The organism is Streptomyces sp. NPDC048349 (genome assembly GCF_040651925.1).
GTDB lineage: Bacteria > Actinomycetota > Actinomycetes > Streptomycetales > Streptomycetaceae > Streptomyces.
In genome coordinates this window covers 1-57,671 of sequence record NZ_JBEZLA010000049.1, presented here as the reverse complement: position 1 = coordinate 57,671, position 57,671 = coordinate 1, and the positions used below count along the sequence as shown (strand labels likewise).

Below are 57,671 nucleotides of genomic sequence, written 5' to 3'. Positions count from 1 at the left end.
CGTCGAGGGTCAGCCGCGAGGGGATCTCCTTGACGATGGCCTTGACCGTGCGCGTCGTGTGCTTGATCAGCACCCGGGCGCCGACGGCGAGGGGCTGGTCCGCCACGTGGCAGACCGTCGCCTCGACGTCCTGCGTGGTGGCCGGGGCGCTCGCGGACGGCGCGATCAGGTCGCCGCGCGAGATGTCGATGTCGTCCTTGAGCCGTACGGTCACCGACTGCGGGGCCCAGGCGATGTCGACGCTCTCGCCGAGGGCGTCGATGCCCTCGATGACCGAGGTGCGGCCCGACGGCAGGACGGTCACGGCCTCGCCGACCCGCAGCACGCCGGAGGCGATCTGGCCCGCGTAGCCCCGGTAGTCCGGGTGCTCGGCGGTCTGCGGCCGGATCACGTACTGCACCGGGAAGCGCGCCGGGCAGGCGGTGAGGTCGTGGCTGACGGGGACGGTCTCCAGGTGCTCCAGCACCGTGGGGCCGCCGTACCAGTCCATGTTGGCGGAGGGCTCCACCACGTTGTCCCCGGCCAGGGCCGAGATCGGGATCGCGGTGATCTCCGGGACGCCCAGGTCCGAGGCGTACGCGGTGAACTCCTCGGCGATCTTCGCGAAGACGGCCTCCTCGTAGCCCACCAGGTCCATCTTGTTGACGGCCAGCACCACGTGCGGGACCCGCAGCAGGGCGGCGACCGCCGCGTGCCGGCGGGTCTGCTCGATCACGCCGTTGCGGGCGTCGACGAGGACCACGGCCAGGTCGGCGGTGGAGGCACCGGTGACCATGTTCCGGGTGTACTGCACGTGCCCGGGGGTGTCGGCGAGGATGAACCGGCGGCGCGCGGTGGCGAAGTAGCGGTACGCGACGTCGATGGTGATGCCCTGCTCCCGCTCGGCCCGCAGGCCGTCGGTCAGCAGCGCGAGGTCGGGGGCCTCCTGGCCGCGCTGGGCGGAGACGGCCTCCACGGCCTCCATCTGGTCGGTGAGGACCGACTTGGAGTCGTGCAGCAGCCGGCCCACCAGGGTGGACTTGCCGTCGTCGACGGAACCGGCGGTCGCGAAGCGCAGCAGCGTGGTCGCCGACAGGTCGGCGAACTGCTCGGTGGTGCTGGTCATCTTAGAAGTACCCTTCGCGCTTGCGGTCTTCCATCGCGGCCTCGGACATCTTGTCGTCGGCGCGGGTCGCGCCCCGCTCGGTGAGGCGCGAGACGGCGATCTCGGCGATCACGGCGTCCAGCGTGGCGGCGTCGGAGTCGACGGCGCCGGTGCAGGACATGTCGCCCACGGTGCGGTAGCGGATCAGACGCGTCTCGGGCGTCTCGCCCTCCTTGGGGCCGCCCCACTCGCCGGCCGTCAGCCACATCCCGTTGCGCTGGAAGACCTCGCGCTCGTGCGCGAAGTAGATCTCCGGCAGCTCGATGCCCTCGCGGGCGATGTACTGCCACACGTCCAGCTCGGTCCAGTTGGAGAGCGGGAAGACGCGCACGTGCTCACCGGGCGCGTGGCGGCCGTTGTAGAGCTGCCACAGCTCGGGGCGCTGGCGGCGCGGGTCCCACTGGGAGAACTCGTCGCGGAGGCTGAACACCCGCTCCTTGGCGCGGGCCTTCTCCTCGTCGCGGCGGCCGCCGCCGAAGACGGCGTCGAACTTCAGCTGCTGGATCGCCTCGGTCAGCGGGACGGTCTGCAGCGGGTTGCGGGTGCCGTCCGGACGCTCGCGCAGCTTGCCCGCGTCGATGTAGTCCTGGACGGACGCCACGTGCAGGCGCAGGCCGTGCTTCTCGACCGTGCGGTCGCGGTACTCGAGCACCTCGGGGAAGTTGTGCCCCGTGTCGACGTGCAGGAGGGTGAAGGGGACCGGCGCCGGCGCGAAGGCCTTCAGCGCCAGGTGCAGCATGACGATGGAGTCCTTGCCGCCGGAGAACAGGATCACCGGCTTCTCGAACTCGCCCGCCACCTCGCGGAAGATGTGCACCGCCTCGGACTCGAGGGCGTCGAGGTGCGACAGCGCGTAGGGCGCGTCCGTCTCTTCGTGGACGTGTGCGACGGTCGTCGTCATGCCAGACCCCTTTCGGTGAGCAGCGCGTGCAGGGCCGAAGCCGACTCCTGCACGGACTGCGTGTGCGACTCGATGCGCAGGTCCGGGGAGTCCGGAGCCTCGTACGGGTCGTCGACCCCGGTCAGACCGGAGATCTCGCCCGCCGCCTGCTTGGCGTACAGGCCCTTCACGTCACGCTCGGAGCAGACCTCGACCGGGGTGGCCACGTGGACCTCCAGGTAGTTCGTCTCCGCGGCCGCGTGCCGCTTGCGGACGGCCTCACGGCTGTCCGCGAACGGCGCGATCACCGGTACCAGCGCCTTGACGCCGTTGCTCGCGAGGAGCTCGGCGACGAAGCCGATCCGCTGCACGTTGGTGTGCCGGTCCTCGCGGCTGAATCCCAGCCCGGCGGAGAGGAACTCGCGGATCTCGTCCCCGTCGAGCACCTCGACGCGGTGGCCCTCGGCGCGCAGCCGCTCGGCCAGTGCATAGGCGATGGTGGTCTTGCCCGCGCTCGGCAGCCCGGTCAGCCACACGGTGGCGCCCTGGTCGCTCACGCTCATCTGGTTCGTCTCCGTAGGTTCTTCGCTGGTCGTCATCAGCCGTGCAGTCCGCATTCGGTCTTGCCGCGCCCGGCCCACCGGCCGGCCCGCGCGTCCTCGCCCTCCGCCACGCGGCGGGTGCAGGGGGCGCAGCCGACGGAGGCGTAGCCGTCCATCAGCAGCGGGTTGGTGAGCACCCCGTGCTCGGCCACGTACGCGTCGACGTCGTCCTGGGTCCAGCGGGCGATCGGCGAGATCTTGACCTTCTGCCGCTTCTCGTCCCAGCCGACCACCGGGGTGTTGGCCCGGGTCGGGGACTCGTCCCGGCGCAGGCCCGTCGCCCAGGCGTCGTACGCGGTCAGGCCCTCTTCGAGGGGCTTGACCTTGCGCAGGGCGCAGCACAGGTCGGGGTCGCGGTCGTGCAGCTTCGGGCCGTACTCGGCGTCCTGCTCGGCCACCGTCTGGCGCGGGGTGAGGGTGATGACGTTGACGTCCATCACCGCCTCGACCGCGTCGCGGGTGCCGATGGTCTCCTCGAAGTGGTAGCCCGTGTCGAGGAAGACCACGTCCACGCCGGGGAAGGCGCGGGACGCCAGGTGGGCGACGACCGCGTCCTCCATGGAGGAGGTCACGGCGAACTTCTTGCCGAAGGTCTCGGCCGCCCAGGTGAGGATCTCCAGCGCGGAGGCGTCCTCCAGGTCCCGGCCCGCCCGCTCGGCCAGCTCCCTGAGACTGACGTCTTGAGTGGTGGTCATATCTCGTCCCCTCCAGCCGATGTGGTCCGAACACCCCGGGCCAGCAGCCCGAGGTACTTCAGCTGGAAGGCTCGGTTGCAGGCCCTGCATTCCCAGGCGCCGTGGCCCGTCTCGTGCGGAAACAGGTCCTCGTCGCCGCAGTACGGGCAGTAGAACGGTGCGGCGCGCTCGCTCACGACAGGCTCTTCTCGTCCGCGCGGGCGACCCAGGCCGCGAAGCGCTCGCCGTCCTCGCGCTGCTCCTCGTACTGCTTGACGACCCGCTCGACGTAGTCGGGCAGACCGGCCGAGGTGACCTTGAGGCCGCGGACCTTGCGGCCGAAGCCGGCCTCGAGGCCGAGGGCGCCGCCCAGGTGGACCTGGTAGCCCTCCACCTGGTTGCCGTCGTCGTCCAGGACCAGCTGGCCCTTGAGACCGATGTCCGCCACCTGGATACGGGCGCAGGCGTTCGGGCAGCCGTTGATGTTGATCGTGATCGGCTCGGCGAAGTCCGGCAGGCGGCGCTCCAGTTCGTCGATCAGCGAGGCGCCGCGCGCCTTGGTCTCGACGATGGCCAGCTTGCAGAACTCGATGCCGGTGCAGGCCATCGTGCCGCGGCGGAAGGGGGACGGCTTGACCCGCAGGTCGAGCGACTCCAGGGCCTCGACCACCGAGTCGACCCGGTCGGCCTCGATGTCGAGGACGATCATCTTCTGCTCGGCGGTGGTGCGCAGCCGGCCGGAGCCGTGCTGCTCGGCGATGTCCGCGATCTTGGTCAGGGTGGCGCCGTCGACGCGGCCGACGCGGGGCGCGAAGCCGACGTAGAACTTGCCGTCCTGCTGCTGGTGGACGCCGACGTGGTCGCGCCACTGGCCGGAAGGCTGCTCGGGCGCCGGTCCGTCGGTCAGCTTGCGTCCCAGGTACTCGTCCTCCAGGACCTGGCGGAACTTGGCCGGGCCCCAGTCGGCGACGAGGAACTTCAGGCGGGCGCGGGTGCGCAGCCGGCGGTAGCCGTAGTCGCGGAAGATCGAGATGACGCCCTCGTAGACGTCGGGGACCTCGTCGAGCGAGACCCAGGTGCCCAGGCGGACGCCCAGCTTGGGGTTGGTGGACAGGCCGCCGCCGACCCAGACGTCGAAGCCGGGGCCGTGCTCGGGGTGGTTCACGCCGACGAAGGCGATGTCGTTGATCTCGTGCGCCACGTCGAGCAGCGGCGAGCCGGAGATCGCGGACTTGAACTTGCGGGGGAGGTTGGAGAAGTCCTTGTTGCCCACGATGCGGCGGTAGATCTCGTCGATGGCGGGCGTGCCGTCGATGATCTCGTCCTGGGCGATGCCGGCCACGGGCGAACCGAGGATGACGCGGGGCGTGTCACCGCAGGCCTCGGTGGTGGACAGCCCGACGGCCTCCAGGCGGCGCCAGATCTCCGGGACGTCCTCGATCCGGATCCAGTGGTACTGCACGTTCTGCCGGTCGGTGAGGTCGGCCGTCCCGCGGGCGAACTCCTGGGAGATCTCGCCGATGACGCGCAGCTGCTCGGTGGTCAGCCGGCCGCCGTCGATGCGCACGCGCAGCATGAAGTACTTGTCGTCCAGCTCCTCCGGCTCCAGGATCGCGGTCTTGCCGCCGTCGATCCCGGGCTTGCGCTGGGTGTAGAGGCCCCACCAGCGCATGCGGCCGCGCAGGTCGTTGGGGTCGATCGAGTCGAAGCCGGTCTTGGAGTAGATCGTCTCAATGCGTGTCCGCACGTTGAGACCGTCGTCGTCCTTCTTGAACTGCTCGTTGCCATTGAGGGGCGTGTGGTGTCCGACAGCCCACTGACCCTCGCCGCGGTGACGGCCTGTCTTGCGGCGCGCGGCGGCGGCTGCGGGCGTTTCGGGAGTGGCGGCCATGGCGGGTACGTCCTTCTTCGGCGGCTCAGGGCAGGGGCACAGGGGGGAGCGGTGGCGCGCCCCCGTCACGTCGGCGTCGCTGGGCGGGTGTGGCTGATGACCGCCTTTGCCGGGGTGGCCGGCGGGCAGGGCGGTATTCGGCCTTCAGGGGGCTGGGATGATCGCCACTTCCACGGCGACGATGCCGGGATCGTGGTGATGTGCGGCGGTTGCTGGTTCCGTCAGCAGGCCGGACAGATGGCGCTGGACATGCGGCCGAGGTCGACGTGCCGCCGACTCACCAAGGCAATTCCAGCTCCATTCATGGCGGAAGCGTGTCATGTGCCGATTGGAGGAGTCCACTAGTGTCCAGAATTCGGACGAACTCGTCTCGCATGGTGATACGCGGTGACCGGGGTCACCTTCCGCGCGCGGGCGGGCGCGGGGGTCGGAGCGGACGCGCGGGCGGGGCGGAGGCGCGGGCGGGGCGGACGCGCGGGCGGGGCGCAGGCGCGGGCGGGGCGCGGCGCCGCTGCCGGGGGCTCTCCCCCCGGACCCCCGTCCTTCAAACGCCGAGGGCCGGCTGTGGCAGCCCGGCCTGCGCCACGGAGGGGCTACGCGCCCGGCCAGGGGCCGGGGGTCGGGGTGTCCTCCTTGGACTCCGTTTCCGTCTTGAAGAGCGTGAACCCGCGCCGCAGGTAGTTGTCCATCGCCGTCGGGCCGTCCTGGCTGCAGGTGTGGAGCCAGACGCGCCGCGTCGGCTCGCGTTCCGGCCACCGGGAGCCGAGGTCCCACGCCCGGGCGACGCCCACCGACAGCAGGTGCCCCCCGATCCGCCGCCCCCGGAAGTCCGGCAGCAGGCCGAAATAGACGATCTCCACCACGCCGTCGTCCTGCGGGTCGAACTCCACGTACCCCGCCGGCGTGCCCCGGTCGTACGCCACCCACGTCTCGACACCCGGACGCCCCAGCTGCTCCACCCACTGCTCGCGGGTCAGCGACAGCCGGTCCGTCCAGTGGATGTCCCCGCCGACGGAGGCGTACAGGAAGCGGCTGAACTCCGGGGAGGGGACCTCCGCCCGGGAAACCGTGATCTCCGGGCCGGGTACGGCGGCCGGGACCAGATCGTCGGGCGAGGTCATTTCCAGCGACCAGGTGGTGAGGGTGATGGTGCTCATGCAGGTCAGGGAATCATGCCCCGCCCCCCGTGGCCCAAGCGGGCCCTGATCACGGCGGGAGCGGTGGAGTGCGGGAGCAGCCCGGCCGGCTCCTGCGGGCGAATCAGCTCCACCTCCACGTCCTGCGCGAAGCGGTACGGCCGGTGGGTCAGCACGCCCGCCAGGTTGCGGCGTACCCGCGACATCTCCGCGCGGACCGTCACCGTACGGGTCGGGTCACCGAACAGCTCCCCGGCCAGCTCCGCGGCCGACCGCCCCCGGGGGCTCTCCGCCAGCAGGAACAGCAGCTCGGCGTGGCGCGGGCTCAGCTCCTGCGACCAGCTCCCGGCTGCCCCGTACACCGTCGCCGACCAGGACCCGGCCCGGCTGAGGTCGAGCACCACCCGGGTCACCGCCGCGTTCGTGCGCTCCTGCGCGATCCGCAGCAGCCAGCCGCCGGGCAGCGGCTCCACCGCGCAGTCGCCGAGCTGCGGCAGCCAGACCCGCCCCGGACCGAAGGACTTCGGCAGCGGGACGCGGTCCACGGGGGCCAGGCCCGTCGCGGCCGCCGTCCAGCCGTTCGGGTCCACGGCCAGGGCCCGCCCCGGCAGCCGGGCCAGCAGCGGCGCCGCCACCGCCCGCAGCCGCTCCAGCGACTCCAGGTGCCGTACGCGCAGCTCCCGCTCCGCGAGCCGGGCCACCGAGGTCACCCAGGCCAGCGTCGCAGGGTGCATGGTGGCCAGCGGGCCGCTCACGTCGACCACGCCCAGCAGCCGCCCGTCGCGCGGGTCCCGCACCGGCGCCCCCGCACAGGTCCAGTCGTGGTGGCTGGAGACGAAGTGCTCCGCCGAGAACACCTGGACCGGCCGTCGGGTCACCAGCGCGGTCCCCACCCCGTTGGTGCCGACCACGCCCTCGTCCCAGTCGGCCCCCACCGCGAAGCCGAGCCGGTCCGCCTTGCGCAGGATGGAGGAGTGGCCCTCCCGCCACAGCAGCCGGCCCTCCGCATCGGCCACGACCATGATGTGCAGGGCCTCGTCCAGGGCCGGGAGCAGCCCCTCCCGCAGCACCGGGAGGACCTCCCGCAGCGGCGACACCTGCCGCCGCTCCTCGGTCTCGGCGGTCGTGAGCATCCGCGAGCGCGCGTCCCGGTCCGGGTGCACCCCGCCCGCCAGCATCCGGCGCCAGGACTCGGCGATCTCCGGGCGCGGCGCGGCCGGCGGGCGGTCCCCGGCCAGCGCCGCCGCCCGGACGCCCTTGAGCAGACGCGCGGCCTCCCGCGCGTCCATGGCCGAGATGCGGGCCACATCGACCGTGCTGCCTGTGGTGTCGGCCACCGGAACCTCCCCGTGCGAACAGGACGACTCAAAGGTTGCAACGGTATGCAACTCTCGCCAAGTCCCGGTCACCCGACCGAAACTGTGCGGACGTCGCCGAGCGGCGTGACAGCTCCTCCTCGGGGCTTCGCGGATCAGGGGTGGTGCCGAGTCGGCGCGGCGCCACCCCTGATCCCGGTCGACGGGCCCGGATCCCGGCTCGGAGCGGTTTGGGGACTACTCCCCGCCCGTGATCCGCGCCCGTTCCACTACGGCGCCCAGGTCGAGGCTGTGCGGCAGCGTGCCGAAGGCCGCGCCCCAGTCGCCGCCCAGCCGTGAGGCACAGAACGCGTCCGCCACCGCCGGCGGTGCCCACCGCACCAGCAGCGATCCCTGGAGCACCAGGGCCATGCTCTCGACCACCCGGCGGGCCCGTGCCTCGATGCCGTCCAGATCGGCGAGCTCCGTCAGCAGGTCCTTGATGGCCGAATCCAGCCGGTGGTCCGCGCCCCGGGCCCGGCCGACCTCCTGGAGGAACGCGTTCAGGGCCTGCGGTTCCCGCTGGAGGGCGCGCAGCACGTCCAGGGCCTGGACGTTGCCCGAGCCCTCCCAGATGGAGTTCAGCGGGGATTCGCGCAGCAGTCTCGGCATGCCGGACTCCTCGACGTAGCCGTTGCCGCCCAGACACTCCAGGGCCTCCGCCACCATCGGCGTACAGCGCTTGGTCACCCAGTACTTGGCGGCGGGCACGGCGAGCCGCAGGAAGGCCTTCTCCTGGTCGGTCCCGGCGTCGTAGGCCGCCGCGAGCCGCAGGGTCAGGGTGGTGGCCGCCTCCGACTCCAGGGCGAGGTCGGCGAGGACGTTGCGCATCAGCGGCTGGTCTATGAGCGGTGCTCCGAAAGCAGAGCGGTGCTCCGCATGGTGAGCGGCCTGCGTCAGGGCCTGCCGCATCAGCGAGGCCGAGCCGATCACACAGTCCAGCCGGGTCGCCGCGACCATCTCGATGATGGTCCGCACCCCCCGGCCCTCCTCGCCCACCCGCCGCGCCCAGGTCCCGTCGAACTCCACCTCGCTCGACGCGTTCGACCTGTTGCCCAGCTTGTCCTTCAGCCGCTGGATCGCGAAGACGTTGCGCGTCCCGTCCGGCAGCACGCGCGGCACCAGGAAGCAGGTCAGCCCGCCCGGAGCCTGCGCCAGCACCAGGAACCCGTCGGACATCGGCGCCGAACAGAACCACTTGTGCCCGGTCAGCAGGTACTCGCCCGAGGCGTCCAGCGGCACCGCGGCCGTCGTGTTCGCCCGGACGTCGCTGCCGCCCTGCTTCTCCGTCATCCCCATGCCGAAGAGCACGCCGGCCTTCTCCGCGGCCGGCGCCAGCCCCTCCTCGTACACGTGCGAGGTCAGCCGCGGCTCCCACTCGGCCGCCAGCTCGGGATCGGCCCGCAACGCCGGCACCGCGGCGTGCGTCATCGAGACGGGACAGCCGTGCCCGGCCTCGGCCTGGGACCACACGAAGAACCCGGCGGCGCGCCGCAGGTGCCCGCTCGGCCGCCCCCAGGCGTCCGTGAGCCCCGAGGACACCGCCTTGCCGAGCAACCTGTGCCAGGCGGGGTGGAACTCGACCTCGTCGATCCGGTTCCCGTACCGGTCGTGCGTCCGCAGCCGGGGTGGATTCTCGTTCGCCAGCCGGCCCCACTCCTGGGCCTGCTCGGAACCGGCGGCGCGCCCGAGCACGCCGAGCTCCTCGTGCACCTCGCCGAGGAGTTCGGGGTCCGCGGCGGCGAGATGACGCTCCACGCCCTCGGTGAGGGCCCGGTCGCCCCCGTAGACGTCGTGGCCCACGAGCGGCGGGGCCTGATTGGTGACTGTGTGGGTGGTGGCTGCCATGCGGATACCGTAAGGACGTGCAGCCAGCAAAAGAAACACCAGAGCGGATCCTGGTACGCCACGGACGGCTCCACCGGGCCCGCGCCCTCTACCGCAACGTCTCGAAGCGGAAAATGGGCTGGCTGCTCCTGAAGGACACCGTCAACTCGTGCATCGAGTACCGGATCCTCGGCCTCGCCGCCGAGGCGGCCTTCTTCACCCTGCTCTCGCTGCCCCCGCTCTTCCTCGGCCTGCTGGGCCTCCTCGGCTACGTGGACGGCTGGACGGGCACGACGACGGTGGCCAGCATCGAGGAGAACATCCTCGGGGCGGCCGGCACGGTCCTGTCCGACCGGGGCGTCAACGACATCGCCAAGCCGATGCTGGACGACGTGACCGGCCGCGGCCGCCCCGACCTGATCTCGCTCGGTTTCGCCTTCGCCCTGTGGTCGGGGTCCCGCGCGGTGAACGTCTTCATCGACACCATCACCGTGATGTACGGGCTCGACGGGCAGCGCGGGATCGTCAAGACCCGGCTGCTGGCCTTCCTGCTGTACGTCATCGCGCTGGTGATCGGCGCGGTCGTGCTGCCGCTGATGGTGGTCGGCCCGGACGCGGTGGTACGGCTCGTGCCCTGGGGCACCAGCGTCATCGCGGTGCTGTACTGGCCGACCGTCACCCTGCTGTCCATCGTCTTCCTGACCACGCTGTACCACGTGTCCGTCCCGGTGCGCTCGCCGTGGATCGAGGACGTGCCGGGCGCGCTGGTGGCTCTCGCGATGTGGGTGCTGGGCTCGTTCCTGCTGCGGATCTACCTCACCAACACCGTGGAGGGGCCGACGATCTACGGCTCGCTGGCCGCGCCGGTCGCCGTGCTGCTGTGGATCGGCATCTCGGCCTTCGCGGTCCTCGTGGGCGCCGCCGTCAACGCGGCGATCGACCGCGTCTGGCCCTCGGTGGCCACCGCGGCGGCCCGCGAGGCGAACGAACGGGCCCGCGAGGCGGAGGCCGCCCAGCTGATCGCGCGGGCCGCGGCCTGGCGGGCGATGGCGGAGGGCGAGTCGGAGGACGACGAGGACGACGGGATGCCGTCCGAGTTCCCCGAACGGTGGTCGAAGTTCCTGCCGCCGGAGGACTACACCTCGCGACTGCGCAAGCACTGAGGCGGCGCCCGTCCCCGCGGTCGGCGGGGGAGGGCGCGCCGCCTGGCCGGGCGGTGCCGCAGGCCGCCCCGGCCGTACGGCCTCGGCGGGCGGTAAGTCCGCGGCGTGGGCCGACGTGCGGCAGGTCCCCGGCGGGGGCCGGCGTGCGGTAAGTGCGCGGTGCGGCCCGGCGTGCGGCAGGTCCTCGGCGGGGGCCGGTATGTCCGGCCCCAGCCGGCCGGGCCGCACCCGCCGCGGCCGTCCTGGACGCAACGGACACGTCCGCAGGGATTGACGGATCGTCAGACCCGGGCGCAGGTTATATCGGGAAGCCGATATAACTCGCCGGAGGTCCCGTGCCCCCCTCCCCACCGCCGGGTGACGCGCGGCCGGCCTCGCGCCAGGCGCAGCGCAAGTCCCAGACCCGTTCGCGCCTCATCGACGCCGCCGCCGAACTCTTCGCCCGCAAGGGCTTCCACGCCGTCTCCGCGGAGGCCGTCGCGGACGCCGCCGACCGGACCACCGGCGCCCTCTACAGCCATTTCGGCGGCAAGGAGGGCCTGTTGCTCGCCCTGCTCGAGGTCTGGAAGGAGCGCACCGCCGAGGAACTCGCCGCCGAGATCGCGGACAGCGCGGACCCGGCGGATCCCGCCACCCACTTCTCCGCGATGTGGGGCAGCCTCACCCGCCCGCACCCCGACCGGGGCGACTCCTGGCTGCTCCTGGAGGCCGAGCTGTGGCTGCACGCCGCGCGCGGCCCGCTCCTCGGGGGCCTGCTCGCCCAGCGCTACGCCGAGGTCCGCGCCCAGCTCGGCGAGGGCCTCGCCGACTGGGCCGAAGTCACCGGCACCCCGCTCGCCCGCCCGGCGGAGGAGACCGGCGCCCTGGTCCTGGGCGTCCTGCTCGGCCTGGCGATGCAGCACCGCCTCGACCCCCGGGCCATCCCCGACGCCCTCGTCGTGGACGCACTGGGCGCCCTCCTGACACCCCCCTCCCGAAGGGACGTGGACCGTGATCCCCACCGGTGAGATCGACCTGCTGGAAGACACCTGGGCCCGCGAGGTCCCGCACGCGCAGTTCACCCGGCTGCGCCGGGAGGACCCCGTGCACTGGCACGAGGTGCCGGGCGGCCACGAGGGCTTCTACGCCGTCACCCGCCACGCCGACGTCAAGAAGATCAGCCGCGACCCCGAGCTGTGGTCCACCGAGCTCGGCTCCTTCATGGTCCGCGACCAGAGCCCCGAGTCCCTGGCGGCCCTGAGGCTGGTGCTGCTGGGCATGGACGCCCCGCGCCACTCCCGCTACCGCGCCCTGGTCAGCGCGGGCTTCACCCCCCGCGTGGTGCGCCGGCTCGCCGCCCGGATCGCGCAGCGGGCGGCGCTGCTGGTGGACACCGCGGTCACCCGCGGCCGGGACATGGACTTCGTCGAGGAGGTGGCCGCCTGGCTGCCGATCCAGACGATCTGCGAGATGGTCGGCGTGCCCCCGGGCGACGAGCGGCTGGTCTTCGACTGGAGCAACCGGATGGCCGGCGGCCAGGACCCGGCACTCTCGGCGGGCAAGCACGACAGCGACCTCGCGGCCGCCGAGATCTACGCCTACTGCGACGCGCTGGCCGCCGAGCGGCGGGCGCACCCCCGCGAGGACATCCTCTCGACCCTGGTCCACGCGGAGGTCGACGGGGACCGGCTCACCCCGGACGAGATCAACATGTTCTTCGTGCTGCTGTGCGTCGCGGGCAACGAGACCACCCGCAACCTGCTGTCCGCCACCGTGCTGGCGCTGGCCGGGCACCCGGCCGCCCGGGCCGCATTGGCCGCGGCCCCGCGCGACGAGGCCCTGTGGACCTCGGCCGTGGAGGAGTTCCTGCGCTGGGGCGGCTCGATCCACAACTTCCGGCGCACCGCCACGCGGGACACCGTCCTGCGGGGGCGCCCGATCGCGGCGGGGCAGAAGGTGGTCACCTACTACACCTCCGCCAACCGCGACGAGGAGGTCTTCGCCGACCCCTTCGCCTTCGACGTCCGCCGCACCCCCAACGACCACCTCGCCTTCGGTGGCGGGGGTCCGCACTTCTGCCTGGGCGCGGGCCTGGCCCGGACCCAGATCAAGGCCCTGATCCGCGAACTCCTCACCCGTTACCCGGACTTCGGCATCACCGGGGAGGTGCGACGGCTCCGCTCGGACTTCATCAACGGCATCACCCACCTGCCGGTCCGGTTCGGCTAGGCCAGGCGGCGACCGGGCCGGCGCCTCCGCCGCAGGCCGCGTACCCCGGCCCGGTCATGAGGCGGGCGGGGTACGACTGGCGGCGGCGGTGGGGCGCACACAGACTGGAAGCGGGGGAGGCCTCCAGCGCTGGCCCGACCGGGAGGAGACCCAGATGTTCGGACAGGTGCGAGCGAGGTCGGACCAGAGTCCGATCTTCATGATCAAGGTCAGTGTCCACCGCGAGGACCTGTCGGAGATCGACCACGTCTTCACGGACGAAGAGGGCCGGTACAGCGTGGCCGTCGCCGAGGGTGAAACCGTCACCGTGCGGTTCGACACCCACCACTCGCTGACCAACGCCAGGGATTGGCAGCCGTCGGTGGTCGCGAACGTGATCACCAGCGACACGACCCCCCTGGACCGCTGTCTGCTGCCCACGGGCCACGATTTCGGCGCGGCGTGGAACACGGACGCGCTGAACGGCTACGTGATGGCCGCGGCCGTGAACGAGGTCGAGGAGTACGCCCCGACGGCGGCGTACCGACTCTCGATGCTCAAGCAGCCGACCCCGGTGCTCGCGAGCCTCCAGCGCAGGCTCCTGGACCACTTCGGCGAACCGGGGTAGCGCGGGGAAAAACAAATGGCGCGCCCGTGAAGCGACTTGTTACGGTGGGGCCGTTCCGCAGATCGGTGCAGCCACTGCGGAACCGTCAGTACGTGCACGATCCGGAGGTGAGCCAGTTGATGACTGTCATCGCGCAGGGCACTGCCCGCATTCAGAAGACCATCAATGTCACTTCCGTGGTCTCCGGCTGACCTCACACCACATCGCGCGCCGCCGCCGAGCGAGCGGGCGTGCGCTGCCGGGGCCACCCTGTGAAGGGTTCCCCTTGTCTCTCTCTTCTTTCCCGCAGTCCTCTTCCCCGCTCCCGCACGCCCTCGCCCCCTTCGGCTGGGACGACGCGTGGGCGGCCGAGTTCACCCCGTACGCCGAGCAGGGCCTCCTCCCCGGCCGGGTCGTACGCGTCGACCGCGGTCAGTGCGACCTCGTGACCGCGGACGGCATCGTCCGCGCCGACACCGCATTCGTCACCCCGCACGACCCGCTGAGGGTCATCTGCACCGGCGACTGGGCGGCGGTCGAGCCCGCGGGCAACCCCCGTTACGTGAAGGCCTACCTGCCGCGCCGGACCGCCTTCGTACGGTCCACCTCGTCCCAGCGGTCCGAGGGGCAGATCCTCGCCGCCAACGTCGACCACGCGATCATCGCCGTCTCCCTCGCCGTGGAACTGGACCTGGGGCGCATCGAGCGCTTCCTGGCCCTGGCGTGGGAATCGGGGGCGCAGCCGCTGGTCGTGCTCACCAAGGCGGACCTGGTCCCGGACCCGGTGACGCTCGCCCACCTGGTGCAGGACGTGGAGACCACCGCGCCCGGGGTCCAGGTGCTGACCGTTTCCTCGCTCACCGGAGAGGGCACGGACGTCCTGACTGCCCTCGTCGGCGGCGGTACGAGCGTGCTGCTCGGCATCTCGGGCGCCGGCAAGTCCACGCTGGCCAACACGCTGCTCGGCGCCGACGTCATGGCGGTCCAGGAGGCCCGCGAGGTCGACGGCAAGGGCCGCCACACGACCACGACGCGCAACCTGCTCGCCCTGCCGGGCGGCGGCGTCCTGATCGACACGCCCGGGCTGCGCGGCGTCGGGCTCTGGGACGCCGGGACCGGCGTCGGCCAGGTCTTCTCGGAGATCGAGGAGTACGCGCAGAGCTGCCGCTTCCACGACTGCGCGCACGAGGCGGAGCCGGGGTGCGCGGTGCGGGCCGCCGTGGACTCCGGGGAAATGCCGGAGCGGCGCCTGGACAGCTACCGCAAGCTGCTCCGGGAGAACCAGCGGATCGTGGCCAAGACGGACGCGCGGCTCCGCTCGGAGATCCGCCGCGACTGGCGCCTCAAATCGGCTGAGGGCCGCGCCAACTACGCCGCGAAGCGCGGCGGCCGCGGCTAGGCCGTCTCTTTCGGATCTGGGCCTCCCTCACCGGGCCCGGACCCCGCGCTTCGATCACCGGTGGGCCGAGGACCGGGGCCGGGACCAGGGCCGGGGCCCGGGCCGCCCGCAGCAGGTGGGTGGCACGGGCCGAAATCCAGCCTCGCCGACGTGTGAGGCGCGGGGTCTGGGGCGCAGGCCCGGGGAACGGTGGAAGGGCGGGGCGGGGAGCGGCTCCGTGCAGTGGCGGGTCACAGCCCCCACGCGTGAACCCGGTCCGGGTGGATCCGGATCACCTCCGGGCTGAAGTGGGGGCCGAGGGCGTGCGGGCCCGTCTCCAGTGTGGCGTGCCCGCGGATCTCGATGCCGCGGACCCGCCACGGGTGGGTGCTCACCAGGTCGTCCACGACCAGCGCCAGCCGCGGGTTCGCCTGGAGGTTGCGCCACTTCTTCGTCGTCCCCATCGCCATCCCGCCCACCAGGATCGTCCCGTCCTCCTGCGGGAAGAACCCCACGGGGTTGGCCTGCGGCTGGCCCGCCGCGTCCACGGTGGCCAGCCGGCCCAGCCGCTGGGAGCGGAGGTACGCCAGCTCGGCCTCGCTGAAACCCTCGAAGTCCGTCATGCCGGAAGCCTCGCAGGCACCGCGGCCACCCGCATCGGGCCCGGGTCCTAGGACCGCAGCCCGGGGCCCGCCCCAGGACTGCGTCGGACCCCCGTCAGGCCCCCGCCGCCACCATGCCGAGCCACGCCCCGGCCACCAGCAGGCACGCGAACAGCTCCACCAGCACGCTCGTCCCCACCGCCCGCATCACCGCCCGCACCGACGCCCACGCCTCGCCGTGCGTCCCCAGGCGGAGCCTCTCGCACAGGTAGATGCCGCCGACGAAGCCCGGGACCGCCCCCAGCACCGGCACCAGCACGAAGCCCAGTACCGCCCCGGCGCCCGCGCACACCGCCATCCGGGGTGTCACCCCCGTGCCCCGCAGCCGCCGTGGCGGAAGCAGCCACTTCACCACCTGGACCACCAGCAGCAGGGCCGTCGCCGCGACCAGCAGGGTCCACGCCGCGGCCGACCGTTCGTGCAGCGCCCACCACATCAGCCCCGCCCACACGAGCCAGGTCCCCGGTACGCCCGGGACCAGCACCCCGAGCACCCCGAGGAGCAGCACCAGCCCCACCAGGAGCAGCTGCGGCAGATCCATGGCCTCAGCGTGACCGACCAGGGGCTATCGGGCCACCCAGCCCCGCTCGTACGCGTGCCAGCCCAGCTGGAGCCGAGTCGTGACCCCCGCCAGCTCCATCAGGCCCCTGACCCGCCGCTGCACCGTCCGCAGGCCCAGCTCCAGGTGCTTGGCCACGCTCGCGTCCGTCATCCCCGCCAGCAGCAGGGTCAGGACCTCCAGGTCCGTGGCGTCCGGGCCGCCGTCCGACTCCTCCGGGCCGCCCGACGCGCCCAGCCGCAGCGGCAGCGACTCCCGCCACACCGCCTCGAACAGGCCCGTCAGGGATTCCAGCAGCCCCGACGCGTGCACCACCAGCGCCGCCGGCTCCGCCCCGCGCGCCGTCAACGGGACCATGGCCAGGGTCCGGTCCGCGATCACCAGCTTCGTCGGGACCTCGCCCGTCACCCGGACCTGTTCGCCCCGGGCCAGCGCCCCCGACACCTCGCGGATCCCGCTCGGCAGGCCCAGTACCTCCCGTTCGATCACCACCCGGTAGTCGACCCCGCGTACGGCGGCCCGGTCCTCCGCCTCGTTCTCCGTACCCGTCACCACCTGCGGCCGCCCGCTGACCAGCGCGCACACCTCCCGCTCGGCCCCCAGCTGGAGCTGGTGGAAGCGGTGCGCCACCGCACTCGCCCCCTGCACCACCTCCACGAGGTCGTGCACCGCCGGCTCGGCCGCCTCCGCCCGGTACTCCTGCGCCAGCAGCGCCGCCGCCAGCTCCGCCTGCTCCAGCTCGTGCCGCTGCTGGGTCAGCAGCGCCCCCAGGGCGACTCCCGGCGGCGCCGCGACCCAGCGCCCCGGACGCGCCGAGGACTGGGCCGCCAGGCCGTGGCGCTCCAGGTGCCGCAGCGCCCGTTCGGTCTGCGGCACCGGCAGGGTCAGCCGGTGCGCGAGATCGGGCACCTCCGCCGCCCCCAGCGCCACCAGCGCACGGTACGCCGACTCCTGGCCCTCATCGAGGCCTATCGCACCCAGCAACCCGAACACCCACCTCTCAGCACAGCGCCTGGCGGGAAGCGGCCACGGCGCAAACCCGCCGCCGACATCATCGCCGCACCCCCCGCCTCTCTGCCAAGGTGACGCCACCGCAGCACCAACATCCGCCGGCCAGAAGCCATGGGCGCGGCAACTTTGCCGCGCAATGAGCCAGTTGACCGGAATTCACCTGGGGAGAGCGATGCGCCCGATATCGCGAACGACGTTCGGGGCGGCCACAGCAGCCGTCCTGGCCGTCACCGCCGTCGGTCCGTCGGCGGCACAGCCGAGCGACGGAGCGCCGGGAACACGACCACTCGTGGGCAGCGAGGCAGCCGCACAGCAGCCGGCCGCACCCGTCACGGTCACCCTCGTCACCGGCGACCGGATCCTGGTCTCCACCGACGCCGCCGGCCGCACCGCCGCCACCGCCATGCCGCACCCGGACGGCTCCCAGCCGGTGGTGCAGACCCGCCAGTCCGGCAAGGACCTCTACGTCTACCCGCAGAGCGCGGCGAAGGCGCTCGCCGCCGGCAAGGCCGACCACGAGCTGTTCAACGTCACCGGCCTCATCCGGCAGGGCTACGACGACGCGCACGCCAAGAAGCTCCCGCTCATCGCGGTCTACGACGGCTCCGTCAACGTGGCGCGCAGCGCCCCGCCCGCGCCCCGCGGCGCCCAGCGCTCCCTGGTCCTCGACTCCATCGGCGGCGTCGCCCTGTCCGCGGACAAGGAGCAGGCCGCCGCCTTCTGGGCCGACGTCACCGGGACGGACGCACGCGCGCGCTCCGTCTCGGGCGGACTGAAGAAGCTCTGGCTGGACGGCAAGGTCCAGGCGAACCTGGAGCGCTCCACCAGGCAGGTGAACGCCCCCGCCGCCTGGGCCGCCGGATACGACGGCAAGGGGACCAAGGTCGCCGTCCTCGACACCGGCACCGACCTCGGGCACCCCGACCTCGAGGGCCGCGTCGTCGCATCGAAGAACTTCACCGACTCGGACACCAACACCGACCGGCAGGGGCACGGCACCCACACCATCTCCACCGTCGGCGGCTCCGGAGCCGAGAGCGGCGGCGCCAAGAAGGGCGTCGCGCCCGGCGCCGGACTGCTCAGCGGCAAGGTCCTCGACGACGCGGGCCACGGCCTCGACTCGTGGATCATCGCCGGTATGGAGTGGGCCGTCGCGAGCAAGGCCGACGTGGTCTCCATGAGCCTCGGCGACCCCTCCCGGACGGCTTGCGACGACCCGCTCGCCGCGGCCGCCGAACGGCTCTCGCAGCAGGGCCCGCTCTTCGTCGTCGCCGCCGGCAACTCCGGCCCCGGCAACAACACGGTCTCCTCGCCCGGTTGCGCGGCCGGCGTGCTGACGGTGGGCGCCGTCGACCGCGACGACACCACGGCTGTCTTCTCCAGCCGCGGCCCGGCCGGACTCCGGCACGCCCTCAAGCCCGAGATCGCCGCCCCCGGCGTCGGGATCTCGGCCGCGGCGGCGGGCGGGCGCGGCGTGTACGCGTACCAGGGCATGTCCGGCACCTCGATGGCCACCCCGCACGTCGCGGGCGCCGCCGCCATCGTCAAGCAGCGCCACCCCGACTGGAGCGCGCAGCAGATCAAGGCGGCCCTCGTCGGCTCCGCGGACACCGCGGTCCCCGGCGACGTACGGGAGACCGGCGGCGGCCGCCTCGACGTCCGGGCGGCCCTCCACACCACCGTCACCGGCGCCCCCGCCGTCCAGGGCGGCACCTACCACTGGCCCCAGGACCGCAGCGACCGCACGACCGTCGAGGTCCCGTACACCAACACGGGCACCGCCCCGGTGACCTTGGACCTCGCCGTCGAGAAGGTCACCGGCAACGACGGCTCCGCCGTCCGCCGCCAGGTCGCCCGCCTCGAGCGGCGCAGCGTGACCGTCCCGGCCGGCTCCACCGTCACGGTGCCGCTCGCCCTCGACCCGGCCGCCGGGCTGGAGCGCTCCCAGTACGGGGACGTGACCGGCCGGATCGTCGCCACGGCGAACGGCGTGCGCGTCTCCACCCCCTTCGCGCTGTACGTGGAGCCGCAGACGGTGACCCTGCGCGTCAAGCTGCTCGACCGCGCGGGCAAGCCCGCCGCGGGACCGTCCTCCCTGGACGTGATCGGCACCGACGACTCCACGGGCGAGCGCCGCTTCAACGACGGCTCCGCCGACCAGGTCTACCGGGTCCGGCCGGGCGCCTACTTCCTCTCCGCCTTCGTCGGCACGCCCGACGCCGGGGAAGGGGACGACCGCCTGATCGACTCCCTCACCTACCTCGGCCGCCCGCAGGTCGAGGTGAAGAAGGACACGACGGTCGTCCTCGACGCGCGCACGGCCGGGCGCCTGGCCGTCCGGGCCGACAAGCCGGTCGAGGCCCGCAACACCACCCTCGGATTCGCCCGCAGCTGGGACGACGTGTGGCTGCACGCCGGCACCGCCATGGGCGGCCGCACCATCCGCGGCTTCTACTCCTCCGTCGAAGGCCGGGCGAAGGACGGTGCGTTCGAGTTCGGCAGCTACTGGCGGGCGGCCGCCCCGCTGATCGCCGAGCTGAAGGTCGCCGGCGGGCCGGTCCTGCACCCGGTCACCGCCTCCACCGGCAGCGACAACCTCGACGGGAACGGCAGCGCGCCGCTGGTCGACGCGGGCGCCGGCACCCCCGGGGAACTCGCCGCGGTCGCCGCCAAGGACGCGGTCGTCCTGGTCAAGGCCGCGGACGGGGCGCTGCACGAGGTCGCGCAGAACGCGAGGGCCGCCGGAGCCAAGGCGGTGCTCGCCCACCGCGAAGCCCCCGGCCGCTGGGTCGCCTTCACCGGCTACGCGGGCGGCGCGCTGCCCACGCTGGCCATCGAGGCCGCCGAGGGCAAGGCGCTGCTGGACCGGCTGGCGGCGGGCGCGGTCACGCTGTCCTGGAAGGCCACCGCGAAGAGCCCGTACCTCTACACCCTCGCCTTCCCCGAGACGGGGGAGGTCAAGGGCGGCCGCACCTACCGGGTGCGCGACCGAGAGCTCGGCCAGGTGGAGTCCACCTACCACTCCATGGGCGTGGCCGCCGACTTCATCGACCTGGCCGGCGCCTACCGGCCGATCGGCAGCGCGGTGTCCTTCGGCGGGATCGAGACCGTCGCGGCCCCGGGCAAGCGCACCGAGTTCCACACCGTCGGCGACACGGTCTGGGACCGGCTGCTCTCCAGCAGCTTCCCCTGGGGGGAGTTCATGGCCGGCGAGCAGCGCACCTACGCCAAGGGCCAGAAGACGAGCGCGAGCTGGTACGACGGGGTGACCGGCCCGGTCGCGCCGCGCGACCCCTCCGGCACGGAGGCGCTGGCCGCCGAACGGCAGGGCAACCTGATCGGCTTCGCCGCCGCCGTGTGGGGCGACAGCCGTCACGCCGCCCAGCCGGGTTCGTTCGGCGACATCGGCAACCTCCAGCTCACGCGCGACGGCGAGGTGATCGGCGAAAGCTGGTACCCGTTCGGAGTCTTCGAGGTCCCGGCCGACGCGGGCCGGTACGAACTGACCCAGGCCATCGAGAAGATCGGCCCGCCCGCGCGCACCTGGCAGCGGTCCACCTCGGTCCGGACGACCTGGGGCTTCACCTCGAAGCCGGACGCGTCGGCGTACTCGCAGGGGCTGGCGGTCCTCTTCCCGCGGTACGCGGCCCCGCTGGACGGGATGAAGACGGTCGCGGCGGTGAACGGCCAGACCATCGGCCTGAGCGCCACCGGGCACGCGGGCTACGCGCCGGGCGCGCTCACGTCGGCGAAGCTGTCGTACTCCTACGACGGTGAGAACTGGACCGGGGCGCAGGTGAGCGAGCGCGCGGGGCGGTGGACCGCGGTCGTGGACCATGCCGGCGCCTCGGGCAAGCAGGTGTCGCTGAAGGTCGAACTGACCGACGCGAACGGTGCCTCCGTTACCCAGACGGTCGTGCGGGCGTACGACGTCCGCTAGTCCGTACGGGTAGGGGTGGAGGGGTCCACCGGGCGGCGGCCCGGTGGACCCTTTTCGCGCATTCGGCGTTTTCCGCCCGCGCGGGAGGCCGAGAATGAGGGCATGAGTCAGCAGGGCGCGGACGACTGGTGGCAGAAGCTCTACGAGGACCCGGACGCGGGCCCGGCACCCGACCCGGGGGACACCCTGGACCACCGCTTCCACTCGGCGGCGGGCGTCACCGCGGAGCCGAGGCGCGACCGGACCACGCAGCCCGGGCCGGCGCCGACACCTGCGGCGGAGCCGGGGCCGGGCCGGGGACCGGGGTCAGGGCCGAGGCCAGTGCCGGGTCCGGCGGCGGGCACGAGCCCGGGACCGGGCGCAGGACCGGGCTCAGGACCGGGCTCGGCACCGGCTCCCGGGCCGGAGCCGGCTCCCGGGCCGGAGCCGGCTGCCGGGCCGGAGCCGGCACCTGGACCGGTGCCGATCCCGGGGCAGGCGGGGCTCCCGACCCGGCCGCCCGCCCCACCGCAAGCCCCGCCCGCCGTGGAACCCCTCGTCCCGGGCCCCCGCCGCTCCCCGCCACCACCCCCACCGGGCTGGCCCCCGGCCGCACCCCGTGCCACGGCCTCACCCCCGTCCGCACCCCCACCCGCACCACCTGCCGCAGGCCGGCCTCCGACTGCCGCCCCGCCTCCGGCGGCGCCGCCCGCACCTGCCGCCCCGCCCGCGACCGGCGCCGTGCCCCCGGCCGCCGCTGCGCCGCCTGCACCTGCCGCCGCGCCTCCGGCCGCCGCCGCGCCTCCGAACGCCGGGCCGCCGGGTGCGGGTGCCGTCCCGCCCGCAGCCGCCGGGCCGCCTGCGGGTGCCGCCACCCCTTCGGCCGCCGCTGCGCCCCCGGCCGCGCCTCCGAACGCCGGGCCGCCGGGTGCGGGGGCCGTCCCGCCTTCGGCCGCCGTCCCGCCCCCGGCCGCGCCGCCTGCTGCGGGGTCGCCTGCAGGTGCATCCGCGCCCCCGGCCGCGCCCCCGGCCGCCGGGCCGCCGGCTGCGGGGGCCGTCCCGCCCGCAGCCGCCGGTGCCGCCGGGTCGCCACCGGCCGGCCCGCCTGCAGCCGTCGTACCGCCTCCGGCTGCCCCGCGACCTCCTGCTCCGGCGGTCGGGTCCGGGGCCGGGCCGCGGGATCCGCGGGAGGGGGGTGTCACCGGGTACGCCCTCGGGGGTGTGGCCGTGCCGCCCGTGCTGCCCGGGTCGCGGGCCCGGGCGCCGCGGCCCGGGGCCGTGGCGCAGCCCGCGGCGGCGGATCCGCGGCCCGAGGTGCGTCACCTCGGCGACCGCGCGCCCACCTACGCCGCCGAGCCCGGCGCGCTCCCCACCGCCGACCCGGCCGCCCTGGACGGGCTGACGCCCGACACGGTCCTGGAGGGCGCCCGCTACGGCACCTACACCCTGCGCGCCGCCTCCCTGCGCGGGGACTCCGCCCGGTTCCGCGGCGAGGTCCGACGCGACTTCCTGCTCACCGCGCGGTTCGGCGCCGGCGATGACGCCCTCGTCCTGGTGGCCCTCGCCGGCGGGGACCGGGCCGCCCCCGGCGCCGCCGAGGCCGCTGCCGAGCTGTGCCGGACCATCGCCGCGGCGGTCGGGCGCAGCCAGGAACGGCTGGCCGAGGACATCCGGGCCGGGCGCCGCGACGCGCTGCGCTCGGGCCTCCAGCGGCTCACCGACCGAGGCTACGGGCGGCTGCGGGCCCGCGCGGCCGAACTGGGCCTCGCCGAGGAGGCGTACACGGCCGGAGTGCGCGGGCTGCTGCTCCCGGTGGACCCCGAATGCCGCACGCGGGTGTGCTTCGGTTCCGGCGCGGGCGGGCTGTTCCGGCTGCGGGACGGCGCCTGGCAGGACCTGGAGCCGGCCGCCGGGCCCTCCGCGGCGTCCGGGCCGGACGAGGAGGCCGAGGGCGGCTTCCGGTTCCGCGCCTCCGTGGCCCGCCCCGGCGACACCCTGCTGCTGTGCTCCGGGGGCCTGGCGGAGCCGATGCGCGAGGAGCCGGTCCTGCCCGCCGAGCTCGCCGCGCGCTGGGCCCAGCCCGAGCCGCCCGGCCTCGCGGCCTTCCTCGCGGACACCCAGCTCCGGCTCAAGGGCTACGCCGACGACCGCACGGCCGCCGCAGTCTGGGAGGCGTAACCGGCGCCCCCGTGGCTGGATAGGAGGCATGGCCAAGCAGAACGTCGCAGAGCAGTTCGTCGACATCCTCGTGCGCGCGGGCGTCCGCCGCCTGTACGGGGTCGTCGGCGACAGCCTCAACCCGGTGGTGGACGCGATCCGCCGCACGGCCGGCATCGACTGGATCCAGGTCCGCCACGAGGAGACGGCGGCCTTCGCGGCCGGCGCCGAGGCCCAGATCACCGGCCGCCTCGCCGCCTGCGCCGGCTCCTGCGGCCCGGGAAACCTGCACCTCATCAACGGCCTGTACGACGCCCACCGCTCCATGGCCCCGGTCCTCGCCCTCGCCTCCCACATCCCCTCCTCGGAGATCGGCCTCGGCTACTTCCAGGAAACCCACCCCGACCGGCTGTTCGGCGAGTGCAGCCACTACAGCGAGCTGATCTCCAACCCCCGGCAGATGCCGCGGGTCCTCCAGAGCGCCATCCAGCACGCCGTCGGCCGCAGCGGCGTCGGCGTCGTCGCGCTGCCCGGGGACGTCGCCGCGCAACCGGCGCCGGACAAGGCCGTGGAGCACGCACTCGTCACCGCCCGGCCTTCCGTCCGCCCCGGCGAGAGCGAGATCGAGAAACTGGTCCGCCTCGTCGACGAGGCCGACAAGGTCACGCTCTTCTGCGGCAGCGGCACCGCCGGGGCGCACGCCGAGGTCATGGAGTTCGCCGAGCGGGTCAAGGCGCCCATCGGGCACGCCCTGCGCGGCAAGGAGTGGATCCAGTACGACAATCCGTACGACGTCGGCATGAGCGGCCTCCTCGGCTACGGCGCGGCCTACGAGGCGACCCACGAGTGCGATCTGCTGGTCCTGCTCGGCACGGACTTCCCGTACAACGCCTTCCTCCCCGACGACGTGAAGATCGTCCAGGTGGACATCCGGCCCGAACACCTCGGCCGCCGCTCCCAGCTGGACCTCGCCGTCTGGGGCGACGTACGGGAGACCCTGCGCGCCCTGAACACGCGGGTGCGGGCCAAGACGGACCGCCGCTTCCTGGACCGGATGCTGAAGAAGCACGCCGACGCCCTGGAAGGCGTGGTCAAGGCCTATACGCGCAAGGTGGAGAAGCACACGCCCATCCACCCGGAGTACGTGGCCTCCGTGCTCGACGAACTCGCCGACGAGGACGCCGTGTTCACCGTCGACACGGGCATGTGCAACGTGTGGGCTGCGCGCTATCTTTCCCCGAACGGCAAGCGGCGCATCATCGGTTCCTTCAGTCACGGCTCCATGGCCAACGCCCTCCCGCAGGCCATCGGCGCGCAGTTCACCGACCGGGGCCGTCAAGTGGTGTCGATGTCCGGTGACGGCGGTTTCTCGATGCTGATGGGAGATTTCCTCACCCTGGTGCAGTACGACCTGCCCGTCAAAGTGGTCCTGTTCAACAACTCATCCCTCGGCATGGTCGAGCTGGAAATGCTGGTTTCCGGCCTGCCCTCCTACGGCACCGCGAACACGAATCCCGATTTCGCCGCCATCGCCCGCGCGGCGGGCGCGTACGGGGTCCGCGTGGAGAAGCCCAAGCAGCTCACGGGGGCTTTGAGGGACGCGTTCAAGCACCGGGGACCTGCACTGGTGGACGTCGTGACCGACCCCAACGCCCTGTCGATTCCCCCGAAGATCAGGGCCGAAATGGTGACCGGATTCGCCCTTTCCGCCAGCAAGATCGTGCTGGACGGCGGGGTGGGCCGGATGATCCAGATGGCCAGATCCAACCTCCGCAACGTGCCGCGCCCCTGAGCCCGCAGGAGTGCGGACCGGTCCGGGGGGCATGCATCCCGTAGACCTGTTCGAGAGCAATGAACGCGGGAGGTACACCGCCGTGCGGGTGGGGGCGAACACGGGGAAGCTGTGGAAGAGGGGCCGACCGGTACCCCGCGAGCCCTCGACCGAGGACGGGGCCGCGGTGGACGGGCTGGAGATCAGCCGGAGCGTGCGCCGTGCGGACCTGAAGGCCGTGGGTGAAATCCGGCGTTCCTTACGGGAATTGCTGCGCCACCGGTGCCGGACGGATGCGGCGGAGGTGGCCGAACTCCTGATCACCGAGCTCGTCACGAACGCCCTCGTCCATACCGAGCAGGGCGCGGAGGTCTCCGCGAGCCTCGCCGCCGCCCGGCTGCGGGTGGAGGTCCGGGACTACGCCACCCGGCGGCCCCTGCCGTACGTACCGACCGCCGACGACGGTACGCACGGCAGGGGGCTGGTGCTGGTGCAGGCCCTCGCCGACGCCTGGGGCGTGGACGTGGTGGAGCCGGGCCGCGGGAAGGTGGTCTGGTTCGAACTGGACGGAGGGCTCGCCTGAGCGGGCGAACCCTCCGGGGGGCCGGGCGCGGCTCCGTCCCGGCCCCGGGGCCGGAGCCGCGCCCGGCGACCGGTCAGCCGAACTGCTGTTCCAGGTCCTTCAGTTTGCGCTCCAGGGAGTCGAGCCGGGGGATCGTCTGGGTGTCGTCCTCGGCGGTGAGGTCCACCGTCCGGGGGCCCGTCACCTCAACGGACTCGGTCCGGCTGACGGCCTGCAGGGAGGGCCTTCGGCGTGGTGGCAGTTGTCCCGATTCCGGTATGGCCGGCTCCGCGCCGACCGGCGCGGAGCCCGCTCCCTGCGTCAGTTCCGGGAGCTCGACCTGGCGGGCGCGCGCCCGCCCGAAGGCCCGGTGCTGCCGGCCCAGCGCCCTGATGTGCGCACGGTCCAGGCGGTGCTGCTCCCGCCGGCGGTGCCGGTCGTTCTCCTTCTCCTTCTTGTCCTCGCGTACCTCGTCCACGGCCTCGTCGAGGGTGCGCACCCCCTCCAGCAGCATGAGCGACCACGCGCCGAAGGTCTCCCGGGGCGCCCGCAGCCAGCGGACCATCCGGATCTGCGGCAGCGGCCGCGGGATCAGGCCCTGTTCGCGCAGCGCCGCACGGCGGGTCTGCTTGAGGGCCCGGTCGAAGAGGACGGCCGCCGAGAGCGACATGCCGGCGAAGAACTGCGGGGCCCCGTCGTGGCCCAGCCCGCGCGGCGCGTGCACCCAGTTGAACCAGGCGGCCGCGCCCGCGAACAGCCACACCAGCATGCGCGAGCCGAGGGCCGCATCGCCGTGGCTGGCCTCGCGGACGGCGAGCACCGAGCAGAACATCGCGGCGCCGTCGAGGCCGAAGGGGACCAGGTACTCCCAGCCTCCGGAGAGGTTGAGGTTCTGCCGCCCGAAGCCGACCAGGCCGTGGAAGGAAAGCGCGGCGGCGACCGCCGCGCAGCAGAAGAGCAGGACGTAGGAGGCGGTCCCGTAGACGGCCTCCTTGCGCCTGCGGCGCTCCTCGCTGCGCTCCCAGCTGTCGTCGGCGGCGGCCTTCTCGCTCTCGCGCTTGCCCCGGGCCAGTACCGCAACTGCCGCAAGTACGCCCAGGATCAACAGGCTGCCGGGCAGCAGCCAGTCCAGCGATATGTCGGTCAGTCTCATGCGGATGTCCCTTGCCTCTGCCTCGCGTATGCGGCCTTCCGGCGCCATAGTGGCGCAGCCGATCGGCTCGGCACGCCGGTTTCGGGGCAAGTGGACGCCATCGGGGGGCGGGGCCCGCCGGATAGGGTGTTGTGGTTCGAACTGGCGCCCGGATAAGGGGAGTTGAGTTCGAATAGCGTCACCCTTGGGGGTGGGTTCAGCCCGGGATCGCCCCGGTGGCCGCCGTGAGGCGGGCGATGCGGTCGGCGTCGCAGGTCCGGGGGCAGGTGACGCAGGTGTCGTCCGGGCGGATCGTGTAGAAGAGGCAGCAGCTGGCCCGGTCCCGCGTGGGCAGCTCGCCGCCGTCCGGCCCCGGGAGGGTACGGAAGCCCGCGCCGCCGGTGTAGGGGGCGGTCGAGCCGGGCAGCAGCGCCTCCAGCTCGGCCATGGCCCGCTGCTCCTCGCCGAGCAGGTGGCCGACGTACCAGAGGCTCTCGACCACCTCGTCGGTCACCATGCCCCACAGGGCGCGGCGCCCGCGCCGCATGCGGGGTCCGAAGCCCGCCAGCACCGGCTCGAGGTGCTGGGCCACCGCAGCCCGCACCTCGGCGCGCAGCGCCTCCTCGTCGGGCACGACCCGGGCCCCTGGGAGGGCGGCCGCCGGGTCGTCCGGCAGGCAGGCGAAGGAGTCGACGCGTACGGCCATCCGGCCCAGCGTCCGGTGGAAGGCCACCTGGGCGGCCGGGAGGCGGGGGACCCTGCGGTGCAGGAACCACGGCAGGGTGATCAGCAGGCAGGCGGGCCAGGCGTACCGGTGCAGTCCGAAGCTCGCGACCACGTCCGGGCGGGCCCGGTGCCCGTAGTCCCGCAGGACCTGGGCCTCGTCCCAGGCGAGGAAGGCGTCCAGGGCCGGTCCGCCCGCCGCGAGCTCGTCCGCGCCGACCCAGCCCGCGCCGCGAGGGGCGGGTTCGTGCGGGGACCGCTCGACGATCAGCAGCCCGGCGTAGGCCTCGGCCAGCCGGGCGTACGCATCCGCCACGGGGGAGGCGGTGGCGGGGGGAACGGCCGTGACGGTCATGACGGACCACCAAATCGCGCGATCGTTAGCAGGTTAGCCTTACCTTACCCGATCTCGGTCAGGCCGTATCCTCGGGACAGGCCGATACACCGAGGAGGACCGAGTGCACGACACGGCCCGAACCCGGGTACCGGCACAGGCGCGGAAGGTGCTGCGCCATTCCGTGCGCGGACAGGTCCTGGACGCGCTGCGCGCGGCGCTGGTCGACGGTGAGCTGGTGCCCGGCGAGATCTACTCCGGGCCGGCGCTGGGCGACCGCTTCGGCGTCTCCGCGACGCCCGTGCGCGAGGCGATGCAGCAGCTGGCGCTGGAGGGGGCGGTGGAGTGCCTCCCCAACCGGGGGTTCCGCGTCCTGTCGCGCACGCCGCGCGAGCTGGCGGAGCTGGCGGAGGTCCGGGCCATGCTGGAAGTCCCGGTCATGCTCCGGCTGGCCCGTTCCGTGCCGGCGCAGACGTGGGAGGCCCTGCGGCCCGCCGCGGCCGCCACGGCGGAGGCGGCGGCGGCCGGGGACGTGCCGGGGTACGCGGAGGCGGACCGGGCCTTCCACCGCGAGGTGCTCGCGCTGGCGGGCAACGCGCAGCTGGTCCAGGTGGCGGAGGAGCTCCACCGGCGGGCGCAGTGGCCGCTGCCGGGGGCTCCGCGGGTCCGGCGGGCGGAGCTCGTCGCCGATGCGGCGGAGCACGGGGCGCTGCTCGAGGCGCTGGCAGCCGGTGACCTCCCGGTCGTGGAGTCCCTGGTCCGCGAACACTTCGCAGGCACCACCCCTTGACCCCCGGCTCGGCCGGGAACCCGGCGGCCCGAAGGCCCGGGGCTCCGCCCCCGTACCCCGCGCCTCAATCGCCGATTGGGCTGGATGGTGCGGCGGCTCCGCCCCGCGCCCGGCGCCTTGGTCGTCGGCGGGGCCGAAGCCCGGGGCTCCGCCCCGTCCCGCGCGCCTCAATCGCCGGCGGGGCTGGATGATGCGGCGGCTCCGCCCCGCGCCCGGCGCCTTGGCCGTCGGCGGGGCTATGCCGCGGGCGCGGGTTGGAGTTGGTCCGCCAGCCAGGTGGGGATGCCGCCCAGGAGGTGGAACAGGCGGCGGGCCTCGGCGCGGAGCCGGGTGGCTTCCGGTTCGGGTTCGGCTTCGGCCAGGGCGGCCAGCGCCGGAGCGGTGCCGACCAGGAAGCCCAGCTCCTCCCGGATCCGCAAGGACTCCAGGAAGCCGTGGCGGGCCTCCGCCACCTCCCCGTCCCGCAGGGCCAGCGCCGCCAGGTGCCGCCAGGTGAAGGACAGCAGCAGCGTGTCCCCGTGGGCGACCGCCCCCGCGTGGGCCCGGTGGTACGCCGGACGGGCCGACTGCGGGGCGTCCGCGAGGTGCTCCGCGACCAGGCCGCGCCGGAAGTCCAGCAGCGGGCGCGTCCGGGACCCCGGCGACAGCAGGGCCGCCGCCCGGCCCAGCGCGGAGCGGGCCTCGTCGGCCCGGTCCCGCACGCCCAGCACGGTCGCGGCGTACGCCAGCTGGCCCCGCTCGCACGCGGCCGCGCCCCGGTCGTCGTCGTCCTGCGCCACCGCCTCGGCGACCCGCAGCGCGTCCTCGGCCTCGGCCCAGCCCTGCCCCGTGAACAGGCAGCGCTCGACGAGCAGCGCGGTCCGCTGCACGGCGGCTCCCGCGTTTCCCAGGTGCGGCGTCAGCAGCGCCGCCGCGTCGGTCCAACAGCCGCGCGAGCGCAGCCGCCATATCGCCCGCTGGAGGGGGTCGTCTCCCCCGGTAGTTCCGGCACCCGACATGGCGGTATCCGCCACATTGCCCTCCCCAAAGCAATCGAGCAGCACATCGTTGAGCCCTGGGGCGAAATGAGAGCACGGATCGACGGCTCCGGCCAAGGGGTCGGGTGAACTCTTTCACAAAGTCCGGACGGATCATCAGCGGCCCCCCGGCCGGACCCCGTACGCCGCGGGGCGGATCTTCTCAGCTCATGCGCAGTGCCAGGAAGAAATCGAGCTTGTCCTCCAGCCGGGACAGGTCGCGTCCCGTCAACTGCTCGATTCGCCCGACCCGGTACCGCAGCGTGTTGACGTGCAGGTGCAGCCGCGTCGCGCAGCGGGTCCAGGAGCCGTCGCAGTCCAAGAAGGCCTCCAGGGTCGGGATGAGCTCCGCACGGTGGCGCCGGTCGTAGTCCCGCAGGGGGTCCAGCAGCCGGGCCGTGAAGGCGCGCCGCACGTCGTCCGGCACGAACGGCAGCAGCAGCACGTGCGAGGCCAGCTCGTGGTGTCCGGCAGCGCAGACCCGGCCCGGGCGGGCCGCGGCGACCCGGCGGGCGTGCCGGGCCTCCTCCAGCGCCCCGCGCAGCCCCTCGGCGGAGTGCACGGCCGCGCTGACGCCCAGCGTGAGCCGGCCGTCGTCGGCCAGACCGGCCTGCAGGGGGTCGCGTACGGCCGTGAGCAGCTCGTCGGCGTGCAGGGCCGAGTCGGGCCCCTTGTCCTCGCCGCCCTCTCCGGCCAGCGAGGGCAGCGGCACGAGGGCGATGGCCTCGTCACCGGCGTGGGCGACGGCGATCCGGTCCGAGGGCTCGGGGCCCGAGACGGACGGGTCGACGAGGATCTCCTCCAGCAGCGACTGGGCCACCGGGCCGCCGGGGATGTCCCCGCCGTCCCAGTCCACCCGGGCCACCACGACCTGCCAGTGCGGGGCCGTGCCCAGTCCGGGGAGCAGCACCGGCGCCGCCACCCGCAGGCGGGCGGCGATCTCGGCGGGCGGAGCACCCGTCTGGACCAGTTCGAGGACCTCTTGTGCGAGGCGGCGCCGCACGGTGCGGGCCGCGTCGCGCCGGTCCCGTTCGACGGCGATCAGCTGGGTGACGCCCTGGAGCAGGTCCAGGCGCTCTGCCGGCCAGTCGCCCGCGTCCGCCTCCACCGCCAGCAGCCAGTCCGACAGCACGCTCTCGCGCACGTCCCGGGCGCCCGGACCGGTGGCGCCCCGGCCGTGTCCCCTGATCGGGAAGAGCGAGTAGGTAATACCCTGAATGGAGATCCGGTGCGGTCCCCTGCGGCCCGTCCGGACCGCCGCGAGGTGCTCACTCGCCAGGGCCGCGCACACGCCCGGTGCCAGCGGCTCGCCCGCCCCGGCGATCTGCCGGCCGGTGGGGGACAGCACCCAGGCCCGGAGATCGAGGTCGGTGGTGAGCAGATCCAGCACCACATCCGGTCCACCACCCGCCGGACCCGAGGTCATCAGGCGCCGGTGGCGGTCCACGACGGCCGCGAGGTCCCCCGCGCGCTCGCCCGAGACCTGCCGCACCACGTACTCCGTGATGGTGGCGAATGCAACGGTTTCGTTCACGGCGAACAGCGGCAGGCGGTTGCGCCGACAGGCCGATACCAGATCGTCCGGGACGTCTCCCAGCTCCGCCTCGCCCGCCGCGAGCCCGGCGACGCCCGCGCTCGCGAGGATTCGTACGAACGGCTCGGAGTCGGCTGAATTTCTACGCCAGGCCAGGCCAGTGAGGACGAGTTCGCCCCCGGTCAGGTATCGGCTGGGATCACGCAGGTCGGTCGTCATGACCCCGCGGACCGTCCGGTCGAGCTCTTCCTCGCCGCCCAGCAGCCGCAGCCCCAGCGCCTCGGTTTCCAGCAGTGCGCGCAGCCGCATGATGTCGCCGCCGATCTGTCTCGATTGTTGCCGTTGGAAATCGGGCAGGTCGTCGCATCCTGCCTTTCATACGAATCTACAAGACGAGGGAGGCCGTCAGCCAACTCCTTCATGGTTTCGGTGACTGCACCCGGGGGATAGGCGGCCGGTGTACTGAGTCCACACCGCGTTAACAGCACGTGAACGACCAGTCGAGGGCCTTTGGGCCTCCTGGCTTGAAGTGATCGACACGATGAAGAAGAAGAGAGCCGCACATGGACTTCCTTCGCCCCGCCAGCTGGGAGGAGGCGCTCGCCGCTAAGGCCGAGTTCCCCACAGCTGTGCCGATTGCGGGTGGCACCGATGTGATGGTCGAGATCAACTTCGACCACCGTCGGCCGGAGTACCTCCTGGACCTGAACCGCATCGGTCTGCTGCGGGAGTGGGAGGTCGGCGAGGACGTGGTTCGTCTGGGCGCCTCCGTCCCGTACACGCAGATCATGGAGAACCTCCGCACGGAGCTTCCGGGTCTCGCGCTCGCCTCGCACACGGTCGCGTCCCCGCAGATCCGTAACCGCGGCGGTGTCGGCGGCAACCTCGGCTGCGCCTCGCCGGCCGGCGACTCGCACCCGGCGCTGCTCGCCGCGGGCGCCGAGGTCGAGGTGGAGTCGGTACGCGGCTCTCGCCTGATCCCGATCGACGAGTTCTACACCGGCGTCAAGCGCAACGCGCTCGCCGCCGACGAGCTCATCAAGACCATCCACGTCAAGAAGGCGGATGGCCCCCAGCAGTACTCCAAGGTCGGCTCCCGCAACGCGATGGTCATCGCCGTCTGCGCCTTCGGCCTGGCACTGCACCCCGAGACCCGCACCGTCCGCACCGGCATCGGTTCGGCCGCGCCGACCCCGATCCGTGCGAAGGCCGCCGAGGAGTTCTTGAACGCCGCGCTCGAAGAGGGCGGCTTCTGGGAGTCGGGCAAGGTCATCACCCCGTCGATCGCCAAGCAGTTCGGTGACCTCGCCTCCGGCGCGGCCAACCCGATCGACGACGTCCGCGGCACGGCGAAGTACCGCCGTCACGCGGTCGGCATCATGGCTCGCCGCCAGCTCGTCTGGACCTGGGAGCAGTACCGCGGTACCGGCAACGGCCGCTCGCTTGAAGGGGCTGCGTAAACATGCGCGTCAATTTCACTGTCAACGGCCGTCAGCAGGAAGCCGACGACGTGTGGGAGGGCGAGTCCCTCCTCTACGTCCTGCGCGAGCGCCTGGGCCTGCCGGGTTCGAAGAACGCCTGTGAGCAGGGCGAATGCGGTTCCTGCACCGTCCGCCTCGACGGCGTGCCGGTCTGTTCCTGCCTGGTCGCGGCCGGTCAGGTCGAGGGTCGCGACGTCGTGACCGTCGAGGGCCTGGCGGAGTTCGCCAAGCAGCGCGAGGAGCACGGCCACGGCGGTGCCTGCGGCACCGGCGGCGGCTGCGGCAGCAAGGGCGTGTCCCTGGACGCGGCCAAGCAGTGGCAGGCCAAGCCGGGCGACTCGCAGACCGGCGAGGGCGTCGAGCTCTCCAACATCCAGCAGGCGTTCATCGACGCCGGCGCCGTCCAGTGCGGTTTCTGCACCCCGGGCCTCCTGGTCCAGGCCGACGCGCTGCTGGAGGAGAACTCCTCCCCGTCCGACCAGGACATCCGTGAGGCCCTGTCCGGCAACCTGTGCCGCTGCACGGGCTACGAGAAGATCCTCGACGCGGTCCGCCTCGCGGCCGCCCGTCAGGCAGAGGCGGTCTGACCATGGCTCAGAACACCCGCACCGTACCCGCCGGTGCGCCGACGAACGTCAGCCAGAACCACACCAAGGGCGGCATCGGCGAGTCGACGCTCCGCCCGGACGGCACCCTCAAGGTCACCGGTGAGTTCGCGTACTCCTCCGACATGTGGCACGAGGACATGCTGTGGGGCCAGACCCTGCGCAGCACCGTCGCCCACGCGGAGATCGCGAGCATCGACATCTCCGAGGCGCTCGCCATGCCCGGCGTCTACTCGGTGCTGACGTACGACGACCTGCCCGCCGAGATGAAGAACTACGGCCTGGAGATCCAGGACACCCCGGTTCTCGCCAACGGCCGGGTGCGCCACCACGGTGAGCCGGTCGCCCTCGTGGCCGCCGACCACCCGGAGACGGCCCGCCGCGCAGCCGCCAAGATCAAGATCGACTACCGGGAGCTGCCGGTCGTCACGGACGAGGCCTCCGCCCTCGCCGCGGACGCTCCGCTGATCCACGAGGGCCGCGACGACCACCACTCCGGTCACGTCCCGCACCCGAACATCGTGCACCGCCAGCCGATCATCCGCGGCAACGTGGAGGAGGCCCGCAAGCGCGCCGACGTCATCGTCGAGGGCGAGTACACCTTCGGCATGCAGGACCAGGCCTTCCTCGGCCCGGAGTCCGGCCTGGCCGTGCCGTCGGAGGACGGCGGTGTCGACCTCTACGTCGCCACCCAGTGGCTGCACTCGGACCTCAAGCAGATCGCCCCCGTCCTCGGTCTCCCCGAGGAGAAGGTGCGCATGACGCTCTCCGGCGTCGGCGGTGCCTTCGGTGGTCGCGAGGACATCTCGATGCAGATCCACGCCTGCCTCCTGGCCCTGGCCACGAACAAGCCGGTCAAGATCGTCTACAACCGGTTCGAGTCCTTCTTCGGCCACGTGCACCGTCACCCGGCGAAGCTCTACTACGAGCACGGCGCCACCAAGGACGGCAAGCTCACCCACATGAAGTGCAAGATCGTCCTGGACGGCGGCGCCTACGCGTCCGCTTCCCCGGCGGTCGTGGGCAACGCGTCCTCCCTCTCCGTCGGCCCGTACGTCATCGACGACGTCGACATCGAGGCGATCGCGCTCTACACGAACAACCCGCCCTGCGGCGCGATGCGTGGCTTCGGCGCCGTCCAGGCCTGCTTCGCGTACGAGGCCCAGATGGACAAGCTCGCGGCGAAGCTGGGCATGGACCCGGTCGAGTTCCGCCAGCTGAACGCCATGGAGATGGGCACGATCATGCCCACCGGCCAGGTCGTGGACTCCCCGGCCCCGGTCGCCGAGCTGCTGCGCCGGGTCAAGTCCCGCCCGCTGCCGCCGGAGCGCCAGTGGGAGACCGCCGGCGAGGGCGCGGACGTCCGCGCGCTGCCGGGCGGCCTGTCCAACACCACGCACGGCGAGGGCGTCGTCCGCGGCGTCGGCTACGCGGTCGGCATCAAGAACGTCGGCTTCTCCGAGGGCTTCGACGACTACTCGACCGCCCGCGTGCGGCTCGAGGTCATCAACGGCGAGCCCGTCGCGATGGTCCACACGGCCATGGCGGAGGTCGGCCAGGGCGGTGTCACCGTCCACGCGCAGATCGCCCGTACCGAGCTGGGCGTCACGCAGGTGACCATCCACCCGGCCGACACCCAGGTCGGCTCCGCCGGTTCCACGTCCGCCTCGCGGCAGACGTACATGACCGGTGGCGCGGTGAAGAACACCTGTGAGGCCGTCCGCGAGAAGGTCCTGGAGATCGGCCGCCGCAAGAACGGGTCCTACCACCCCGCGTGGGCGACCGCCGAGCTGCTCCTCGAGGGCGGCAAGGTCGTCACCGACGGCGGCGAGGTCCTGGCGGACCTGGCGGACGTCCTCGAGGGCGAGGACGCGATCGACCTGGAGCTGGAGTTCCGGCACCGGCCGACCGTCGCCTTCGACCTGAAGACCGGCCAGGGCGACGGCCACGTCCAGTACACCTTCGCGGCGCACCGCGCCGTCGTCGAGGTGGACACCGAGCTCGGCCTGGTCAAGGTCGTGGAGCTGGCGACCGCGCAGGACGTCGGCAAGGCCCTGAACATGCTCTCCGTGGTCGGCCAGATCCAGGGTGGTACCACCCAGGGCCTCGGCGTGGCGATCATGGAAGAGATCATCGTGGACCCGAAGACCGCGAAGGTGCGCAACCCCTCCTTCACGGACTACCTGATCCCGACCATCCTGGACACCCCGACCATCCCGGTCGACGTCCTGGAGCTCGCCGACCCGAACGCGCCGTACGGCCTTCGCGGTATGGGCGAGGCCCCGACCCTGTCGTCCACCCCGGCCGTCCTCGCGGCGATCCGGCAGGCGACCGGTCTGGAGCTCAACAAGACGCCGATCCGTCCGGAAGCCCTTACCGGGACCCTCTAGGACGGCGTGGTCCGGGGGCCGCGAGGCCCCCGGACCCCCTCATACTCTCCGGGCGGTGCGACATGGGAACGTCACACTTCACACCGCGCCGCCCGGAGTACTCGAAGTACCGCACCGCTCGCGGTCCACTTCCTGCGGCAGTACCCCTGCAAGAACCCCCACGTAGTACCAGCGGTCACCCCCGCACTACCCGCAGTACACGCAGTGCACCTTCGCGTCGCCTCGGGCCGTCACCCCGGGTCGTGCAGCCAACGCAGTTTCCCAAATCCCGCGTCTCCAATCTCCATGCGGGTGCCCCTTTGAACCTTGGGAGTTAGGCACCATGACCCAGTCGTCTGTGGAGCCCAAGACCACCGCGGAAGAGGCCGGCGACGGCTCTCGTACCCCCGCCGGGCGTTCTTGGCTCGATCGGTACTTTCATATAACGCACAGAGGTTCCAACATCGGCAACGAGGTTCGTGGCGGTATCACGACCTTCATGGCGATGGCGTACATCCTCTTGCTCAACCCCCTGCTCCTCTCGGGCAAGGACGTCGCCGGCGAATCGATGGCCGCTTCCGCGATCATCACCGCCACCGCGTTCGCGGCCGCCGTCACGACGCTCCTGATGGGCTTCGTCGGCAAGGTTCCGCTCGCGCTCGCCGCCGGCCTGTCCGTGTCCGGTGTGCTCGCCTCGCAGGTAGCCCCCCAGATGACCTGGCCCCAGGCCATGGGCATGTGCGTGGTCTACGGCGTCGTGATCTGTCTCCTGGTCGTCACCGGCCTCCGCGAGATGATCATGAACGCGATCCCCCTCGCGCTCAAGCACGCCATCACCATGGGCATCGGCATGTTCGTCGCCCTCATCGGCCTGGTGAAGGCCGGCTTCGTCGGCCGCGGTCCGGAGTTCGGTCCCCCCGTCCAGCTCGGCGCCGTCGGCGAGCTCGCCGGCTGGCCCGTCCTGATCTTCTGCGTCACCCTGCTGGCCATCTTCATGCTGCAGGCGCGCAAGGTTCCCGGCGCGATCCTGATCGGCATCGTCGGCGGAACCGTCCTCGCGGCCATCCTGAACGCCGTGGCGGACATCGACCCCAAGGCCTGGAAGAGCGGCCCGCCGGAGCTCAGCGGCTCCGCGGTCTCGATGCCGGACTTCTCGCTCTTCGGCGACGTCTCCTTCGGCGGCTGGGGCGACGTCGGCTACATGACGGTCGGCATGATCGTCTTCACCCTGGTGCTCGCCGGCTTCTTCGACGCGATGGCCACCATCATCGGCGTCGGCACCGAGGCCAAGCTCGCCGACGACAAGGGCCGCATGCCGGGCCTGTCCAAGGCCCTGTTCATCGACGGCGCCGGTGGCGCCATCGGTGGCATCTCGGGCGGCTCCGGCCAGACCGTGTTCGTCGAATCGGCCACCGGCGTCGGTGAGGGAGCCCGCACAGGTCTCGCCTCCGTCGTGACCGGCCTGTTCTTCGCGGCCTGCCTCTTCTTCACCCCGATCACGCAGATCGTCCCGGGTGAGGTCGCCTCCGCGGCCCTGGTCGTCATCGGCGCGATGATGATGCAGAACGCCCGCCACGTGGACTGGGCCGACAGCGCGACCGCGATCCCGGTCTTCCTGACCGTCGTGATCATGCCGTTCACCTACTCGATCACCGCCGGTGTCGCAGCCGGTGTCCTCGCGTACGTCGCCATCAAGGTCGCTCAGGGCAAGGCCCGGGAGATCGGCGGCTTCATGTGGGCGCTGACCGGAATCTTCCTGGTCTTCTTCGCCCTGCACCCGATCGAGGGCTGGCTCGGGGTCAGCTGACCCGGGCTGCCCGGTCCCTGCGGCCGGGTCCGTACGGCCGGGTCCGTACGAAGATCCGCGCTCTCCACGTATCCGATACTGGAAACCGAACCTCTCCGAGGAGGCCCCCATGCTGGACATCGCCGACGAACTGAACCGGTGGGTCGAGCAGGGACGCGATTTCGCCGTCGCCACCGTGGTGGCGGTCGGCGGGAGCGCGCCCCGGCAGCCCGGGGCCGCGCTCGCCGTCGACGGCGAGGGAACGGCCATCGGCTCGGTGTCCGGCGGATGCGTGGAGGGCGCGGTGTACGAGCTGTGCCGGCAGGCGCTGGAGGACGGCGAGACCGTCCGCGAGCGCTTCGGGTACAGCGACGACGATGCCTTCGCCGTGGGCCTGACCTGTGGCGGGATCATCGACATCCTGGTGACCCCGGTCCCCGTGGGCTCTCCCGTGCGGGAGGTGCTCGCGGCGGGTCTGGCCACCGCCGCCCGTGGGGAGGCGGCGGCGGTCGCCCGCATCGCCGAGGGCCCCGCGGAACTGATCGGCGGAGCGCTCCTGGTCCGCCCGGACGGTAGCTACGAAGGCACGCTCCGCGTGCAGCCGCAGCCCGAAGCCGCCCCCGGCACCGACGGCGCCCCCGGCACCGACGGCGCCCTCGGCGGACACCCCGAGCTGGACCGCGCCGTCGCCGAAGAGGCCCGCGCCATGCTCGACGCCGGCCGGACCGGCGTACTGGAGATCGGCGCCGACGGCCGGCTCTGCGGTGAGCCGCTCACGGTGCTGGTCGAGTCCAGCGTCCCGCCCCCCCGGATGATCGTCTTCGGCGCCATCGACTTCGCGTCCGCCCTGGTGCGCATCGGCAAGTTCCTCGGCTACCGGGTCACCGTCTGCGACGCACGGCCGGTCTTCGCGACGAAGACGCGCTTCCCCGAGGCGGACGAGATCGTCGTCGACTGGCCGCACCGCTACCTGGAGGCGCAGTCCTCGGGCGGCGCGGTGGACGGCCGTACCGTCCTGTGCGTCCTCACCCACGACGCCAAGTTCGACGTCCCGCTCCTCGAACTGGCCCTCAGGCTTCCCGTCGCCTACGTCGGCGCCATGGGCTCCCGCCGCACCCACGAGGACCGCAACAAGCGGCTGCGCGAGGTCGGTGTCACCGAGCTCGAACTGGCCCGGCTGCGCTCCCCGATCGGCCTGGACCTCGGCGCCCGCTCCCCGGAGGAGACCGCGCTGTCCATCGCCGCCGAGATCGTCGCGAACCGCCGCGGCGGCAGCGGCGTGGCGCTGACCGGCGCGCACATCCCGATCCACCCCGATCCGCAGGGCGTCTCGAGCACCGTGATCGGCCGGATCGGTTCCGTCGCTTGAAGAGCTGAACCACAGACGTGAGGAAGGGCGCGACCCGTAGGGGTTGCGCCCTTTTGGCGTTCCGCCTATTTTACCGGCCGGTAACAGGAGGCACCTTCTCCATCCCTTCCCCCCACCGGAGTTGAACGGATGTCACGTACCCTCCGCACCCTGGGCGCGCTCGCCGCGGCCACCCTGCTGACCTCCTTCGCGCCCGGCGCGCCCGCCGCGGCGTCCCCCGGTGACGGCGGCCTGCGCGAGGTGCTCTTCGTCGGGAACAACTGGGAGGGCACCGCCGACGTCCTCGCCTCCACCGGCGATCTCGCCAGGATCGGCCGGATCAACGTCATCCCCGACAAGGAGGAGAGGCTCCGGGAGATCTACCTCAACCCGATCAAGCTCGGTTTCTTCCTGGGGATCCGGGAAACCGCCGGCGAGGGCCACGACCAGTTCGTGGACGACATGTACACCACCCCCGACGGCTCGGCCGTCGTCGCCTCCCGGCCCAGCTTCGCCGACGTCGTCTCCATCGACGTACGGACCGGGCGGATCAACTGGCGCTTTGCCGTCGCCGGTTACCGCGCCGACCACATGGCCGTCTCGCCCGACGGGACCCGGGTCGCCGTGTCGGCCTCCACCGCCAACACCGTGCACGTCCTCGACATCGCGACGGGCCGCCAGGCCGGCTCCTTCACCACCGGCGACAAGCCGCACGAGAACACCTTCACCGACGGCGGCCGCTACCTGTGGAACAGCTCCATCGGCGACGTGACCTCTGCCCTGGACGCGTCCTGGCTGGACTGGACGAAGGGCGACCGGAAGATCACCGTGGTGGACGCGCAGACCTTCCGCACCGTCAGGGTGATCGACATGCGCGAGCGGCTGGACGCCTTCGGCCGCCGGGACCTGTCCGACGCCGTACGCCCCGTCTCCTTCAGCCCCGACGAGTCGAAGCTCTACTTCCAGGTGTCGTTCTTCAACGGCTTCCTCGAGTACGACGTGGCCACCGACCGGATCACCCGCCTCAAGACCCTCCCCGAGAATCCGGCCACCAGCACCGACCGCACCAAGTGGGTCAACGACTCCCGCCACCACGGCATGTCGATGAGCCCGGACGGGACCAAGCTCTGCATCGCGGGCACCATGGACGACTACGCCACCGTCGTGGACCGGGCCACCCTCGCCGAGGGGCCGCTGGTTCCGGCCGACAAGCCGTACTGGGCCACGGTCGACGGCGACGGCACGGCCTGCGTGATCTCCGAGAGCGGATCGGACCGGGTGACCGCCATCGACTTCGCCACCGGCACCAAGCGGGTGTCCGTGCCCGTCGGCGACCACCCGCAGCGCGTACGGCTCGGACACGTCCCCGCGGGCTGGACGGGTCCCACCGGCGGGTGACATCCGCGGCGCCCGGGCGCGGCGCCCGGGCGCGGTCCCCGGGCCCGTCCGCCCCGGGCCCGGTCCACCCTTCGTGATCTGGTCAAACGCGCAGATCCGGCCACTATGAGGTGACCGGTCCGACGATGACCGATTAGTCTCGTGATCATGGTGGACATCCGCGAGGTACCCGAGGCCGACATCGACCGTGCTCTGGAGCTCGCGTACCTGGTTTTCAACGACCGGCCCGAGAAGGAGGGCCGGGAACGCCATCACGCCCTGCTGGAGCGCTGCAGCCGGATCGGCGCCTACGACGGCGACGTCCTGGTCGGCTTCATGGCCGCACACGACTTCCGGCTCTCCGTTCCCGGGGCGGACCTGCCCTGCCCCGGGCTCACCTTCGTCTCCGTCGCCCCCACCCACCGCCGCCGCGGCGTCCTCACCGCCCTGATGGCCGAGCAGCTGCGGCGCGCCGCGGCCGCCGCCAGCCCCCTCGCCGCCCTGTGGGCCTCCGAGGCCGCCATCTACGGCCGCTTCGGCTACGGCGGGGCGACCACCGGCGTCACCATCGAGATCGACTCCACCCGGCCGCTGCCCCTGCGCATCGCCCCGGACCGGCGCCCGCTGCGCCTCGTCGCCCCGGACGAGGCGCTCGCCGTCATCGGGCCCTTCCACGAGGCCGCCCGAGCCGTGCGGGCCGGGCGCCCGACGCGCAGCGCTGAGCGCTGGAGCCAGGAATGGCTCGCCGAACAGGACGAGGAGGACGAGGAGTTGAGCCCGCCCCGGATCATCGTCCTGGGCGACCCGGGGGAGCCGATCGCCGGCTACGTCCTCTACCGCACCAAGCCGGAGGACGACAGCGGCCCCGTCCGCACACCGGGCCTGGTCCGCGTGGAGGAACTGGAGGCCGACACCCCGGCGGTCGCCGCCGCCCTGTGGGAGTGCCTCGCCGCCCTCGACCTCACCGGCCGGGTCACCGCGTGGGGCCGCCCGGCCGACGACCCGCTGCTGCACTTCGCCGCCGACCGGGACCAGGTGCGGGTCACCGCCCAGTTCCCGGCGCTGTGGCTGCGGCTGGTCGACGTACGGGCGGCGCTGACCGGGCGGTCCTGGGCCGCGCCGGTGGAACTGGTGCTGGAGCTCACCGACGTACGGCTGCCCGCGAACGCCGGGCGGTTCCGGCTGAAGGCCGGGCCGGACGGGGCCGCGTACGAAAACGCCCGGGCGGCGCCGGACCTGACCCTGGACGTCCGGGAGCTGGCCGCCTGCTACCTGGGCGGCACCCGGGTCGTCGAGCTGGTCGCCTCCGGGCTGGTCGACGAGCACACGCGGGGTGCGGCGGCGGCCCTGGACGCGGCCCTGCGGACGGACCTGCTGCCGCACACCTCGGACGAGTTCTGACGGCTCCGGTCCGGTCCGGTCTGGTTCGGTCCGCTCCGGTCCGGTCCGGGGAGGCGCGGGGGTGCGGGGCGGGCCGGGCGGCCGGGGCGGGCCGGGGGCGGGCGAGCGGTCCGCCCCCGGCCCCCGGCTCAGGACGGCAGCGCCACCCTCGCCGCGGACATGCCGAAGTCGGCGCCCCAGACCCGCGAGGACAGGCCGTCGGGCATCCGGTGCAGGTCCTCTTCGCGGTAACGGCGGCACTTCTGGTGCCAGTTGAGGATGCCCGCCAGCCAGTCCTGGAGCTCGCCCACGTAGGCGTCGAGCCCGGCCCGGGCCTCGTCGTCCAGTTTCCAGTCGTCGTAGAGGAGCGGCAGCTGACGGGCCACGATGTGCTCGAACTCCTCGATGCGCTGGGTCATCAGCGCATGGCAGATGTGCAGGGCCTCCGGGTAGCCGATGTCGAAGAAGTTCCGGGTGACGAGCACGTAGTTGTGCACCTCGCCCTCGACCTCCACCTCCTTCTGGTAGGAGAAGACGTCGTTGATCATGCAGGCGGCGTCGGCCGCCGCGTTCTCCAGGGAGCGGATGGTCCCGGACCGGTAGATCTCCTCGGGGATGCCCCGCCCCGCCTGGCCGAGGCGGCACAGGTACATCGTGAGGTGCGAACCGAAGGTGTGGCGCCGCATCTCCGCGTAGTCCACCGGGTCCGGGATGCGGTTGAGGATCTGGTTCTCCACCTCCCACACCCAGCTCTCCAGCATGGACACGAGCGTGGCCCGGAACTCGGCGCGGACCGGCGGGGCCATCTCCGCGCTGGTGCGCACCCACAGGTCGGCCAGTGAGCGCTCCATCGCGGTCACCGGCTCGGCCTGCTCGGCGTGGTCCACCGGGATCATGGCGATCAGCCGCGCCGTGGTCGCCTTGGCGGCGGTGAGGTTCTTGGCCTGCCCGAAGACCACGGGGTAGTAGTCGTCGCCGTACGTGCCCCAGGTCAGCCAGCAGGCGTTGAGGAGCAGCGCCTCGGGCGTCGCGTCGGGGTCGATGCCGGCCGAGCAGAGCGCGAAGTCGTAGCCGCGCAGCTTCGCCTCGTCCCAGATGGCGGACCCGGGGTCGCCGGGCTGCGGATCCAGCAGGCCCATGCGCCGGGACCAGGCGACGGAGCCCTCGCGCGCGAGGTCCACGTGCGGGCTGAGGGTGAGCGCGAACGGCATGTAGACGTCGGGGATCACGGACGGGCCGGTGCGCTCGAACGGGACGTGCGTGAAGGAGCGCCGGCGCATCTCCATCGAGCGCCGGGTGAAGACGGACCGCAGGTCGAGCGCGGTGGTGCCGCGGCCGGACGGCAGGAACGGCAGGGTGAGCGGGGCGGTGGGCCGGGCCTCCTTGTTCATGTAGCGGCTGGAGACCATGTGCCACTCGTGGCCGCCCGACTGCCAGTCCTGCAGGCCCTTGGCGTAGGCGAGGACGGCGGCGATCTCGGCCGGGTCCATGGCGTGGTCGGCGAAGAGCTGGGGGAGCTCGGCGAGCGCGGTCTGCTCGAACTGCTGGAGGCGTGAGGTGAGCAGGTCGTTGGAGGCCTCGGCGGCTTCCTGGGTGGTGCACCCGAGGAAGGTCTCCAGCACCAGGATGGCGTTGGAGAGTTCGCCTTCGTCCGCGACCTCGCGTTCGTAGGAGAAGATGTCGTTCCTGATGTGCACGGCGTCGGAGAAAGCGTCGCGCAGCACACCGAGCGGCCGCGAGTGCGCGACGCGGGCCGGGACCTCGGCGGAGACGTACTCGATCAGGCCGGCCGACCAGGGGGCGCCGCCCACCTTGCGGCGCATCTCGATGTATTCGAGCGGGTTGGCGACGCGGCCGATGTTGATGTTGGCCAGTTCCCACATGGACTCGTTGAGGAGGTTCCTCGTGGATTCGGAGAACCGTTCCCTCCAGTCCGATGACATGGCGGGAACGGTCCGCCTCCAGAGGTCCGCGAGTCCCGCTTCGACGGGGTTGGTGGCCTCGGGGAAGCCGTCGGCCAGATCCATCGGCATGAAGGCGGCGAGCTTGTCGAGGTAGTCCTTGGCGCCGTCGCGGTCCTGCGAGCGCTTGTACATCTCCAGGAAGTGGTCGTCGAAGAAGAAGACCCAGACGTACCAGTCGGTGACCAGGGACAGGGCGTCGCTGTCACAGTCGGGGTGGGTGTACGCGCACAGCAGCGCGTAGTCGTGCGAGTCGAGATCGCTCTCCTCCCAGACGCCGGAACCTTCCAGCATCCCGAGTGCGCGCGCCCATTGCTTGGTGTGGACCCTCGCGTCCTCCAGGTGGGGGTTCAGTCGCGCCGGATAAGGCACATAGAAATCCGGCAGTTGGAACGGCTGCGTCACGGCAGGGTCGGCCTTTCGTCCATGGGTGCGGGGGGCCGGCGGGCCCGGCCCCCCGCACGAGATCAGCAGTGCCCTACCCGTGGTGGCCTTGGGCTAAGGGGGAGTTCACTGCTTCAGGTGACGGACGGGTCGTTCCGCGGCGCGGTGGCCTGGAGCGGGATAGGGACCTCCTGCCGGGACTTGTCGCTGTCGCTGTCGCTGTCGCTGCCGGCGCTTTCGCCGTCGCTGTACTGGGCGGCCTGGATCCGGAACATGGTGGCGTAGCGGCCGCCGAGGGCCAGCAGCTCCTCGTGGCTGCCCTGTTCGACGAGCCGGCCCTCGTGCAGCACGTAGATGACGTCGGCGTACCGCACCCCCGACATCCGGTGGGTGACCAGGACGACCGCCCGCTGCGGCCCGGCCAGGCCGCGGATGCTGTCGAAGGCGGCGATCTCCGCCTCCGGGTCCAGCGCCGAGGTCGGCTCGTCCACGACCAGGACGCGGGCGTCGCGGAAGCGGGTGCGGGCCAGCCCGAACTTCTGCCACTGGCCGCCGGACAGCTCCGAGGCACCCCTGAACATCCGGGCGAGCAGCGTCTCGTAGCCGTGCGGGAGCTTCTCGACGAGCCGGTCGGCGCCCGCGTACACGGCTGCGGCCACCACGTCGGCGCTCTGTTCCGGGGATCCGTCCTCGGCCTCGGTACCGGGCCGGCCGATGGCGATGTTGGTACGGGCGGTCACCGGCCAGCGCTCGAAGTCCTGGGTGAGCAGCGAGACCCGGTCGAATACCTGCTCCCGGTCGGCCTCCCGGACGTCCACCCCGTCCCAGGTCAGCGCACCCGAATCGGGCAGGTGCAGACCGGCGAGGAGTTTGACCAGGGTGCTCTTGCCGGAGCCGTTCTCGCCGACCAGCGCGACGACGCTGCCCGCCTCGATGGTGAGGGAGACGCCGCTCAGGGCGGGCTCGTCACGGTCCGGGTAGCTGAAGGAGACGTCCTCGAGCCTCAGCGTGCCGAGCCGCTCGGGCAACGGCGCTCCGCCGGCCGGGACGGCGCGGCGGCCGGCCTCGGCGACGAACCGTTCCAAGTCCCGTACGTACAGGGACTCCTCGTGCAGGGTGTTGGTGGTGGCGACGAGCGCGCCGAGGCTGGCCGAGCCGGTGCGCACCGCGATCACGGCCGTGCCGGCGACGGCGAGGTCCATCCGGCCGGTGGCGATGAGCGCGCCCATCGCCGTGTAGGTGACGAGGGCCGCGACGCCGGAGAGCGCGGCGGCGAGCAGTTCGGTGGCCGCCTTGTCCCGGGCGAGGCGGGTGGCCTCGCCCTCGGCGTGCTCGGCCATGTTGCGGTAGTGGCCGAGGAGGTAGCGCCCGACGCCGTGCACCCGAACCTCGGGGGCCGACGTACGGGAGATCAGCAGCTGGCCGATGAGCCGGGCGGCGCGGACGTGCTCCACCCAGGTGATCATGGAAAGGTAGCGGCGCTGGGCCACCCGCATCGCGCCCCAGCCGCGCGGGGCGGCGATCAGCAGCAGCATCGGCAGCAGCAGCGGGTGCAGCACCGTGAGCACCCCGGCGGTGGCGACCAGGGAGATCAGCCCTCCGAGGGTGGCCACGCAGGCCCCGACGGTCCGGCGGGCCGAGGGCGGACCCCACTGCGCGCTGTCGAGCAGCCGCCGGAACTCCCCGTCCTCGATGGCCTCGAGCTCCACCTCGACGGCCGCCTGCAGGTACTGCTCGTGCGCGGCCCGCTCCACCTTGGGCTCCAGCCGCCCGGCGGCCGCCGTGGACCACGAGGCCAGCACGGCGCCCAGTACGGCGACCAGCGCGCCCGCGGCGAGGGCCGGCAGGGCGCCGTGCAGCCGGTCGGCGGCAGTGCCCGCGTCGAGCAGCGTACGGAGCACCCGGCTCAGGACGAGCAGCCCGACGGCGGAGGTGACCCCCTGCCCGGCCTCGGCGAAGGCGACCGTGAGCAGGGCCCGGCGGTCGGTGTCCCACGCGAGCCGCAGCGTCCCGCCGGCCATCCGGGGCATGGACCGCAGCGTGGTCAGGAGCCGGCTCTCCAGCCGGGCGTAGTCGTGGTTGGCCCAGCCGGCGTCGTAGCGCAGGGGCCCGCCGAAGAGCCGCTGCTCACTCGCGGAGACGGCGGGCTCGGCGGGCGCGGGCCGCTTGAGGAGCCTCATCCGCGGCCACCCCCGCCCACTGCCGGGTCGAACGCCACATGAACGTGCACGAATCGCAAGATTCCTCCCGAGGTGCCGCGGCCGCGATCTGACGACGCAAGAACGTGGCTGCTCAGAGGCGCGTCACGGGCCTGAGGGGGCGAACGCCCGCACAGAGTTCCGATGCCCGTGCGGACCCCAAGGGGCGGGCGGAGCGCGCACCGTGACGCGGCGTTCGAACCACTCGCAGGTGGGCATGACCCCCTTCGAGGGATTGCGGGGGACCCTGGACGGTGCCGCATGCTCCGCCCCGGACGGCGAACAGGCCGTCCTCCTCGCCCTTCGAGTGGGCGAGGAGAACGGCCTGCATGTCCGGGATCGGGGCGCGGGCCTCGGGGCCCGGCCTCGGGGAGGTCCGAGGCGTCCAGGGCGCGCAGTGCGTCGCCCGCCGCGTGGGTAACCGCCTCGTGTCCGGTGATGAACTCCTTGATCCGGCTTGGCGGCGGCTACTTGTCCGCTTCGCCCTCCAGGTTGCCCTCCGTGTCCAGGTAGACCTGGCGGAGGGATTCGAGGATCTGGGGGTCCGGCTTCTCCCACATGCCGCGGGACTCGGCCTCCAGGAGGCGTTCCGCGATGCCGTGCAGGGCCCAGGGGTTGGCCTCCTCGAGGAAGGCGCGGTTCTCCGGGTCCAGGACGTAGGTTTCCGTGAGCTTGTCGTACATCCAGTCCGCCACCACGCCCGTCGTGGCGTCGTAGCCGAAGAGGTAGTCGACCGTGGCGGCGAGTTCGAAGGCGCCCTTGTAGCCGTGGCGGCGCATCGCCTCGATCCACTTGGGGTTGACCACGCGGGCGCGGAAGACGCGCGAGGTCTCCTCGACCAGGGTGCGGGTCTTGACCGTTTCCGGGCGGGTGGAGTCGCCGATGTACGCCTCCGGGGCCGTGCCGCGCAGGGCGCGGACCGTGGCCACCATGCCGCCGTGGTACTGGAAGTAGTCGTCCGAGTCCGCGATGTCGTGCTCGCGGGTGTCGGTGTTCTTCGCGGCCACCGTGATGCGCTTGTAGGCCGTTTCCATCTCGTCGCGGGCCGGGCGGCCCTCCAGGCCGCGGCCGTACGCGTAGCCGCCCCAGACCGTGTAGACCTCGGCCAGGTCGGCGTCCGTACGCCAGTCCCGGGAGTCGATCAGCTGGAGGATGCCCGCGCCGTACGTGCCGGGGCGGGAGCCGAAGATGCGGGTCGTCGCGCGGCGTTCGTCCCCGTGGACGGCCAGGTCCGCCTGGGCGTGGGCGCGGATGAAGTTGTCGGTGGGCGGCTCGTCCAGGGACGCCGCCAGCCGGACCGCGTCGTCCAGGAGGCCGATGACGTGCGGGAACGCGTCGCGGAAGAAGCCCGAGATGCGCAGGGTGACGTCGATGCGGGGGCGGCCGAGTTCGGCGAGGGGGATCGCCTCCAGGCCGGTCACGCGGCGCGAGGCCTCGTCCCACACCGGGCGGATGCCGAGCAGCGACAGGGCTTCCGCGACGTCGTCGCCCGCGGTGCGCATCGCGCTCGTGCCCCACAGGGACAGGCCGACGGAGGCGGGCCACTCGCCGTTGTCCGTGCGGTAACGGGTGAGGAGGGACTCCGCGAGGGCCTGGCCCGTCTCCCACGCGAGGCGGGAGGGGACGGCCTTGGGGTCCACCGAGTAGAAGTTGCGGCCCGTCGGCAGGACGTTGACCAGGCCGCGCAGGGGGGAGCCGGAGGGGCCCGCCGGGATGAACGAGCCGTCCAGGGCCGAGACGACGTGCGCGATCTCGTCCGTCGTGCCGGCCAGGCGCGGGACCACCTCGCGGGCCGCGAAGGACAGGACCGCCGCGACCTCCGGGGAGTGGCCCGCCGCGACCGAGGGGACGGCGTCCAGGGACCAGTTCGCGTCCTCCATCGCCTGGACCAGGGCGCGGGCCTGCTCCTCGACGGCGTCCGCCGAGGTACGGGTGGCCGCGGACTCGTCGAGGCCCAGCGCCTCGCGCAGGCCCGGAAGGGCCGTCGTACCGCCCCAGATCTGACGGGCGCGCAGGATCGCGAGGACCAGGTTGACGCGGGACTCGCCGGCCGGGGCGCCGCCGAGGACGTGCAGGCCGTCGCGGATCTGGGCGTCCTTGACCTCGCACAGCCAGCCGTCGACGTGCAGGAGGAAGTCGTCGAAGCCGTCGTCGTCCGGGCGCTCGTCCAAGCCCAGGTCGTGGTCGAGCTTCGCGGCCTGGATCAGGGTCCAGATCTGCGCGCGGATGGCCGGGAGTTTGGCCGGGTCCATCGCGGCGATCTGGGCGTACTCGTCCAGGTGCTGTTCCAGGCGGGCGATGTCGCCGTACGACTCGGCGCGCGCCATGGGCGGGACGAGGTGGTCGATGAGCGTCGCGTGCACGCGGCGCTTGGCCTGGGTGCCCTCGCCCGGGTCGTTGACCAGGAACGGGTAGATCAGGGGGAGGTCGCCGAGGGCCGCGTCGGGCGCGCAGGAGGCGGAGAGGCCGGCGTTCTTGCCCGGGAGCCACTCGAGGTTGCCGTGCTTGCCGAGGTGGATCATCGCGTCGGCGCCGAAGCCGCCGTCCTCGGTGCGCGCCTGGATCCAGCGGTACGCGGCCAGGTAGTGGTGCGAGGGCGGCAGGTCCGGGTCGTGGTAGATCGCGATCGGGTTCTCGCCGAAGCCGCGCGGCGGCTGGATGAGGATGAGGAGGTTCCCGCGGCGCAGGGCCGCCAGGACGATGTCGCCCTCGGGGTTGGCCGAGCGGTCGACGAACATGGTGCCGGGGGCCTCGCCCCAGTGCTCCTCGACGCTCGCCCGCAGGTCGGCGGGGAGTTCGGCGAACCAGCGCTTGTAGTCGGCGGCCGGGATGCGGACCGGGTTGCGGGCGAGCTGCTCCTCGGTGAGCCAGTCCTGGTCGTGACCGCCGGCCTCGATCAGGGCCCGGATCAGCTCGTCGCCGTCGCCGGAGACCAGGCCGGGGATCTCGGGGACGGGACCGAAGTCGTAGCCCTCGGCGATCAGGGTGCGCAGGAGTTCCACCGCGCTGGCCGGGGTGTCCAGGCCCACCGCGTTGCCGATGCGGGAGTGCTTGGTGGGGTATGCGGACAGGACGAGGGCGATCTTCTTGTCGCGGCGCGCGATGTGGCGCAGGCGCGCGTGGCGTACGGCGATCCCCGCGACCCGGGCGGCCCGCTCGGGGTCGGCCACGTAGGCGGGCAGGCCGTCCTCGTCGAGCTCCTTGAAGGAGAACGGGACGGTGATCAGGCGGCCGTCGAACTCGGGTACGGCGACCTGGGTCGCGGCGTCGAGGGGGGACAGGCCCTCGTCGTTCTCCTCCCAGGCGGTACGGGAGCCGGTCAGGCACAGGGCCTGGAGGATCGGCACGCCGAGGGCGGCGAGGGCGCCGGCGTCCCAGGACTCGTCGTCACCGCCGGCGGAGGCGGTGGCGGGGCGGGTGCCGCCGGCTGCGAGGACCGTGGTGATGACGGCGTCGACGCCGGTCAGCGCGGCGAGGAGCTCCGGCTCCGGGGTGCGCAGGGAGGAGACGTAGAGGGGGAGGGGCTCGGCGCCGTGGGCCTCGATGGCCTCGCACAGGGCGTGCACGAAGGCGGTGTTGCCGCTCATCTGGTGGGCGCGGTAGTAGAGCACGGCGACCTTGGGGGCGGCGGCGGTGTCCGTGCCGGGGGTCCGGTGGGGCTGCTCCGTGGTGCGCTCCAGGGGGCCCCAGGTGGGGGCGGCGGCGGGCGGCTCGAAGCCGTGGCCGGTCAGGAGGACGGTGTCGGAGAGGAACCGGGCCAGCTGGTCGAGGTTGGCCGGGCCGCCGTGCGCGAGGTAGCCGTGGGCCTCGGCCGCGATGCCGATCGGCACCGTGGAGGCCTCCATCAGCTGGGCGTCCGGGGCCTGTTCGCCGGTCAGCACCACCACCGGGCGGGTCTGGCCGGGGGCCAGGAGCAGGTCGAGGCCCTCCTGCCAGGCGCGGAGGCCGCCGAGGAGGCGTACGACGACCAGGTCGGCGCCGTCGAGGAGGCCGGGGAGGTCGTCGAGGGGAAGGCGGGAGGGGTTCGCGAACCGGTACGGGACGGGACCGTCGGCCGTGTTCGCGGCACGGGCGCTGAGCAGATCGGTGTCGGACGTCGACAGCAGCAGGATCATGCGGCGGCAGGCCTTCCTCGGGGTTTCCGCGCCCCGGGCAGTGAGGACGGCGGGAGTTCCTGGCTCACCCCGGCCGAGCGGGTCGCTCCGCGGGGTTCACAGTGGCGGGACCGCGCCGGAATTGCACCGGGCTTCCTCCCATGTCGCCGTCCTCGGCGATGGCGGGCCGTGTGGCTCCGCCGGGGATCATCCTAGGGGGCGGTTGCCCTTGCCGGGAGGTGGGGGGTGGTTGGGTTTGCGCTGGTGCGGGGGTGGGGGGCGGGTTTGCGGGTGCGGCGCCGTTGCGGGGGCTCTGCCCCCGGGCCCCCGCGCCTCAAACGCCGGCGGGGCTGGAGACGGGGGCTCGGCCGCGGGGGCCCCGCGCCCCAAGCGCCGGCGGGGGCTCAAAGATCGGGGCTCCGCCCCGGACCCCGCGCCTCAAACGCCGGCGGGGCTGGAGACGGGGGCTCGGCCGCGGGGCCCGCGCCCCAAGCGCGGGCGGGGGCTGAAAGATCGGGGCTCCGCCCCGGACCCCCCCCTCAAACGCCGGCGGGGCTGGATGGTGGCCTGCGCGGCTCGGGGGGCGGTGGGGTCGGATGGTGGCCTGCGCGGCTCGGGTGGCGGCGGGGCAGGATGTTGGCCTCCGTGGCTCTGGCGCCGACGGAGCGGATGTTGGCTGGTATGCCTCGGGCGGCGGCGGGCCGGGAGTTGGATCCGGTTGCTCGGGCGGCGGGGGAGTCGGTGGGGTCTGGTGAGTTGAGATGGGGTGGAGGGGCTGGATGTGGCTGGTCGGAGGGGGTGGGGTGGTGACGGACACAGGTCGGGGGACGGGAATCGTGGGTATGCTCGCCGCCATGTCACAGCCCCCTGCCGCCGCATCGCGGGACGAACCCGTCATACGGGAGCGCGGTGACGCCTGCCCCGGCGCGCTGCGGCTGCACGCGGCCGACGACGGGTTCCTGGCCCGCGTACGGATCCCCGGCGGGCTGCTCGACGCACCGCAGGCCGCCGCGCTGGCGCTGGCCGCCGACCGGTTCGGGGACGGGCACCTCGAGCTGACCTCGAGGGGGAACGTGCAGCTGCGCGGGCTCCCCGACGGCTGCGGCGCCGCACTCGCCGAGCTGCTCGACGGGGCCGGACTGCTGCCCGCCCCCTCGCACGAGCGAGTGCGGAACATCGTCGCGACCCCGCTCGCCGACCCCGGCCCGGTGCGGGCGCTCGATGCGCTGCTCTGTGCCGACCCGAAGGCCGCCGCCCTGTCCGGGCGGTTCCTGTTCGCCGTTGACGACGGGCGCGGGGACGTCGCCGCCCTTGATCCCGACGTCACCCTGCTCGGCCCGGACGCGGGCGGCCGTACGCTGCTGCGCCTCGGCGCGGCCCGCGACGCCGTCGAGGTCGCGGAACGGGACGCGCCCAGGGCCGCTCTGATCGCCGCCCACCGCTTCCTCGACGCCGTCGCCGAGGCGGGGACCCACGCCTGGCGCGTCGCCGAACTGCCCGCCGAACATGCCCTGGCTGCCGCGGAGTTGGCCGTGCTGCTGGCCGACTCCGGGATTCCCGCCCGGTACGTCGCCGATGCGCCGCGGCCGTACGCGCCGCCCCCCGCGCCCGGGGCCCACGGGGAGGCGCTGTGCGTGCTGGTCCCCCTGGGGCGGCTCACCACTGCCCAATGGCGGACGCTGCCCGGCGCGTTGCGGATCACCCCGTGGCGCAGCATCGTCGTCGCCAGCGCCCCGCCGGTCGACCCCGGACTCGTCACCGACCCCGATGACCCCTGGCGGTCCGTCAGCGCCTGTACCGGCAAGCCCGGTTGCGCGAAGTCCCTCGCCGACGTGCGCGCCGACGCGCGGGACGTCGTACGGCGGACGCGCGGAGCGCTGCCCGTGCACTGGTCCGGTTGTGAACGCCGCTGCGGGCACCCGCGCGGCACCGCCTGGGTGGACGTGGTCGCGGCTCCCGGCGGCGGCTACCGGGTCGGCGCCCCCGGCCGGCCCGCCCGGCACGGCGTACCGGCCCCCGAACTTCCCGCGGTCCTCGCGGACGCCCGCACCGATCCCGACGTAGTGAAGAAATGAGCGAGTACACAGTGTTCGAGTACGAGAAGGACGGCGCCGCGATCTACCGCCAGTCCTTTGCCACGATCCGCGCCGAGGCGGACCTCTCCGGGCTGCCCGCCTCCGTCGCCCAGGTCGCGGTGCGCATGATTCACGCCTGCGGGATGACCGACCTGCCCAAGGACCTGGGCTACACGCCCGAGGTGGTGCTGCGGGCCCGGGCCGCGCTCGAGGCGGGGGCGCCGATCCTGTGCGACGTGCAGATGGTCGCCAGCGGGGTCACCCGCAAGCGGCTGCCCGCCGACAACGAGGTGATCTGCACCCTGTCCGACCCGGCCGTGCCGGAGATCGCCGCGAAGACGGGTACCACCCGCAGCGCCGCCGCGCTCGAAGTCTGGCGCGACCGGGGCCTGTTGGAGGGCTCGGTGATCGCCGTCGGCAACGCGCCGACCGCGCTGTTCCGGCTGCTGGAGATGATCGAGGAGGGCGCGCCGCGTCCCGCCGCCGTCATCGGTGTGCCCGTCGGCTTCATCGGCGCCGCCGAGTCCAAGGACGCCCTCGCCGCGCACCCTTCCGGGCTCGACCACCTGATCGTGCGGGGCCGGCGGGGCGGCAGCGCCATCGCCGCCGCCGCGATCAACGCCATTGCGAGCGTGGCCGAATGAGCGACGTGAGCGACACGGCAAGCAAGGGGCGGCTGTACGGGGTCGGGCTCGGGCCCGGCGATCCGAACCTGATGACGCTGCGGGCCGTCCAGGTGATCGGCGCGGCGGACGTCGTCGCCTACCACAGCGCGCGGCACGGGCGGTCCATCGCCCGGTCGATCGCCGCGGAGCACCTGCGCGAGAGCCAGATCGAGGAGCCGCTGGTCTACCCGGTCACCACCGAGACCACCGACCACCCGGGCGGATACCAGGGCGCGATGGAGGAGTTCTACGAGTCCGCCGCCGCGCGGCTGGCGGTGCACCTGGACGCCGGCCGGACCGTCGCCGTGCTCGCGGAGGGCGATCCGCTCTTCTACAGCTCGTACATGCACATGCACAAGCGGCTCGCGCACCGGTACGAGACCGAGGTGATTCCCGGTGTGACGTCGGTGAGCGCCGCGGCCGCCCGGCTCGGCACCCCGCTCGTGGAGGGCGAGGAGGTGCTGACCATCCTCCCCGGCACGCTGCCCGAGGAGGAGCTCACCGCCCGCCTGGCGGCCACCGACTCGGCGGTCGTGATGAAGCTCGGCCGGACCTTCCCGGCGGTGCGCGGGGCGATGGAGCGCAGCGGCCGGCTCGCGGAGGCCCGCTACGTGGAGCGCGCCACCATGGCCGGCGAGCGGACGGGAGTCCTGGCGGACACCGACCCGCAGTCCGTGCCGTACTTCGCCGTCGCCGTCGTGCCCAGCCGGATCGGCAACCCGGGCAGTGTGCCGTCCGGGCCCGGCGAGGTCGTGGTCGTCGGGACGGGCCCCGCCGGACCGTTGTGGCTGACCCCCGAGACCCGGCGGGCGCTGGCCGACGCCGAGGTGCTCGTCGGGTACACCACGTACCTGGACCGGGTCCCCGTCAAGCCGGGCCAGATCCGGCACGGCTCCGACAACAAGGTGGAGTCCGAGCGCGCCGAGTTCGCCCTCGACCTCGCCCGCCGCGGGCAGCGGGTGGCCGTCGTCTCCGGTGGCGACCCGGGGGTGTTCGCCATGGCCACGGCGGTCCTGGAGGTCGCCGGGCAGGACGGGTACAAGGAGGTGCCCGTACGGGTCCTGCCCGGGGTCACGGCGGCCAACGCGGCGGCCGCCGCGGCCGGCGCCCCGCTCGGCCACGACTACGCCACCATCTCCCTGTCGGACCGGCTCAAGCCGTGGGAGGTCATCGCCGAGCGGCTGCGCGCGGCCGCCTCCGCGGACCTGGTCCTGGCCCTCTACAACCCCGGCTCGCGCAGCCGCACGTGGCAGGTGGCGCAGGCCCGCGAACTGCTGCTGGAACTGCGCGCCCCCGAGACCCCGGTGGTCGTCGCGCGGGACGTGGGCGGACCGGAGCAGTCGGTGCGGACGGTCACCCTCGCCGAACTGGAGCCGTCCGAGGTGGACATGCGCACGCTCCTGCTGATCGGTTCCTCGCAGACGCAGGTCACCGAGCGGGCCGACGGCTCGCGGATCACGTGGACACCGCGCCGCTACCCGTGAGCGGGCCCCTCACCCGGCCTGAGCACTAGCGCAGCGGAGGCAGGGTCACCTTCGGGATCGACGGGTCGTTCGGGTCGAACGGCGTCGGGGTCCAGGGCTCGATCGGCGGCTTGGGCGGTGCCGGTGGCGGGGTCGGGCCGCGGTGCGGGTTCTGCGGCACCGACGCGGTTCGCTGCGCGGTCGGCCGGGACGTTGCGGTCGGCCGCCGCGACTCCTGCCCCTTCGTGGGCACGGGAGTCGCGGCGGCCGACGGCGCCTGCGTGGGCGACGGCGACGCGGAGGAGGCCGTCGGTGACCCGGACGGCTCGGCCGGGGCGCTCGTCGTCGGGACCGCGGCCGGCTTCCCGGCCGGTCCGCCGCCCGAGCATCCGCCGGCGAGCAGGCCGCCGACCAGCAGGGCCGTCACGGCCCCGGAGATTCTGCCGCCGGACCCCATGTCCCACCGCCCCCTCGCGTATCGCACACCTGAACGATCAGTGCGCGCGATCGTAGCGCAGCCAGCGCAGTGCCCCGGCCACCGAGTCCGCCTCCGGCACGCCCTCGGGGACCGGGGGGCGGCGTACGACGAGGACCGGGATTCCCGCCTCGCGGGCGGCGGTGAGCTTCGGGGAGGTGGCCGAGCCTCCGCTGTCCTTGGTGACCAGGAGGTCGATCCGGTGGCGGGCCAGCAGCTCGCGCTCGTCATCCAGCGTGAACGGGCCCCGGGCCAGGAGGACTTCCAGCCGCGGCGGCACCGGCGCGGCCGGGGGATCGACGGAACGCACCAGGAACCAGGTGTCGGTGAGGTGCGCGAAGCTGTGCAGGCCCATCCGGCCGGTGGTGAGGAAGACGCGCGCGCCGAGGGCTGGCAGCAGCGCGGCCGCGTCGGCGAGCGAGTCCGCGCAGGTCCAGGCGTCGCCGGGAGCCGGCGTCCAGCCGGGGCGGCGCAACGCCAGCAGGGGGACCCCCGAAAGCGCCGCCGCCTCGGAGGCGTTGAAGCTCATCCGCTCCGCGAAGGGGTGGGTGGCGTCGACCAGGTGCGTGACCCGGTGGGCGCTGATCCACGCGGCGAGCCCGGCGGGCCCGCCGAAGCCGCCGATCCGCGTCTCGCCCGGCGGGAGCACGGGGGCGGCAACCCGCCCCGCCAGCGAGGTGGTCACCCGGACCGTCTGCGCCGCCCCCCGCTGGACCGCGCCCGCGCCGGGGGCGGCGGCCGCTCCCGCAGCGACCCCGGCGCCCGTACCGGCTGAGGCCAGCGCTTCCGCCAGGCGGCGGGCCTCCGTCGTACCGCCCAGGATCAGGACGTGCCGCTCCGGCCCGCCGCCCGGTTCAGCAGACATGCCGGTCGCGCTCGGGGGAGTACAGGTGGCTGTCACGGAACTGCTCGGCGCCCAGCGTGCGGCCCACCACGATGACCGCGGTGCGGACCAGGCCCGCCTCCTTCACCTGCGCCGCGATGTCGGCCAGTGTGCCGCGCAGGATCAGCTCGTCGGGGCGGCTGGCCATCGCCACCACCGCCACCGGGCACTCGGCCCCGTAGTGCGGCAGCAGTTCGCCGACGACCCGGTCCACGTAGCGGGTGGCCAGGTGCAGCACCAGCAGTGCGCCGCTGCGCCCGAGCGTGGCCAGGTCCTCGCCGGGCGGCATCGGCGTGGCCTGCTGGGCGATGCGGGTCAGGATCACCGTCTGGCCGACGGTGGGGACGGTCAGTTCCCGCTTCAGCGCGGCGGCCGCGGCGGCGAAGGCCGGAACGCCCGGGACGACCTCGTAGGGGATGCCGGCCGCGTCGAGGCGCCGCATCTGCTCCGCGACGGCGCTGAAGATCGAGGGGTCGCCGGAGTGGAGCCGCGCGACGTCCCGGCCCGCCGCGTGCGCCCGTACGCACTCCGCGATGATCTCGTCCAGGGTCAGCTGCGAGGTGTCGACCAGCCGGGCGTCGGGCGGGCACTCGGCCAGCAGTTCGCGCGGGACCAGGCTGCCCGCGTAGAGGCAGACGGGGGCGGCGGCCAGCGTCCGGGCACCGCGCACCGTGATCAGGTCGGCGGCGCCGGGGCCGGCACCGATGAAGTACACGGTCATGTCTGGTCCTGATCCTTTTCCTTGGTAACCGACCACTGGGTGACGGGCATTGCCTGCCGCCAGCCCGTGAAGCCGCCGACCGGCACCGCGTGCGCGACCGACAGCTTCACCAGTTCGCCGCCGTGGCGCCGGTAGCGGTCGGCGAGGACCGCCTCCGACTCCAGGGTGACGGTGTTGACGACCAGGCGGCCGCCGGGGGCCAGCGCCGCCCAGGCCGCGTCCAGCAGCCCCGGCGCGGTCAGCCCGCCGCCGATGAACACCGCGTCGGGAGCCGGGAGCCCGCCGAGCGCGTCGGGTGCGGCGCCGACCACCACGCGCAGCCCGGGCACACCGAGCGCCGCCGCGTTGCGCTTGATGCGGTCCGCACGCTCCGGGACGCGCTCCACGGCCACCGCCCGGCACGAGGGGTGCGTACGCATCCACTCGATGCCGATGGAGCCGGAGCCGCCGCCGATGTCCCACAGCAGCTCCCCGGGGGCCGGGGCCAGGGCGCACAGGGTCGCGGCGCGCACGCGGCGCTTGGTGAGCTGCCCGTCGTGTTCGTAGGCGGCGTCCGGCAGGCCGGGGGTCGCGCCGAGCCGCGGCGCCGGGTGGGCGGGATCCCGGCGGCAATCCACGGCCACCACGTTCAGGGGATCGCCGGGCGGGTGGTCCCAGCCGTCGGCGAAACCCTCGTACGCATCCTCGCGCTCGGAGCCGAGCTGCTCCAGCACCCGGATCCGGCTGGGGCCGAAGCCCCGCGCTCGAAGCAGAGCGGCGATCTCGTCCGGGGACGCCGCTCCTGCGCTGAGCACCAGCACCCGCCGTCCCTCGTACAGGGCGGCCGCGAGCCGGGCCACGGGGCGGCCGACGACCGTGACCACCTCGGTGTCCTCCACCGGCCAGCCCAGGCGGGCGCAGGCGTACGAGACGGAGGAGGGGTGCGGGTGGACCGCGAGGCTGTCCGGGCCGAGCTCCTGGGCGAGGGCGCGGCCGATTCCGTAGAACATCGGGTCGCCGCTGGCCAGCACCGCGATCCGGCGGCCCGCGTGCTCGGCCATCAGCTTCGGCACGGCCGGCCGCAGCGGGCTCGGCCACGCCACCCGCTCACCGGGGCACGCGTCGGCCGGCACCAGGTCCAGCTGGCGCGGCCCGCCGATCAGCACCTCGGCGCAGGACAGCGCGGTCCGCGCGGCGGCGGTGAGCCCGGCCCAGCCGTCGGCGCCGAGGCCGACGACCGTGACGGGTATGGGGGGCGGTGCGGAACTCACTGCGCGGTACCTCGGGAACGGGAGAGGGGACGGGGAGCGGGGACGGGAGTTGGGACGGGGCCGGGGAGGGGGCACGACCTACGGCTACTCGCTGTTCGAGACCGAGGTGTACGGCACCCTCGACGGCGGACCGCCGCCCGGC

Annotated in this window: 44 protein-coding genes and 1 riboswitch (1 of these 45 running past the window's edge); of the genes, 20 read left to right on the top strand and 24 right to left on the bottom strand. The window is 73.2% G+C overall.

The annotated features are described in order from the left end of the window. From AB0D44_RS24770 to AB0D44_RS24725, 10 genes are all read right to left on the bottom strand, one after another. Positions 1–1,105 carry the 5' portion of a GTP-binding protein gene (locus tag AB0D44_RS24770; RefSeq protein ID WP_362594775.1) on the bottom strand. Its footprint begins 236 nt before the window's first position, so 1,105 of the gene's 1,341 nt are visible here — the first part of the coding sequence; the start codon lies at positions 1,103–1,105; its stop codon lies beyond the left edge, outside the window. Between the two features lies 1 nt (position 1,106). Continuing rightward, positions 1,107–2,045 carry a sulfate adenylyltransferase subunit CysD gene (gene cysD, locus AB0D44_RS24765; RefSeq protein ID WP_362594773.1) on the bottom strand — a complete coding sequence of 313 codons (939 nt, stop codon included), beginning with the start codon at positions 2,043–2,045 and terminating at the stop codon, positions 1,107–1,109. Then, positions 2,042–2,587 (bottom strand): adenylyl-sulfate kinase, encoded by a 546-nt coding sequence (cysC, locus tag AB0D44_RS24760; protein ID WP_362594771.1) that lies wholly within the window; start codon positions 2,585–2,587, stop codon positions 2,042–2,044. The genes cysD and cysC overlap by 4 nt, the downstream gene beginning before the upstream one ends. Before the next feature lie 35 nt (positions 2,588–2,622). Continuing rightward, positions 2,623–3,321 carry a phosphoadenylyl-sulfate reductase gene (locus AB0D44_RS24755; protein WP_362594769.1) on the bottom strand — a complete coding sequence of 233 codons (699 nt, stop codon included), beginning with the start codon at positions 3,319–3,321 and terminating at the stop codon, positions 2,623–2,625. Continuing rightward, the gene (locus tag AB0D44_RS24750) at positions 3,318–3,497 is read right to left on the bottom strand and encodes a hypothetical protein (RefSeq protein ID WP_362594767.1); all 180 of its coding nucleotides are present in this window, start codon (positions 3,495–3,497) and stop codon (positions 3,318–3,320) included. The genes AB0D44_RS24755 and AB0D44_RS24750 overlap by 4 nt, the downstream gene beginning before the upstream one ends. Beyond that, positions 3,494–5,191, bottom strand: coding sequence for a nitrite/sulfite reductase (locus tag AB0D44_RS24745; RefSeq protein ID WP_362594765.1), 1,698 nt, complete (start codon positions 5,189–5,191; stop codon positions 3,494–3,496). Before AB0D44_RS24745 ends, AB0D44_RS24750 begins: the two co-directional genes overlap by 4 nt. 221 nt (positions 5,192–5,412) lie before the next feature. Then, positions 5,413–5,496, bottom strand: a complete 84-nt coding sequence (locus tag AB0D44_RS24740; protein ID WP_310942095.1) for a putative leader peptide — start codon at positions 5,494–5,496, stop codon at positions 5,413–5,415. A 288-nt stretch (positions 5,497–5,784) separates the two neighbouring features. Then, the gene (locus tag AB0D44_RS24735; protein ID WP_362594763.1) at positions 5,785–6,348 is read right to left on the bottom strand and encodes a GNAT family N-acetyltransferase; all 564 of its coding nucleotides are present in this window, start codon (positions 6,346–6,348) and stop codon (positions 5,785–5,787) included. A gap of 5 nt (positions 6,349–6,353) precedes the next feature. Then, entirely contained in the window at positions 6,354–7,616 is a 1,263-nt protein-coding gene (locus tag AB0D44_RS24730) for a GAF domain-containing protein (protein WP_362594783.1), read from the bottom strand. A gap of 264 nt (positions 7,617–7,880) precedes the next feature. Continuing rightward, a complete protein-coding gene (locus tag AB0D44_RS24725) occupies positions 7,881–9,530 on the bottom strand; it encodes an acyl-CoA dehydrogenase family protein (RefSeq protein ID WP_362594761.1) in 1,650 nt (549 codons plus the stop codon). Between the two features lie 17 nt (positions 9,531–9,547). Here AB0D44_RS24725 and AB0D44_RS24720 point away from each other — a divergent pair, with 17 nt between their 5' ends. The 5 genes from AB0D44_RS24720 to rsgA all read left to right on the top strand — a co-directional run bounded on the left by AB0D44_RS24720 (position 9,548) and on the right by rsgA (position 14,865). After that, the gene (locus AB0D44_RS24720) at positions 9,548–10,672 is read left to right on the top strand and encodes a YihY/virulence factor BrkB family protein (protein WP_362594759.1); all 1,125 of its coding nucleotides are present in this window, start codon (positions 9,548–9,550) and stop codon (positions 10,670–10,672) included. Between the two features lie 335 nt (positions 10,673–11,007). After that, on the top strand, positions 11,008–11,679 hold the full coding sequence (locus AB0D44_RS24715; protein ID WP_362594757.1) for a helix-turn-helix domain-containing protein: 672 nt from the start codon (positions 11,008–11,010) through the stop codon (positions 11,677–11,679). Further along, entirely contained in the window at positions 11,663–12,880 is a 1,218-nt protein-coding gene (locus tag AB0D44_RS24710; protein WP_362594755.1) for a cytochrome P450, read from the top strand. Before AB0D44_RS24715 ends, AB0D44_RS24710 begins: the two co-directional genes overlap by 17 nt. Before the next feature lie 199 nt (positions 12,881–13,079). Then, positions 13,080–13,487 carry a carboxypeptidase regulatory-like domain-containing protein gene (locus AB0D44_RS24705; protein WP_362594753.1) on the top strand — a complete coding sequence of 136 codons (408 nt, stop codon included), beginning with the start codon at positions 13,080–13,082 and terminating at the stop codon, positions 13,485–13,487. 265 nt (positions 13,488–13,752) lie between these two features. Next, entirely contained in the window at positions 13,753–14,865 is a 1,113-nt protein-coding gene (gene rsgA, locus AB0D44_RS24700; protein ID WP_362594752.1) for a ribosome small subunit-dependent GTPase A, read from the top strand. 230 nt (positions 14,866–15,095) lie between these two features. Here rsgA and AB0D44_RS24695 read toward each other — a convergent pair whose 3' ends face one another. The 3 genes from AB0D44_RS24695 to AB0D44_RS24685 all read right to left on the bottom strand — a co-directional run bounded on the left by AB0D44_RS24695 (position 15,096) and on the right by AB0D44_RS24685 (position 17,049). Then, complete coding sequence (locus AB0D44_RS24695; RefSeq protein ID WP_362594750.1) at positions 15,096–15,467, bottom strand: PPOX class F420-dependent oxidoreductase; 372 nt, start codon at positions 15,465–15,467, stop codon at positions 15,096–15,098. A 94-nt stretch (positions 15,468–15,561) separates the two neighbouring features. Next, positions 15,562–16,047: a DUF456 domain-containing protein gene (locus tag AB0D44_RS24690; protein WP_362594748.1), complete on the bottom strand. Its 486-nt coding sequence runs from the start codon at positions 16,045–16,047 to the stop codon at positions 15,562–15,564. A 24-nt stretch (positions 16,048–16,071) separates the two neighbouring features. Beyond that, positions 16,072–17,049: a helix-turn-helix domain-containing protein gene (locus tag AB0D44_RS24685; RefSeq protein ID WP_362594781.1), complete on the bottom strand. Its 978-nt coding sequence runs from the start codon at positions 17,047–17,049 to the stop codon at positions 16,072–16,074. Positions 17,050–17,248: 199 nt separating this feature from the next. Here AB0D44_RS24685 and AB0D44_RS24680 point away from each other — a divergent pair, with 199 nt between their 5' ends. From AB0D44_RS24680 to AB0D44_RS24665, 4 genes are all read left to right on the top strand, one after another. Beyond that, the gene (locus tag AB0D44_RS24680) at positions 17,249–21,016 is read left to right on the top strand and encodes a S8 family serine peptidase (RefSeq protein WP_362594746.1); all 3,768 of its coding nucleotides are present in this window, start codon (positions 17,249–17,251) and stop codon (positions 21,014–21,016) included. Between the two features lie 1,200 nt (positions 21,017–22,216). Next, complete coding sequence (locus AB0D44_RS24675) at positions 22,217–23,173, top strand: protein phosphatase 2C domain-containing protein (protein ID WP_362594745.1); 957 nt, start codon at positions 22,217–22,219, stop codon at positions 23,171–23,173. 28 nt (positions 23,174–23,201) lie between these two features. Further along, positions 23,202–24,944, top strand: a complete 1,743-nt coding sequence (locus AB0D44_RS24670; protein WP_362594743.1) for a pyruvate dehydrogenase — start codon at positions 23,202–23,204, stop codon at positions 24,942–24,944. A 166-nt stretch (positions 24,945–25,110) separates the two neighbouring features. Then, complete coding sequence (locus AB0D44_RS24665; protein WP_362594779.1) at positions 25,111–25,506, top strand: ATP-binding protein; 396 nt, start codon at positions 25,111–25,113, stop codon at positions 25,504–25,506. Positions 25,507–25,579: 73 nt separating this feature from the next. On the opposite strand, the gene AB0D44_RS24660 is transcribed toward AB0D44_RS24665, so the two are convergent. Both AB0D44_RS24660 and AB0D44_RS24655 read right to left on the bottom strand, forming a co-directional pair. Continuing rightward, on the bottom strand, positions 25,580–26,638 hold the full coding sequence (locus AB0D44_RS24660) for a DUF2637 domain-containing protein (protein WP_362594741.1): 1,059 nt from the start codon (positions 26,636–26,638) through the stop codon (positions 25,580–25,582). Positions 26,639–26,834: 196 nt separating this feature from the next. Next, positions 26,835–27,695 carry a (2Fe-2S)-binding protein gene (locus tag AB0D44_RS24655; RefSeq protein WP_362594739.1) on the bottom strand — a complete coding sequence of 287 codons (861 nt, stop codon included), beginning with the start codon at positions 27,693–27,695 and terminating at the stop codon, positions 26,835–26,837. Positions 27,696–27,798: 103 nt separating this feature from the next. On the opposite strand from AB0D44_RS24655, the gene AB0D44_RS24650 reads away from it, so the two are divergent. Continuing rightward, entirely contained in the window at positions 27,799–28,464 is a 666-nt protein-coding gene (locus AB0D44_RS24650; RefSeq protein ID WP_362594737.1) for a GntR family transcriptional regulator, read from the top strand. A gap of 236 nt (positions 28,465–28,700) precedes the next feature. Here the strand turns inward: AB0D44_RS24650 and AB0D44_RS24645 are convergent, their stop codons facing one another. Beyond that, a complete protein-coding gene (locus tag AB0D44_RS24645) occupies positions 28,701–29,477 on the bottom strand; it encodes a hypothetical protein (protein ID WP_362594735.1) in 777 nt (258 codons plus the stop codon). 166 nt (positions 29,478–29,643) lie between these two features. Further along, on the bottom strand, positions 29,644–31,323 hold the full coding sequence (locus tag AB0D44_RS24640) for a PucR family transcriptional regulator ligand-binding domain-containing protein (protein ID WP_362594733.1): 1,680 nt from the start codon (positions 31,321–31,323) through the stop codon (positions 29,644–29,646). A 254-nt stretch (positions 31,324–31,577) separates the two neighbouring features. Here AB0D44_RS24640 and AB0D44_RS24635 point away from each other — a divergent pair, with 254 nt between their 5' ends. The 7 genes from AB0D44_RS24635 to AB0D44_RS24605 all read left to right on the top strand — a co-directional run bounded on the left by AB0D44_RS24635 (position 31,578) and on the right by AB0D44_RS24605 (position 41,381). Continuing rightward, positions 31,578–32,474, top strand: coding sequence for a xanthine dehydrogenase family protein subunit M (locus AB0D44_RS24635; RefSeq protein WP_214937389.1), 897 nt, complete (start codon positions 31,578–31,580; stop codon positions 32,472–32,474). Positions 32,475–32,476: 2 nt separating this feature from the next. Further along, positions 32,477–33,082: a (2Fe-2S)-binding protein gene (locus tag AB0D44_RS24630; RefSeq protein ID WP_257553638.1), complete on the top strand. Its 606-nt coding sequence runs from the start codon at positions 32,477–32,479 to the stop codon at positions 33,080–33,082. Positions 33,083–33,084: 2 nt separating this feature from the next. Continuing rightward, positions 33,085–35,490 (top strand): xanthine dehydrogenase subunit D, encoded by a 2,406-nt coding sequence (gene pucD, locus AB0D44_RS24625; protein WP_362594731.1) that lies wholly within the window; start codon positions 33,085–33,087, stop codon positions 35,488–35,490. 322 nt (positions 35,491–35,812) lie between these two features. After that, the gene (locus tag AB0D44_RS24620; RefSeq protein WP_362594729.1) at positions 35,813–37,276 is read left to right on the top strand and encodes an NCS2 family permease; all 1,464 of its coding nucleotides are present in this window, start codon (positions 35,813–35,815) and stop codon (positions 37,274–37,276) included. A gap of 109 nt (positions 37,277–37,385) precedes the next feature. After that, a complete protein-coding gene (locus tag AB0D44_RS24615; RefSeq protein WP_362594728.1) occupies positions 37,386–38,624 on the top strand; it encodes an XdhC/CoxI family protein in 1,239 nt (412 codons plus the stop codon). A 129-nt stretch (positions 38,625–38,753) separates the two neighbouring features. Further along, positions 38,754–40,001, top strand: a complete 1,248-nt coding sequence (locus AB0D44_RS24610; protein ID WP_362594726.1) for a YncE family protein — start codon at positions 38,754–38,756, stop codon at positions 39,999–40,001. Positions 40,002–40,148: 147 nt separating this feature from the next. Beyond that, complete coding sequence (locus AB0D44_RS24605; RefSeq protein WP_362594724.1) at positions 40,149–41,381, top strand: GNAT family N-acetyltransferase; 1,233 nt, start codon at positions 40,149–40,151, stop codon at positions 41,379–41,381. Positions 41,382–41,509: 128 nt separating this feature from the next. Here AB0D44_RS24605 and AB0D44_RS24600 read toward each other — a convergent pair whose 3' ends face one another. The 3 genes from AB0D44_RS24600 to cobN all read right to left on the bottom strand — a co-directional run bounded on the left by AB0D44_RS24600 (position 41,510) and on the right by cobN (position 50,018). Then, positions 41,510–43,726, bottom strand: a complete 2,217-nt coding sequence (locus AB0D44_RS24600) for a germacradienol/geosmin synthase (protein ID WP_362594722.1) — start codon at positions 43,724–43,726, stop codon at positions 41,510–41,512. 113 nt (positions 43,727–43,839) lie between these two features. After that, entirely contained in the window at positions 43,840–45,885 is a 2,046-nt protein-coding gene (locus AB0D44_RS24595) for an ABC transporter ATP-binding protein (RefSeq protein WP_362594720.1), read from the bottom strand. A gap of 485 nt (positions 45,886–46,370) precedes the next feature. Further along, a complete protein-coding gene (gene cobN, locus AB0D44_RS24590; protein WP_362594718.1) occupies positions 46,371–50,018 on the bottom strand; it encodes a cobaltochelatase subunit CobN in 3,648 nt (1,215 codons plus the stop codon). 53 nt (positions 50,019–50,071) lie between these two features. Then, positions 50,072–50,156: riboswitch (cobalamin riboswitch) on the bottom strand. 695 nt (positions 50,157–50,851) lie between these two features. Between cobN and AB0D44_RS24585 the strand changes: the two genes are divergently transcribed. From AB0D44_RS24585 to AB0D44_RS24575, 3 genes are read left to right on the top strand one after another with little or no spacing between them, the layout of a single operon-like run. Beyond that, positions 50,852–52,072, top strand: a complete 1,221-nt coding sequence (locus AB0D44_RS24585; protein WP_362594716.1) for a cobalamin biosynthesis protein CobG — start codon at positions 50,852–50,854, stop codon at positions 52,070–52,072. Beyond that, entirely contained in the window at positions 52,069–52,716 is a 648-nt protein-coding gene (locus AB0D44_RS24580) for a precorrin-8X methylmutase (RefSeq protein ID WP_362594714.1), read from the top strand. The genes AB0D44_RS24585 and AB0D44_RS24580 overlap by 4 nt, the downstream gene beginning before the upstream one ends. Further along, positions 52,713–54,221 carry a precorrin-2 C(20)-methyltransferase gene (locus AB0D44_RS24575; protein ID WP_362594712.1) on the top strand — a complete coding sequence of 503 codons (1,509 nt, stop codon included), beginning with the start codon at positions 52,713–52,715 and terminating at the stop codon, positions 54,219–54,221. The genes AB0D44_RS24580 and AB0D44_RS24575 overlap by 4 nt, the downstream gene beginning before the upstream one ends. A 25-nt stretch (positions 54,222–54,246) precedes the next feature. On the opposite strand, the gene AB0D44_RS24570 is transcribed toward AB0D44_RS24575, so the two are convergent. The 4 genes from AB0D44_RS24570 to cbiE all read right to left on the bottom strand — a co-directional run bounded on the left by AB0D44_RS24570 (position 54,247) and on the right by cbiE (position 57,529). Beyond that, entirely contained in the window at positions 54,247–54,627 is a 381-nt protein-coding gene (locus AB0D44_RS24570) for a hypothetical protein (RefSeq protein ID WP_362594710.1), read from the bottom strand. 67 nt (positions 54,628–54,694) lie between these two features. Next, entirely contained in the window at positions 54,695–55,540 is an 846-nt protein-coding gene (locus tag AB0D44_RS24565; RefSeq protein WP_362594708.1) for a cobalt-precorrin-6A reductase, read from the bottom strand. After that, complete coding sequence (gene cobM, locus AB0D44_RS24560) at positions 55,530–56,279, bottom strand: precorrin-4 C(11)-methyltransferase (protein ID WP_362594706.1); 750 nt, start codon at positions 56,277–56,279, stop codon at positions 55,530–55,532. Before cobM ends, AB0D44_RS24565 begins: the two co-directional genes overlap by 11 nt. After that, positions 56,276–57,529: a precorrin-6y C5,15-methyltransferase (decarboxylating) subunit CbiE gene (gene cbiE / locus AB0D44_RS24555; RefSeq protein ID WP_362594704.1), complete on the bottom strand. Its 1,254-nt coding sequence runs from the start codon at positions 57,527–57,529 to the stop codon at positions 56,276–56,278. Before cbiE ends, cobM begins: the two co-directional genes overlap by 4 nt. Between the last annotated feature and the right edge of the window lie 142 nt (positions 57,530–57,671).

What these genes read in the sequence shown, in the direction of transcription:
- AB0D44_RS24635 (WP_214937389.1), top strand. Translation starts at nt 31,578, where the DNA reads ATGGACTTCCTTCGCCCCGCCAGCTGGGAGGAGGCGCTCGCCGCTAAG.
- AB0D44_RS24655 (WP_362594739.1), bottom strand. Translation starts at nt 27,695, where the DNA reads ATGACCGTCACGGCCGTTCCCCCCGCCACCGCCTCCCCCGTGGCGGAT.
- pucD (WP_362594731.1), top strand. Translation starts at nt 33,085, where the DNA reads ATGGCTCAGAACACCCGCACCGTACCCGCCGGTGCGCCGACGAACGTC.
- AB0D44_RS24615 (WP_362594728.1), top strand. Translation starts at nt 37,386, where the DNA reads ATGCTGGACATCGCCGACGAACTGAACCGGTGGGTCGAGCAGGGACGC.
- AB0D44_RS24610 (WP_362594726.1), top strand. Translation starts at nt 38,754, where the DNA reads ATGTCACGTACCCTCCGCACCCTGGGCGCGCTCGCCGCGGCCACCCTG.
- AB0D44_RS24660 (WP_362594741.1), bottom strand. Translation starts at nt 26,638, where the DNA reads ATGAGACTGACCGACATATCGCTGGACTGGCTGCTGCCCGGCAGCCTG.
- AB0D44_RS24755 (WP_362594769.1), bottom strand. Translation starts at nt 3,321, where the DNA reads ATGACCACCACTCAAGACGTCAGTCTCAGGGAGCTGGCCGAGCGGGCG.
- AB0D44_RS24705 (WP_362594753.1), top strand. Translation starts at nt 13,080, where the DNA reads ATGATCAAGGTCAGTGTCCACCGCGAGGACCTGTCGGAGATCGACCAC.
- AB0D44_RS24580 (WP_362594714.1), top strand. Translation starts at nt 52,069, where the DNA reads ATGAGCGAGTACACAGTGTTCGAGTACGAGAAGGACGGCGCCGCGATC.
- cobM (WP_362594706.1), bottom strand. Translation starts at nt 56,279, where the DNA reads ATGACCGTGTACTTCATCGGTGCCGGCCCCGGCGCCGCCGACCTGATC.
- AB0D44_RS24575 (WP_362594712.1), top strand. Translation starts at nt 52,713, where the DNA reads ATGAGCGACGTGAGCGACACGGCAAGCAAGGGGCGGCTGTACGGGGTC.
- AB0D44_RS24640 (WP_362594733.1), bottom strand. Translation starts at nt 31,323, where the DNA reads ATGCGGCTGCGCGCACTGCTGGAAACCGAGGCGCTGGGGCTGCGGCTG.
- AB0D44_RS24605 (WP_362594724.1), top strand. Translation starts at nt 40,149, where the DNA reads ATGGTGGACATCCGCGAGGTACCCGAGGCCGACATCGACCGTGCTCTG.
- AB0D44_RS24565 (WP_362594708.1), bottom strand. Translation starts at nt 55,540, where the DNA reads ATGTCTGCTGAACCGGGCGGCGGGCCGGAGCGGCACGTCCTGATCCTG.
- cysC (WP_362594771.1), bottom strand. Translation starts at nt 2,587, where the DNA reads ATGAGCGTGAGCGACCAGGGCGCCACCGTGTGGCTGACCGGGCTGCCG.
- cobN (WP_362594718.1), bottom strand. Translation starts at nt 50,018, where the DNA reads ATGATCCTGCTGCTGTCGACGTCCGACACCGATCTGCTCAGCGCCCGT.
- AB0D44_RS24620 (WP_362594729.1), top strand. Translation starts at nt 35,813, where the DNA reads ATGACCCAGTCGTCTGTGGAGCCCAAGACCACCGCGGAAGAGGCCGGC.
- AB0D44_RS24690 (WP_362594748.1), bottom strand. Translation starts at nt 16,047, where the DNA reads ATGGATCTGCCGCAGCTGCTCCTGGTGGGGCTGGTGCTGCTCCTCGGG.
- AB0D44_RS24740 (WP_310942095.1), bottom strand. Translation starts at nt 5,496, where the DNA reads ATGAATGGAGCTGGAATTGCCTTGGTGAGTCGGCGGCACGTCGACCTC.
- AB0D44_RS24670 (WP_362594743.1), top strand. Translation starts at nt 23,202, where the DNA reads ATGGCCAAGCAGAACGTCGCAGAGCAGTTCGTCGACATCCTCGTGCGC.
- cysD (WP_362594773.1), bottom strand. Translation starts at nt 2,045, where the DNA reads ATGACGACGACCGTCGCACACGTCCACGAAGAGACGGACGCGCCCTAC.
- AB0D44_RS24725 (WP_362594761.1), bottom strand. Translation starts at nt 9,530, where the DNA reads ATGGCAGCCACCACCCACACAGTCACCAATCAGGCCCCGCCGCTCGTG.
- AB0D44_RS24745 (WP_362594765.1), bottom strand. Translation starts at nt 5,191, where the DNA reads ATGGCCGCCACTCCCGAAACGCCCGCAGCCGCCGCCGCGCGCCGCAAG.
- AB0D44_RS24730 (WP_362594783.1), bottom strand. Translation starts at nt 7,616, where the DNA reads ATGGACGCGCGGGAGGCCGCGCGTCTGCTCAAGGGCGTCCGGGCGGCG.
- AB0D44_RS24585 (WP_362594716.1), top strand. Translation starts at nt 50,852, where the DNA reads ATGTCACAGCCCCCTGCCGCCGCATCGCGGGACGAACCCGTCATACGG.
- AB0D44_RS24680 (WP_362594746.1), top strand. Translation starts at nt 17,249, where the DNA reads ATGCGCCCGATATCGCGAACGACGTTCGGGGCGGCCACAGCAGCCGTC.
- AB0D44_RS24695 (WP_362594750.1), bottom strand. Translation starts at nt 15,467, where the DNA reads ATGACGGACTTCGAGGGTTTCAGCGAGGCCGAGCTGGCGTACCTCCGC.
- AB0D44_RS24735 (WP_362594763.1), bottom strand. Translation starts at nt 6,348, where the DNA reads ATGAGCACCATCACCCTCACCACCTGGTCGCTGGAAATGACCTCGCCC.
- AB0D44_RS24595 (WP_362594720.1), bottom strand. Translation starts at nt 45,885, where the DNA reads ATGAGGCTCCTCAAGCGGCCCGCGCCCGCCGAGCCCGCCGTCTCCGCG.
- AB0D44_RS24630 (WP_257553638.1), top strand. Translation starts at nt 32,477, where the DNA reads ATGCGCGTCAATTTCACTGTCAACGGCCGTCAGCAGGAAGCCGACGAC.